50 protein-coding genes and 2 pseudogenes (2 of these 52 running past the window's edge) are annotated in these 57,671 nt (G+C 68.0%); 30 read left to right on the forward strand and 22 right to left on the reverse strand.

The window, feature by feature from the left end:
• Positions 1 to 1,108, forward strand: partial view of a phosphoenolpyruvate carboxylase gene (gene ppc, locus C5O27_RS14610; protein WP_127962997.1) — the final stretch only. It extends 1,733 nt beyond the left edge of the window; only the last 1,108 of its 2,841 coding nucleotides appear in the window; the start codon falls outside the window, past its left edge; its stop codon occupies positions 1,106 to 1,108.
• A gap of 16 nt (positions 1,109 to 1,124) precedes the next feature.
• Here the strand turns inward: ppc and ppnP are convergent, their stop codons facing one another.
• Genes ppnP through tkt form a run of 6 tightly spaced genes read right to left on the reverse strand, consistent with a single transcriptional unit; the run spans position 1,125 to position 8,011 of the window.
• Positions 1,125 to 1,451 (reverse strand): pyrimidine/purine nucleoside phosphorylase, encoded by a 327-nt coding sequence (gene ppnP, locus C5O27_RS14615; RefSeq protein ID WP_127962998.1) that lies wholly within the window; start codon positions 1,449 to 1,451, stop codon positions 1,125 to 1,127.
• Between the two features lie 22 nt (positions 1,452 to 1,473).
• Positions 1,474 to 2,211, reverse strand: a complete 738-nt coding sequence (pgl, locus tag C5O27_RS14620) for a 6-phosphogluconolactonase (RefSeq protein ID WP_127962999.1) — start codon at positions 2,209 to 2,211, stop codon at positions 1,474 to 1,476.
• A gap of 5 nt (positions 2,212 to 2,216) precedes the next feature.
• Positions 2,217 to 3,218, reverse strand: coding sequence for a glucose-6-phosphate dehydrogenase assembly protein OpcA (locus tag C5O27_RS14625; protein WP_006357235.1), 1,002 nt, complete (start codon positions 3,216 to 3,218; stop codon positions 2,217 to 2,219).
• Complete coding sequence (zwf, locus tag C5O27_RS14630) at positions 3,215 to 4,783, reverse strand: glucose-6-phosphate dehydrogenase (protein WP_127963000.1); 1,569 nt, start codon at positions 4,781 to 4,783, stop codon at positions 3,215 to 3,217. The genes C5O27_RS14625 and zwf overlap by 4 nt, the downstream gene beginning before the upstream one ends.
• 7 nt (positions 4,784 to 4,790) lie before the next feature.
• Complete coding sequence (gene tal, locus C5O27_RS14635) at positions 4,791 to 5,912, reverse strand: transaldolase (protein WP_006357237.1); 1,122 nt, start codon at positions 5,910 to 5,912, stop codon at positions 4,791 to 4,793.
• Positions 5,913 to 5,932: 20 nt separating this feature from the next.
• Positions 5,933 to 8,011: a transketolase gene (gene tkt / locus C5O27_RS14640; RefSeq protein WP_006357238.1), complete on the reverse strand. Its 2,079-nt coding sequence runs from the start codon at positions 8,009 to 8,011 to the stop codon at positions 5,933 to 5,935.
• A gap of 240 nt (positions 8,012 to 8,251) precedes the next feature.
• Here tkt and C5O27_RS14645 point away from each other — a divergent pair, with 240 nt between their 5' ends.
• A complete protein-coding gene (locus C5O27_RS14645; RefSeq protein ID WP_006357239.1) occupies positions 8,252 to 9,244 on the forward strand; it encodes a heme o synthase in 993 nt (330 codons plus the stop codon).
• A gap of 18 nt (positions 9,245 to 9,262) precedes the next feature.
• Here C5O27_RS14645 and C5O27_RS14650 read toward each other — a convergent pair whose 3' ends face one another.
• Entirely contained in the window at positions 9,263 to 10,237 is a 975-nt protein-coding gene (locus tag C5O27_RS14650) for a quinone oxidoreductase family protein (protein ID WP_006357240.1), read from the reverse strand.
• A gap of 75 nt (positions 10,238 to 10,312) precedes the next feature.
• Between C5O27_RS14650 and C5O27_RS14655 the strand changes: the two genes are divergently transcribed.
• Positions 10,313 to 10,696, forward strand: coding sequence for a hypothetical protein (locus tag C5O27_RS14655; RefSeq protein ID WP_127963001.1), 384 nt, complete (start codon positions 10,313 to 10,315; stop codon positions 10,694 to 10,696).
• 75 nt (positions 10,697 to 10,771) lie between these two features.
• Here the strand turns inward: C5O27_RS14655 and C5O27_RS14660 are convergent, their stop codons facing one another.
• From C5O27_RS14660 to mptB, 4 genes are all read right to left on the reverse strand, one after another.
• Complete coding sequence (locus C5O27_RS14660) at positions 10,772 to 11,800, reverse strand: COX15/CtaA family protein (protein WP_127963002.1); 1,029 nt, start codon at positions 11,798 to 11,800, stop codon at positions 10,772 to 10,774.
• A complete protein-coding gene (locus tag C5O27_RS14665; protein WP_035751700.1) occupies positions 11,797 to 12,600 on the reverse strand; it encodes an ABC transporter permease in 804 nt (267 codons plus the stop codon). The genes C5O27_RS14660 and C5O27_RS14665 overlap by 4 nt, the downstream gene beginning before the upstream one ends.
• A gap of 11 nt (positions 12,601 to 12,611) precedes the next feature.
• Positions 12,612 to 13,562, reverse strand: a complete 951-nt coding sequence (locus C5O27_RS14670) for an ABC transporter ATP-binding protein (protein WP_127963003.1) — start codon at positions 13,560 to 13,562, stop codon at positions 12,612 to 12,614.
• Between the two features lie 109 nt (positions 13,563 to 13,671).
• The gene (gene mptB, locus C5O27_RS14675; protein WP_040003948.1) at positions 13,672 to 15,504 is read right to left on the reverse strand and encodes a polyprenol phosphomannose-dependent alpha 1,6 mannosyltransferase MptB; all 1,833 of its coding nucleotides are present in this window, start codon (positions 15,502 to 15,504) and stop codon (positions 13,672 to 13,674) included.
• A 175-nt stretch (positions 15,505 to 15,679) separates the two neighbouring features.
• On the opposite strand from mptB, the gene C5O27_RS14680 reads away from it, so the two are divergent.
• From C5O27_RS14680 to C5O27_RS14725, 9 genes are all read left to right on the forward strand, one after another.
• The gene (locus tag C5O27_RS14680; protein WP_040003949.1) at positions 15,680 to 16,486 is read left to right on the forward strand and encodes a helix-turn-helix transcriptional regulator; all 807 of its coding nucleotides are present in this window, start codon (positions 15,680 to 15,682) and stop codon (positions 16,484 to 16,486) included.
• Positions 16,483 to 17,937, forward strand: coding sequence for a Fe-S cluster assembly protein SufB (gene sufB / locus C5O27_RS14685; protein WP_035751525.1), 1,455 nt, complete (start codon positions 16,483 to 16,485; stop codon positions 17,935 to 17,937). The genes C5O27_RS14680 and sufB overlap by 4 nt, the downstream gene beginning before the upstream one ends.
• Complete coding sequence (gene sufD, locus C5O27_RS14690; RefSeq protein WP_035751527.1) at positions 17,937 to 19,124, forward strand: Fe-S cluster assembly protein SufD; 1,188 nt, start codon at positions 17,937 to 17,939, stop codon at positions 19,122 to 19,124. Before sufB ends, sufD begins: the two co-directional genes overlap by 1 nt.
• 55 nt (positions 19,125 to 19,179) lie before the next feature.
• Positions 19,180 to 19,953: a Fe-S cluster assembly ATPase SufC gene (sufC, locus tag C5O27_RS14695; protein WP_127963004.1), complete on the forward strand. Its 774-nt coding sequence runs from the start codon at positions 19,180 to 19,182 to the stop codon at positions 19,951 to 19,953.
• Between the two features lie 26 nt (positions 19,954 to 19,979).
• A complete protein-coding gene (locus tag C5O27_RS14700) occupies positions 19,980 to 21,266 on the forward strand; it encodes a cysteine desulfurase (RefSeq protein ID WP_127963005.1) in 1,287 nt (428 codons plus the stop codon).
• Between the two features lie 2 nt (positions 21,267 to 21,268).
• The gene (sufU, locus tag C5O27_RS14705; RefSeq protein ID WP_127963006.1) at positions 21,269 to 21,751 is read left to right on the forward strand and encodes a Fe-S cluster assembly sulfur transfer protein SufU; all 483 of its coding nucleotides are present in this window, start codon (positions 21,269 to 21,271) and stop codon (positions 21,749 to 21,751) included.
• On the forward strand, positions 21,748 to 22,143 hold the full coding sequence (locus C5O27_RS14710; RefSeq protein ID WP_006357252.1) for a metal-sulfur cluster assembly factor: 396 nt from the start codon (positions 21,748 to 21,750) through the stop codon (positions 22,141 to 22,143). Before sufU ends, C5O27_RS14710 begins: the two co-directional genes overlap by 4 nt.
• Before the next feature lie 236 nt (positions 22,144 to 22,379).
• Complete coding sequence (locus C5O27_RS14720; protein WP_269208857.1) at positions 22,380 to 22,562, forward strand: helix-turn-helix domain-containing protein; 183 nt, start codon at positions 22,380 to 22,382, stop codon at positions 22,560 to 22,562.
• A 36-nt stretch (positions 22,563 to 22,598) separates the two neighbouring features.
• A complete protein-coding gene (locus C5O27_RS14725) occupies positions 22,599 to 22,991 on the forward strand; it encodes a DnaJ family domain-containing protein (protein WP_127963007.1) in 393 nt (130 codons plus the stop codon).
• Between the two features lie 3 nt (positions 22,992 to 22,994).
• Here the strand turns inward: C5O27_RS14725 and C5O27_RS14730 are convergent, their stop codons facing one another.
• Together C5O27_RS14730 and C5O27_RS14735 are read right to left on the reverse strand one after the other, a co-directional pair.
• A complete protein-coding gene (locus C5O27_RS14730; RefSeq protein ID WP_127963008.1) occupies positions 22,995 to 24,131 on the reverse strand; it encodes a lycopene cyclase family protein in 1,137 nt (378 codons plus the stop codon).
• Between the two features lie 41 nt (positions 24,132 to 24,172).
• The gene (locus tag C5O27_RS14735) at positions 24,173 to 24,988 is read right to left on the reverse strand and encodes an SDR family oxidoreductase (protein WP_040003951.1); all 816 of its coding nucleotides are present in this window, start codon (positions 24,986 to 24,988) and stop codon (positions 24,173 to 24,175) included.
• 99 nt (positions 24,989 to 25,087) lie between these two features.
• Here C5O27_RS14735 and C5O27_RS14740 point away from each other — a divergent pair, with 99 nt between their 5' ends.
• Positions 25,088 to 26,716: an ABC-F family ATP-binding cassette domain-containing protein gene (locus tag C5O27_RS14740; protein WP_006357257.1), complete on the forward strand. Its 1,629-nt coding sequence runs from the start codon at positions 25,088 to 25,090 to the stop codon at positions 26,714 to 26,716.
• Positions 26,717 to 26,888: 172 nt separating this feature from the next.
• On the opposite strand, the gene C5O27_RS14745 is transcribed toward C5O27_RS14740, so the two are convergent.
• On the reverse strand, positions 26,889 to 28,433 hold the full coding sequence (locus tag C5O27_RS14745) for an AMP-binding protein (RefSeq protein WP_006360454.1): 1,545 nt from the start codon (positions 28,431 to 28,433) through the stop codon (positions 26,889 to 26,891).
• 135 nt (positions 28,434 to 28,568) lie between these two features.
• A pseudogene (locus tag C5O27_RS14750) lies at positions 28,569 to 30,029 on the reverse strand (GMC oxidoreductase); the annotation flags it as partial.
• Positions 30,030 to 30,187: 158 nt separating this feature from the next.
• On the opposite strand from C5O27_RS14750, the gene C5O27_RS14755 reads away from it, so the two are divergent.
• On the forward strand, positions 30,188 to 31,051 hold the full coding sequence (locus tag C5O27_RS14755) for a hypothetical protein (protein WP_035751534.1): 864 nt from the start codon (positions 30,188 to 30,190) through the stop codon (positions 31,049 to 31,051).
• A 6-nt stretch (positions 31,052 to 31,057) separates the two neighbouring features.
• Here the strand turns inward: C5O27_RS14755 and C5O27_RS14760 are convergent, their stop codons facing one another.
• A complete protein-coding gene (locus C5O27_RS14760) occupies positions 31,058 to 31,624 on the reverse strand; it encodes a TetR/AcrR family transcriptional regulator (RefSeq protein WP_127963009.1) in 567 nt (188 codons plus the stop codon).
• Positions 31,625 to 31,639: 15 nt separating this feature from the next.
• Positions 31,640 to 34,441, reverse strand: coding sequence for an aconitate hydratase (locus tag C5O27_RS14765; protein ID WP_040004350.1), 2,802 nt, complete (start codon positions 34,439 to 34,441; stop codon positions 31,640 to 31,642).
• A gap of 298 nt (positions 34,442 to 34,739) precedes the next feature.
• Here C5O27_RS14765 and C5O27_RS14770 point away from each other — a divergent pair, with 298 nt between their 5' ends.
• From C5O27_RS14770 to C5O27_RS14810, 9 genes and pseudogenes are all read left to right on the forward strand, one after another.
• Positions 34,740 to 35,369, forward strand: coding sequence for an Rv1476 family membrane protein (locus C5O27_RS14770; RefSeq protein ID WP_006360450.1), 630 nt, complete (start codon positions 34,740 to 34,742; stop codon positions 35,367 to 35,369).
• Between the two features lie 369 nt (positions 35,370 to 35,738).
• Positions 35,739 to 37,271 (forward strand): NlpC/P60 family protein, encoded by a 1,533-nt coding sequence (locus C5O27_RS14775; protein ID WP_127963010.1) that lies wholly within the window; start codon positions 35,739 to 35,741, stop codon positions 37,269 to 37,271.
• Positions 37,272 to 37,413: 142 nt separating this feature from the next.
• The gene (locus tag C5O27_RS14780) at positions 37,414 to 38,619 is read left to right on the forward strand and encodes an AAA family ATPase (RefSeq protein ID WP_127963011.1); all 1,206 of its coding nucleotides are present in this window, start codon (positions 37,414 to 37,416) and stop codon (positions 38,617 to 38,619) included.
• Positions 38,609 to 39,547 (forward strand): DUF58 domain-containing protein, encoded by a 939-nt coding sequence (locus C5O27_RS14785; protein WP_127963012.1) that lies wholly within the window; start codon positions 38,609 to 38,611, stop codon positions 39,545 to 39,547. The genes C5O27_RS14780 and C5O27_RS14785 overlap by 11 nt, the downstream gene beginning before the upstream one ends.
• 3 nt (positions 39,548 to 39,550) lie before the next feature.
• Complete coding sequence (locus C5O27_RS14790; protein ID WP_006360446.1) at positions 39,551 to 40,519, forward strand: VWA domain-containing protein; 969 nt, start codon at positions 39,551 to 39,553, stop codon at positions 40,517 to 40,519.
• A gap of 85 nt (positions 40,520 to 40,604) precedes the next feature.
• Complete coding sequence (gene fabG1 / locus C5O27_RS14795) at positions 40,605 to 41,339, forward strand: 3-oxoacyl-ACP reductase FabG1 (RefSeq protein WP_127963013.1); 735 nt, start codon at positions 40,605 to 40,607, stop codon at positions 41,337 to 41,339.
• 70 nt (positions 41,340 to 41,409) lie between these two features.
• Positions 41,410 to 42,249 (forward strand): NADH-dependent enoyl-ACP reductase InhA, encoded by an 840-nt coding sequence (gene inhA / locus C5O27_RS14800; protein ID WP_006868236.1) that lies wholly within the window; start codon positions 41,410 to 41,412, stop codon positions 42,247 to 42,249.
• Between the two features lie 17 nt (positions 42,250 to 42,266).
• The gene (locus tag C5O27_RS14805; protein WP_127963851.1) at positions 42,267 to 43,358 is read left to right on the forward strand and encodes a ferrochelatase; all 1,092 of its coding nucleotides are present in this window, start codon (positions 42,267 to 42,269) and stop codon (positions 43,356 to 43,358) included.
• A 381-nt stretch (positions 43,359 to 43,739) separates the two neighbouring features.
• Positions 43,740 to 44,393, forward strand: a pseudogene (locus C5O27_RS14810) (hypothetical protein).
• Positions 44,394 to 44,410: 17 nt separating this feature from the next.
• On the opposite strand, the gene C5O27_RS14815 reads toward C5O27_RS14810, so the two are convergent.
• Positions 44,411 to 45,241, reverse strand: a complete 831-nt coding sequence (locus C5O27_RS14815; RefSeq protein WP_127963852.1) for a serine/threonine protein kinase — start codon at positions 45,239 to 45,241, stop codon at positions 44,411 to 44,413.
• Between the two features lie 119 nt (positions 45,242 to 45,360).
• Here C5O27_RS14815 and C5O27_RS14820 point away from each other — a divergent pair, with 119 nt between their 5' ends.
• From C5O27_RS14820 to C5O27_RS14830, 3 genes are all read left to right on the forward strand, one after another.
• Positions 45,361 to 46,188 carry a DUF3097 domain-containing protein gene (locus C5O27_RS14820; RefSeq protein ID WP_127963014.1) on the forward strand — a complete coding sequence of 276 codons (828 nt, stop codon included), beginning with the start codon at positions 45,361 to 45,363 and terminating at the stop codon, positions 46,186 to 46,188.
• 68 nt (positions 46,189 to 46,256) lie between these two features.
• On the forward strand, positions 46,257 to 46,685 hold the full coding sequence (locus C5O27_RS14825) for an NfeD family protein (protein ID WP_035751548.1): 429 nt from the start codon (positions 46,257 to 46,259) through the stop codon (positions 46,683 to 46,685).
• 44 nt (positions 46,686 to 46,729) lie between these two features.
• Positions 46,730 to 47,914, forward strand: coding sequence for an SPFH domain-containing protein (locus tag C5O27_RS14830; protein ID WP_006360439.1), 1,185 nt, complete (start codon positions 46,730 to 46,732; stop codon positions 47,912 to 47,914).
• 8 nt (positions 47,915 to 47,922) lie between these two features.
• On the opposite strand, the gene C5O27_RS14835 is transcribed toward C5O27_RS14830, so the two are convergent.
• Genes C5O27_RS14835 through C5O27_RS14845 form a run of 3 tightly spaced genes read right to left on the reverse strand, consistent with a single transcriptional unit; the run spans position 47,923 to position 49,984 of the window.
• On the reverse strand, positions 47,923 to 48,552 hold the full coding sequence (locus C5O27_RS14835; protein WP_006360438.1) for a hypothetical protein: 630 nt from the start codon (positions 48,550 to 48,552) through the stop codon (positions 47,923 to 47,925).
• Positions 48,549 to 49,172: a hypothetical protein gene (locus tag C5O27_RS14840; protein ID WP_006360437.1), complete on the reverse strand. Its 624-nt coding sequence runs from the start codon at positions 49,170 to 49,172 to the stop codon at positions 48,549 to 48,551. Before C5O27_RS14840 ends, C5O27_RS14835 begins: the two co-directional genes overlap by 4 nt.
• A 53-nt stretch (positions 49,173 to 49,225) precedes the next feature.
• A complete protein-coding gene (locus C5O27_RS14845) occupies positions 49,226 to 49,984 on the reverse strand; it encodes a TVP38/TMEM64 family protein (protein WP_127963015.1) in 759 nt (252 codons plus the stop codon).
• A gap of 164 nt (positions 49,985 to 50,148) precedes the next feature.
• Between C5O27_RS14845 and C5O27_RS14850 the strand changes: the two genes are divergently transcribed.
• Genes C5O27_RS14850 through meaB form a run of 3 tightly spaced genes read left to right on the forward strand, consistent with a single transcriptional unit; the run spans position 50,149 to position 55,363 of the window.
• Positions 50,149 to 52,083, forward strand: coding sequence for a methylmalonyl-CoA mutase family protein (locus C5O27_RS14850; RefSeq protein ID WP_127963016.1), 1,935 nt, complete (start codon positions 50,149 to 50,151; stop codon positions 52,081 to 52,083).
• The gene (gene scpA / locus C5O27_RS14855; RefSeq protein ID WP_127963017.1) at positions 52,080 to 54,365 is read left to right on the forward strand and encodes a methylmalonyl-CoA mutase; all 2,286 of its coding nucleotides are present in this window, start codon (positions 52,080 to 52,082) and stop codon (positions 54,363 to 54,365) included. Before C5O27_RS14850 ends, scpA begins: the two co-directional genes overlap by 4 nt.
• The gene (gene meaB, locus C5O27_RS14860; RefSeq protein ID WP_006360433.1) at positions 54,365 to 55,363 is read left to right on the forward strand and encodes a methylmalonyl Co-A mutase-associated GTPase MeaB; all 999 of its coding nucleotides are present in this window, start codon (positions 54,365 to 54,367) and stop codon (positions 55,361 to 55,363) included. The genes scpA and meaB overlap by 1 nt, the downstream gene beginning before the upstream one ends.
• Before the next feature lie 42 nt (positions 55,364 to 55,405).
• On the opposite strand, the gene C5O27_RS14865 is transcribed toward meaB, so the two are convergent.
• Entirely contained in the window at positions 55,406 to 56,443 is a 1,038-nt protein-coding gene (locus C5O27_RS14865) for a nucleoside hydrolase (RefSeq protein WP_075863271.1), read from the reverse strand.
• A 114-nt stretch (positions 56,444 to 56,557) separates the two neighbouring features.
• Here C5O27_RS14865 and C5O27_RS14870 point away from each other — a divergent pair, with 114 nt between their 5' ends.
• Positions 56,558 to 57,671, forward strand: partial view of a M23 family metallopeptidase gene (locus tag C5O27_RS14870; protein WP_127963018.1) — the 5' portion only. 131 nt of this gene lie beyond the right edge of the window; the window shows 1,114 of its 1,245 coding nt (coding positions 1–1,114); the start codon lies at positions 56,558 to 56,560; the stop codon falls past the right edge of the window.

A 57,671-nucleotide genomic window follows, 5' to 3' on the forward strand; every position in this document is an offset into this window, starting at 1 on the left:
CGCCGTTCTCGACGTGCCGTTCTACCGGGCGCTCGTGGAGTCCCAGCACGGCATGCAGGAGATCATGCTCGGCTACTCCGACTCCAACAAGGACGGCGGTTACATGGCCGCCAACTGGGCGCTGTACCGCGCCGAACTCGACCTCGTCGAGGCGGCGTCTCGGTCGGGAATCCGGTTGCGGCTCTTCCACGGTCGCGGTGGCACCGTCGGTCGCGGTGGAGGTCCCAGCTACGATGCGATCCTCGCCCAGCCGCCGGGTGCGGTCCAGGGATCGTTGCGGATCACCGAGCAGGGCGAGATCATCGCAGCCAAGTACGCCGAACCGGTGACCGCCCGCCGCAACCTGGAGACGCTGCTGGCCGCGACCATCGAGTCGTCGTTGCTCGACGTCGAAGGTCTCGGCGACGAATCGGAGTCGGCCTACGAGATCATGGACGACATCGCGGCCAGGGCACGTGCGGCGTACAGCCGTCTGGTGCACGAGACACCGGGATTCGTCGAGTACTTCACCACGTCGACGCCGCTGTCGGAGATCGGCGCCCTCAACATCGGCAGCCGCCCGGCGTCACGCAAGCAGACCGAGAAGATCTCGGATCTCCGAGCGATCCCGTGGGTGCTGTCGTGGACGCAATCACGCGTGATGCTGCCGGGCTGGTACGGCACCGGGTCCGCGTTCGAGGAGTGGGTCGGCGACGATCCCACCCGCCTCGAGGCCCTGCAGCAATACTACGAGAAGTGGCCGTTCTTCCGCACCGTCATGTCCAACATGGCGCAGGTGCTGGCCAAGTCCGACATGGGTCTTGCCGAGCGCTACGCACAGCTGGTTCCCGACGAGCAACTGCGCGACAAGGTGTTCGGCATGATCGTCGACGAGCACGAGCGCACGATCGCCATGTGCGCCGAGATCACCGGCACCGACGACCTGTTGCACGACAACGCAGCCCTGAAACGTTCGGTCTACAACCGTTTTCCGTATCTCGAGCCCCTCAACCTGCTGCAGGTGGAGCTGCTTCGCCGGTTCCGTGCGGGGGAGGACACCCCGCTGGTGCGCCGCGGTATCCAGCTCACCATGAACGGTCTGGCGACGGCGCTGCGGAACTCGGGTTAGCCCGGAGTGGCTGTGCTCAGCCGTAGTGGCAGACGTAGCTGACGGGGTCGGTGACCTCGATGTCGAACGAGGAGTTGCCGGGCACCGGGAACGAGTCGCCTGCGCCGTAGGAGGTCCAGTCCTCGCTGCCGGCGAGCCGCACCCGGCAGGCGCCGCTGTGGAGTTCCATGATCTCGGGTGCGCCGGTGCCGAAGTTCAGTGTCGCGGGCAGGATCACACCGGCCGATTTACGGGTGCCGTCGGCGAGGTGGAACGTGTGGCTCACGCACTTGCCGTCGAAGTAGACGTTGGCGCGAGGGTCGAGGGTCACGTTCGCGTAGGTCGAGGTATCGGTCACGAGCATCGAGCCTAGCGTGAGCCCGGAATCACTTGAGCCGGGAGGCCGCGTCCTCGTCGAGGAACCAGATGGTCTCTTCGGTGCCGTGGGCGCCGGCGCAGGGCCAGTCCGCCGGGTCGGCACCGTTGTGGGCAGCGGCGACGGCCTCGGCCTTGTCGGCGCCGGCGACGAGGAACCAGACGTTGCGCGACCGGTTGACCACGGGCAGCGTCAAGGTGATCCGACACGGCGGCGGCTTGGGCGAATCCTCCACGGCGACAACCGACTTCTCGGTTTCCGCGGTGGCCGCGGTGTGCGGGAAGAGTGAGTTGATGTGGCCTTCGCCGCCCATTCCCAGAAGGTGAAGATCGAACTCCGGGGCAATGCCGTCAGAGGAGCGGCCGGCCAGGGTTGCCGCGTAATCGGCTGCGGCGGCGTCGATGTCGTCGCCGAACGGGCCGTCGGACGGGGCCATCGGGAAGACCCGCGACGGGTCGACCGGCACCTTGTCGAGCAGGGCTTCGCGGGCCTGTCCGGAGTTGCGTTCCGGGTCGCCGGCCGGTACGAATCGGTCGTCGCCCCAGTACAGGTCGACTCGCGACCAGTCGATCGTGCCGCTGTCGGCGGCCAGGGCCGACAGAATGCCGATCCCGTTGCTGCCGCCGGTCAGGACGATGCTCGCGACGTCGCGTTCGGCCTGTGCGCGGGTCACCAGGTCGATGAAGCGAGCGGCCGCGGTCACGACCAGTTCCTGCTTGGACTCGAAGACCAGCGTCTCGTTGGCCACGTCTTTCACTCTTTTCCGTCGGATGCGGCTGAATCGCTCTGCTGTGCGGCGTGTTCGACAGCGGCTCGCATGTCGGCGCGGAGGAGTGCCTCCTGCTCCGGTGAGATCCGCTCCACGTCGGCGACACCGGCCAACGCCGAGGCGTACACCTCGTCGACGTCGAGACGGCGCAACTCCTCGGCGATGCACACCGGCAGCGAGCGCGGCGTCATCGCGATCTTCCCGTCCGGCTTGCCGGGTGCGGTCAGGACGGCGTTGTTGCTCTCGTCGACGGCCAGCACGGTGTCGCCGTCGGTCCGGACGAGTCGAACCTCGAAGCTGCCGGTGAACCTGCGCGTGGGGACGCCCAGCGCGGACCGCAGCCAGCCGGCGAGCAGGTCGATGGCCGGACTGCGATCGGGTCCGGTCACATCGATCTCGAGGACCGGGGTGAACGGAGGACGATCGAGTGCCGAAGCGAGGATCGCCCGCCACGGGGTGAGCTGGGTCCAGGCGATGTCGGTGTCACCGGGCGAGTACCCGGCGAGACGACGTTTGAGGACGGTGTTCAGGCCGGGGTCGCGATTGGCGTCCATGATCCGGCGGCGGCCCAGCGTGCCGAGCGGATCGGATGCCGGCCGCGCGGGACCGATACTCGGCCACCAGGTGACCACCGGGGTGTCCGGCAGCAGGAAGGGGATCACCACTGCGTGTGCGTGGTCGGCCATGTCGCCGGCCAGAGACAGCACGATGACCTCCGACGCGCCGGCATCGCCGCCGACGCGGATCTCGGCGTCCATCCGCGAACGCGCATGGCGCACACCGCGGGAGACGACGATGACGCGGCTGGGATGCTCGCGGCTCGCGGCGATCGCGGCCTCGATGGCGCCTTCGGTGGGTTCGTCGTGTTCGGCACAGACGACCAGCGTGAGCACGCGACCGCTGTTGACCGAACCCTCGGTCTCGTGGAGCGTGACCAGTCGCTTGGCGACTTCCCGGCTCGACGTGTCGGGCAGGTTGACGATCATGGACGCCTCCACTGTCGGCCATGGCGTGCGAGCATCTCGTCTGCGGACGCCGGACCCCAGGTTCCTGCCTCGTACGCTTCCGGCCGGCCGTTCTGGGCCCAGTGGTCGAGCACCGGATCGAGGATCTTCCAGGACAATTCGACTTCCTCGTTGACGGGGAAGAGTGACGGTTCCCCGAGCAGCACGTCGAGGATCAACCGTTCGTAGGCCTCCGGGGACGCCTCGGTGAACGCGGTGCCGTAACTGAAGTCCATGTTCACGTCGCGGACTTCCATGCTCGATGCGGGCACCTTGGAGCCGAACCGGAGCGTCATCCCCTCGTCGGGCTGAACGCGGATCACCAGCACGTTCTGGCTGAGTTCCTCGGTCATCGTCTGATCGAAGGGCAGATGCGGCGCCCGTTTGAAGACCAGCGCGATCTCGGTGACGCGCCGGCCGAGGCGCTTGCCGGTACGCAGGTAGAAGGGGACACCCGCCCAGCGGCGGGAGTCGACCTCCAGGGCGATCGCGGCGAAGGTCTCGGTCGTGGAGTCCTTGGCGAAGCCGGACTCCTCTTTGAGGCCGCGAACCTTCTCGCTGCCCTGCCAGCCGGCGGTGTACTGACCCCGAGCCGTGTTCTCCGACAGCGGCTCGATGTTGCGGGTGGCGGCGAGAACCTTGGCCTTCTCGGCCTGTAACTGCTTGGGCTCGAAAGAGATCGGCTCTTCCATCGCCACCAGCGCCATCAGCTGCAGCAGATGGTTCTGGATGACGTCGCGCGCCGCCCCGATGCCGTCGTAGTAGCCGGCCCGGCCACCGAGACCGATGTCCTCGGCCATGGTGATCTGGACATGGTCGACGTAGTGCGAACTCCACAGCGGATCGAACAGCTGATTGGCGAAGCGCAGCGCCAGGATGTTCTGCACCGTCTCCTTGCCGAGGTAGTGGTCGATGCGGAACACCGACGACTCCGGGAAGACGTTGTTGACGATGGCGTTGAGTTCACGGGCCGAGCCGAGGTCGTGACCGAAGGGCTTCTCGATGACCACCCGGCGCCAGCTGTCGCCGGTCTGTGCTGCGAGCCCGCTGCGCTCGAGCTGTTCACACACCGTCGGGAACGCCCCGGGCGGGATCGACAGGTAGAAGGCGTGATTGCCGTCCGTACCGCGTTCGTTGTCGAGCGACTTGAGGGTGTCGCGCAACTTGTCGAAGGCGGCGTCGTCGTCGAAATTGCCCTGCACGAAGCGGAAGCCCTCGGCGAGGCGCTCCCACACCTCCTCACGGAAGCCCGTGCGGGCGTGTTCCCGCACGGCGTCGTGCACGACCGCCCCGAAATCCTCGTCGGTCCAGTCCCGCCGGGCGAACCCGACGAGAGCGAACGACGGGGGGAGGAGTCCGCGGTTGGCGAGGTCGTAGACCGCAGGCATCAACTTCTTGCGTGCCAGGTCTCCGGTGACGCCGAAGATGACCAGACTGCACGGTCCCGCGATACGCGGGAGCCGCTTGTCCCGTGGGTCACGGAGCGGATTGGTCCAGGAGTCGGGTCCTACAGCATCGGGTCCCACTGAATCCCCGCCGACGGCCACTGTGGGATCAGCCCTTGATCGCCGCGGACAACTGCTCGGCGGTCGCGTTGAGCAGATCGTTCCACGCGTCCTCGAACTTGCTCACGCCCTCGTCCTCGAGGACCTTGAAGACATCGACCGTGTCGACGCCGAGCGCCGCGATCTTGTCGAAGACCTCCTGCGACTCCTGCGCGAGACCGATGATCGAGCCGGTGTTCACCCAACCGTGGTCGGCGAAGGCGTCCATCGTCTTGCCCGGCATGGTGTTGACCGTGTTGGGTGCGACGAGCTCGCTGACGTACAGGGTGTCGGGGTAGTCCGGGTTCTTCACGCCGGTCGACGCCCAGAGCGCGCGCTGCGGACGGGCGCCGTGGGCGAGCAGATCGGGGAAGCGCGACTCGACCTCGAACACCTGCTGGTAGGCCGAGTAGGCCAGGCGGGCGTTGGCCAGTGCCGCCTTGCCCTTGAGCTCCATCGCCTCCGGGGTGCCGATGGCGTCGAGACGCTTGTCGATCTCGGTGTCGACGCGCGAGACGAAGAACGACGCCACCGAGTGGATGTTCGACAGGTCGTGGCCGGCTTCCGCGGCGGCGTCGAGGCCGTCGAGGTAGGCGTCCATGACGTCCTTGTAGCGCTCCACCGAGAAGATCAGCGTCACGTTGACGCTGATGCCCTCGGCGATGACCTTGGTGATCGCCGGGAGCCCGGCCGTGGTGGCCGGGATCTTGATCAGCAGGTTCGGGCGGTCGACGATCTTCCACAGCTCGATCGCCTGGGCGACCGTGCCGTCGGTGTCGTGGGCCAGGCGCGGGTCGACCTCGATCGACACCCGGCCGTCGACGCCGTCGGACTCCTCGTACACCGGTGCGAGCACGTCGCAGGCGTTGCGGACGTCGTCGGTGGTCACCGTGCGGATGGTGCCGTCGACATCGGCGCCACGCGCGGCCAGTTCGGTGACCTGCGCGTTGTAGGCGGTGCCCTTCGACAGCGCCGCTTGGAAGATCGACGGGTTGGTGGTCACACCGACCACCGACTTGGTCGAGATCAATTCGGCGAGTTCGCCGGAGCCGATCAGGTCACGGGACAGGTCGTCCAGCCACACCGAGACTCCGGCGGCGGACAGTTCGGCGAGCTTCTCGTTCTGGGTCACGATCTCTCTCCTTGGGTTGGTCAGCCGGCGACGACGCGCTCGGCGGCCGACGTGACGGCCTCTGCGGTGATCCCGAACTTGGTGAAGAGCACCTTGTAGTCGGCCGAGGCACCGAAGTGCTCGATGCTGACGATCTCGCCACCGGCGCCGACGATGCGGTACCACGGCATCGCGATGCCGGCCTCGACGGCGACACGCGGAACCGACGGCGGGAGCACGTGGTCCTGGTACCCCTTGGGCTGCTCGTCGAACCACTCGACACAGGGCATGGACACGACGCGGGCCTTGATTCCCTTGTCGGCCAGCGCCTTCTGTGCTTCGACGGCCAGGTACACCTCGGAGCCCGTGCCGATCAGCACGACCTGCGGATCGCCCTCGGAATCGCTGAGGATGTAGCCGCCGTTGGCGACGCCCTGCGCCGAGGTGCCCTCGAGGATCGGGAGGTTCTGCCGGGTGAGCGCCAGGCCGACCGGGTGGTTGCGCCGGGTCAGCAGGTGCGCCCACGCGTAGGCGGTCTCGTTCGCGTCGGCGGGACGCACGACGTCGAGATTAGGGATCGCCCGCAGCGCCGCCAGGTGCTCGATCGGCTGGTGGGTCGGGCCGTCCTCGCCGAGACCGATCGAGTCATGGGTCCAGACGTAGATCGGGTCGATCTCCATCAGCGCCGCCAGACGGACGGCCGGACGCATGTAGTCGGCGAACTGCAGGAAGGTGCCGCCGTAGGCGCGGGTCGGTCCGTGCAGGGCGATGCCCGACAGGATCGAACCCATCGCGTGCTCGCGGACACCGAAGTGCAGGGTGCGGCCGTACGGGTTGGCCGACCACTTCTTGGTGCTGATCGACGTCGGGCCGAACGAGGGCTCGCCGTCCATCGTGGTGTTGTTCGAGCCGGCGAGGTCGGCAGAACCGCCCCACAGCTCGGGCAGCACGGGCGCGAGGGCGCCGAGCACCTTGCCCGAGGCGCTGCGCGTCGCCACGTCCTTGTCGCCGACGTTCCAGCTCGGCAGGTTCTCGGTCCAGCCCTCGGGGAGCTCGTGGGCGGTCAGGCGATCGAACAGCGCCTTCTGCTCGGGGTTCTTCTCAGCCCATGCGTCGAAGGACGCCGTCCAGGCCTTGCGCTGCTCGGCGCCGCGCTCGACGAGCTTGCGGGTGTGCGCGATGACCTCGTCGGTGACCTCGAAGTTCTTCTCCGGGTCGAAGCCGAGAATCTTCTTGGTCGCGGCGATCTCCTCGTCACCGAGCGCCGCGCCGTGGGCCGCGCCGGTGTTCATGAGGTTGGGTGCCGGGAAGCCGATGATGGTGCGGAGGCAGATGATCGACGGACGGTCGACGACCTCCTGGGCGGCCTTGATCGCGGCCTCGATGGCCACGACGTCCTCGCCGCCTTCGACGGTCTGCACGTGCCAGCCGTAGGCCTCGTAGCGCTTGGCGACGTCCTCGGACAGGGCGATGTCGGTGTCGTCCTCGATCGAGATCTGGTTCTGGTCGTAGAACACGATCAGGTTGCCGAGCTGCTGGGTGCCGGCGAGCGAGCTGGCCTCAGAGGTCACGCCCTCCTCGATGTCACCGTCGGAGGCGACCACGTAGATGTAGTGGTCGAACGGGCTCTCGCCGACGCCGGCATCCGGGTCGAACAGGCCGCGCTCGCGGCGGGCGGCCATCGCCATGCCGACCGATGAGGCGAGACCCTGGCCCAGCGGGCCGGTGGTGATCTCCACACCGCGGGTGTGGCGGAACTCCGGGTGACCGGGGGTCAGCGAATCCCAGGTCCGCAGCGCCTCGATGTCGGAGAGCTCGAGGCCGAAGCCACCCAGGTAGAGCTGGATGTAGAGGGTCAGGCTCGAATGCCCGCAGGACAGCACGAAGCGGTCGCGGCCGGCCCAGTCGGTGTCGGTGGGGTCGTGACGCATCACGCGCTGGAACAGCGTGTAGGCCAACGGTGCGAGGCTCATGGCGGTACCCGGATGACCACTGCCACACTTCTGCACCGCGTCGGCGGCCAGCAGGCGGGCCGTGTCGACGGCACGCGTGTCGAGGTCGGTCCAGTCGTCCGGATGGCGGGGGGTGGTCAGTGCGCGGATCTCGTCTGTGTCGGCCACGATGGTGATTGTCTCCTGTGCCTGCTCGGGTTTTCGGCGCGTTCGGGTCCAGAGTAATCGGCCAGGAGCACGGCCTGCGCGCCGACCGAAAGTTACCGGTCGGTTCGTCGATCGGTGCCGGTCACGGGACCGGCCACGAGGCGATTACGGTTCGCGAAGGCAAACGTCTACCATGCTCTGTAGTAGCCCGCGGCGATCTGTGCGGGCAGACGAGGAGTGTTCGTGAGGATAGGGGAGCGTGTGAGCGGAGACCGTCCCGCCGCATCCCACTCGACCGACACCGCATCACAGCAGGTTTCGACCGAGCCGGTCATGCCGGCGGATCTGACGTGGGCCGGACGTGTGCGCGCGACGGTGCTTGCGTATGTCGCGCTGACCAAGCCGCGGGTCATCGAGCTGCTGCTGGTCGCGACGATCCCGGTGATGCTGCAGGCCGATCGCGGTCACGTCGACATCGCTGTCATCGCCTTCACCCTGATCGGTGGATGGCTCGGTGCCGGCAGCGCGAACACCCTCAACATGGTGGTCGACGCCGACATCGACAAGAAGATGAAGCGCACCGAACGGCGGCCCCTGGCCCGTCGGGCGGTCGCCACGCGCAGTGCGCTGATCTTCGGCCTGGTGCTCTGGGCCGCGTCGTTCGCGGTGCTGTACTTCGCCGCGAACCTGCTGTCGTCTCTGCTCGTCTCGGCGACGATCATCTTCTACGTCGGCGTCTACACGATGATCCTCAAGCGCCGCACCTGGCAGAACGTGGTGTGGGGCGGCGCCGCCGGTTGCATGCCGACGCTGGTCGGCTGGGCGGCCGTCACCGGCTCGATCAGCTGGCAGCCGATCGTGCTGTTCCTGGTCATCTTCTTCTGGACTCCGCCGCACACCTGGGCGCTCGCGATGCGCTACAAGGAGGACTACAAGGCGGCCGGCGTGCCGATGCTCCCGGTCATCGCGACCGAGGAACGCGTCACGCGTCAGATGCTGATCTACACCTGGCTGACCGTCATCAGCTCCCTCGCACTGATCCCGGCCACCAGCTGGATCTACACGGTGATCGCCCTCCTCGCCGGCGCCTGGTTCCTCGAGCGGGTCACCAAGCTCTACCGCGACACCAAGCGCGGCGCCGAGGTGAAGCCCCTCAAGGTGTTCCTGCAGTCCAACGAGTACCTGGCGATCGTCTTCTGCGGCCTCGCGATCGACGCGGTCGTCGGCATGCAGACGATCTCCTCGTACTTCTGATCCGGTCGTTCAGATCCCTCAGGAATCCGCCGGCAGCAGCACGGTCGCACCCGTGGTCTTGCGTGCCTCCAGGTCCGCGTGGGCCTGCGCGGCGTCGGCCAGCCGGTATCGCTGACCCACCCGCACGTCCACGTCGCCGTCTCCGATCGCCTCGAAGTACTCGCTTGCCCGCCAGTTCAGTTCCTCCGGCGTCGCGGTGAAATGCGCGAGGGTGGGTCGGGTCACCGACAACGAACCGGCCGGGTTGAGGCGCTGCAGATCGAACGGCGGCACCGGTCCGCTGGAGGCACCGAACAGCACGATGATGCCGCGGACGGCCGTGGCGGCCAGCGACTGCTCGAAGGTGTCGGCGCCGACCCCGTCGTAGACCACCGCAACACCGCGACCGTCGGTCATCTCCCGGACGCGCGCGGCGAGGTCGTCCCCGTAGCGCAGGACGTGGTCGGCCCCGGCCTCCCGGGACAACTGCTCCTTCTCCTCCGAGGACACCGTCGTGATGACCCGCAGACCGTGGCGCTTGGCCATCTGGGTCAGGATCAGCCCGACCCCGCCGGCCCCGGCGTGGATCAGCACCGTGTCCTCCGGATGCGGGTGTGCGCTGCCGTCGAGCAGGTAGTGCGCGGTGAGCCCGCGGAGCAGCGACGATCCGGCGACCGCGTCGTCGATGCCGTCGGGGACGACGACCGCCTGCGCGGCGGGCACCGCCACGAGTTCGGCATACGACGCGGGCGCCGCACACCATGCGACCCGCTGACCCACTTCGAGGGCGGACACGTCGGAGCCCAGGGAGACGATCTCGCCGGCCCCCTCGGTGCCCGGGATGTACGGCGGGGTCGAAGGATAGAGACCGCGGCGGAGGTAGGTGTCGATGTAGTTGACGCCCACCGCCGAGGTTCGGACGATCACCTCGTCGGCGGCCGGGATCGGGTCGTCGACGGTTCCGAAGGTCAGGACGTCCGGACCGCCGTGGCGGGTCACCTGTATCGCACGCACGACACCCGTTGTACACGGGGAACGCGCCGGACGTGACGCCCATCCCGGTATCGGGATCGGCCGAGGCCCACCGGTATGCTGAGCGTCATGACTGACAGTGCCGCCACCGACACCACAGCCACGCCGACCGTCCAGGCACCGGGCGATGTCGTCGCCTCGGTGAAGAAGTTCGTCGCGCGCGAGGGCGGGAGCGCCAAGGTCGTCCTGCAGGCGATCGGTGCGGCCGGCGTCCGGATCACGCTCGTCGGTGACGCCGGAGGCGTCCTCGGTGACCGCGTCGTCGCCGACCTCGTGACCGCGCAGGCAGTCGTCGACGCCGTCGACGGACTCGAGATCGCCGAGTGGGATCGCGATCTCACCTCCGAGACCACCGTCAAGCCGTCGCATTACCGCAAGATGGCCGGCTGGGTGGCCCGCCAGAAGCGCTTCCCGAAGGCGCGCAACCGCGCGATCCTCTGACGCGACGGTCCGACCCCGAACCAGAGACGACCCCCGGCGCGATCGCCGGGGGTCGTCGTCGTTCGTGACGCGTGGTCAGGCCGCGTCGACGTGCGGCTGATCGGTCCCCCGGGCGACCAGCACCTGCCAGGTCGCGCCGATGAGGAGCAGCGCACTGCCGAACATGTGCGCGATGACCAGCGCGACGGGCAGATCGGTGAAGAACTGGACGAAGCCGATCACACCCTGCAGGACGAGCAGGCCCACGAAGACCAGTGCCGAGCGCTGCTGGGGACGCGCGAAGACGCGGGCGTAGATGAGTGCGGCCAGACCCAGGCCGACGAGTACGAACACCGCATCTGCGTGGAGCTGGGTGGCGTTGTCGGGGTCGAGTCCGTTGCGGGGGGCGTCGGCGTCGCCGGCGTGGGGGCCGGAACCCGTCACCACTGTGCCGAGGTAGATGGTCACCCAGGTGACCGCGTACAGCAGCCACGCCAGGTAGACGCCCAGTCGCCGGGTCGCCATCCCCGGGGTGTCGGTGTCGGCGGGTGCGGGTTCGGCCGGGGTCGGATACGGGCGCATCCGGAAGACCAGGACGGTCGCCGCCGACACCAGGATCATCGACAGGATGAAGTGCAGCGCCACGACCCACGGATTGAGGTCGGTGAGGACGGTGATGCCGCCGATCACGCCCTGGAACGGGATACCGAGAGCGATCAGGGTCACGAGCCACTTGTCGCGGCGGGCCGATCCGACGTAGCGGAGCACGGCGATCCAGGCGGCGATCGCGATGATGATGAGGACCCATGTCAGCATCCGGTTGCCGAACTCGATCGCGCCGTGGATGCCGAGTTCGCCGTGCGGGACGAAGGAATCGTCGGTGCAGCGCGGCCAGGTGGGACAACCGAGTCCCGAACCCGTCACGCGGACGGCGCCGCCGGTGGCGACGATCCCGACGTTGGAGACCAGCAGCGCCATCGCCCAGCGGTGTACGAAGCGGATCGTCGGTCGGCCGAATCCCGGGATGGACCGCCAGAAACCGCCCACCTGTCGATTGCCCCCCTCGGTAGTCGCCCTGTCGGGGTCCGCCCCGTCGGGTCGTGTCGAAGTCTGCGACGTCGTCATCGGAATCGGAACCACCTCACTGCCAAGGTGCCGGCCACTGCGGCCCACACCAGCAAGACGCCCACCCCGAAGGCGTCGAACGAACCACGTGCGGCCATTTCCAGGGCCTCACTGAGCGCACCCGAGGGGATACACCGTGCGAAGGTGTGCACGGCGCCGGGAACGTTGGAATCGACGACCACGAGGCTGCCGAGTCCGATGAACGCGAACCAGAGCAGGTTCGCCAGGGCCAGGACGACCTCCGCCTTGAGCGTGCCGCCGAGGAGCAGCCCGAGGGCCGCGAAGCAGGCGGTGCCGACGATGATCACCAGCGCGCCGATGAGCAGTCCGACCGCGTCGGGCCGCCACCCGAAGGCGAGTCCGATGGCGCCGAGGATGACCGACTGCAGGGCCACCACGATCAGCACTGCGACCGACTTGCCGACGATGATGCCCCACCGGGGAATCGGTGTGGCGCCCAGTCTTTTCAGGGCCCCGTACCGGCGGTCGAAACCGACGGCGATGGCCTGGCCGGTGAAGGCGGTCGACATCACGGCGACCGTCAGGATCGCGGGGACGAAGAGCGTGGCGCGCTCGGCCGGGCCGTCGCCGAAGGTCGTGTTGATCGGCAGCAGGCACAGCCCGATGAGCAGCGTGATCGGGATGAACATGGTGAGCAACAACTGTTCACCGTTGCGGAGCAGGAGCTTGAGCTCGAGGGTCGACTGCGCGGTGATCATCGCCGGCAGGGACGCCGGACGCGGCGCCGGACGGAACATGCCCTCGGGGAAGAGTCCCGTGCCGGGAGCGGGGGAGTTCACTGCGGGGGAGTTCACTGTCGTAGGGCCCGTCCGGTCAGGTCGAGGAAGACGTCTTCGAGACTGCGGGTCTCGACACGGAGATCGGTGGCGAGGACGTTGATCTTCGCGCACCAGGCGGTCACCGTCGCGAGAACCTGCGGCGTCATCGGGCCGATGACGAGGTACGAGCCGGGGTTCGCCTCGGTGCAGTGATAGCCCTCGGGAAGTGCGAGCGTGAGCATCGACAGGTCGAGCCCGCGGGGCGCGGTGAACCGCAACTCGTTCTCGGCGCCGGTGCTCGTGAGGTCGGCGGGGGTCCCGGCGGCGACCGCGCGGCCGTGATCGATGATCACGACCTGGTCGGCGAGTTCCTCCGCCTCGTCCATCAGATGCGTGGTGAGCAGGACGGCCACGCCGTCGGCGCGGAGGCGGTCGACGAGTTCCCACACGACGAGACGCGCGTGGGCGTCGAGGCCGGCGGTCGGCTCGTCGAGGAACACCAGTTCAGGACGGCCGACGATCGCGCAGGCGAGCGCGAGGCGCTGCTGTTGTCCGCCGGAGAGGCGTCGGTACGACGTGCGGCGGACGTCGGCGAGACCGAGTGCGTCGATGAGGAATTCGGGGTCGATCGGGTCGGCCGAGTAGGCGGCGACGAGCCGCAACATCTCCTCGGCGCGGGCGCCCGGGTAGGCGCCGCCGCCCTGCAGCATCACACCGACGCGGCGTCGGAGGGCGTCGTTGTCGACGATCGGATCGAGCCCGAGAACCCGGACGGTGCCGGCGTCGGGGGCGGTGAAGCCCTCGCAGATCTCGACGGTCGTGGTCTTGCCCGCACCGTTCGGTCCGAGGAGGGCGAGGATCTGTCCGCGCTCCACGGTCAGATCGAGCCGATCGACGGCGGTACGGTCACCGAAGGTCTTGACCAGCCCGCGTACCTCGACCGCTGGGGATGCGACGGGGTCGCTCGGCGGACGATCGTTCATTCGATCGTCATCGCTGATCTGCCGAGGGGTCGTGCTGCGCACACAGGTCAGACTAGGCGCTCGGACCCCGCGGACGAAAAACGCCGTTCGCGGGTGCGGTGGGGGATCGTCATGGCGTCGGGGCGTTCTCGGCCGGTTCCGGGGACTCCTCCGGTGCCCCGGTTCTGCGACGACGCCATCGGCGCGGCGAACGGTCCTCGAAGAAGAGTGCGGTGAGTGCTGCGACCATGATCACACCGGCCAGAAGCCCCTGTGCGAGAACGACTCCGCTGGTGTTGGAGCTCGTGGGCATCACGACGATGGCGATGATCGCGGATGCCGCGATGGTCGAGATCCGGAACCACGCTCCCGTCGCCCACGCCGCGAGCGGGATCACCGCCCAGAGGAGATACCAGGCCTGGACGAACGGGAAGAACAGGATGAATGTGGCCATTGACACACCGAGTGCGCCGAGGGGGTGCAGGCGTCCGCCAAGGGTCGCGAGCATCCACCGGATGATGAACAGACCCGCGACGAGCTGACCGATCGGGCGTGCGACGTCGAGGATCGCCTGGGTGTGCTCTCCAAGTCCGAGCGTCACACCGATCCGACCCGTCGTCACCCCGAGCAGCGTCGGCATCGACATCCACGACCGGACGATCTCGCCGGTGGAGAGCGTGCCCGTCCAGCCGAATCCGAGCCCGGTGGCCAGCGAGATACCAACCATCACGATGCCCAGGACGACCACGTAGAACGCCGCGGAGACTCCGAGGGCGTACACGGACCATTTCGATCGGGTCCACCATTCGCGGATCGGCGCGTGCCGCAGAGCCGGCAGCGTGGCGCCCCAACGCATCGCCAGGGCGATCCCGACGAAACCGAGCGCGAGCATGGAGGCGACCTTGATCATCGCCGACGCCGCGATCACCGCGCCGCCTGCGATCAATATCCAGCCGGCACTTGTGGGTATCAGCGTTCCCGGCTTCCGTAACCGGTCGACGCCGTAGATGGCGCGGAAGCTCAGCTCGAGGCCGACGAGCATCAGGCCGAGCATGAGTGCCTCGTTGTGGATGCCGCCCACCAGATGCAGGATCACCAGCGGGTTCATCGCACCGAGCCACAGGGCGGCGACCGAGGACACCCCGCAGCGCTTCGCGAGACGCGGCAACGCCCACACGATGAGCGCGACACCGATCAGTGCGACGATGCGGTGCAGGAAGATCGCCGCGGTGATGTTCGCCCCGGTGATATTGGTGATGCCCTCGCCGATCCACAGGAACAGCGGTCCGTAGGGCGCGGGGGTGTCGCGCCAGAGGTTGGGCACGGATCGGGTGAGGATGTGATCGACCCCGAGGCCGCGGACGGGACTGACCGAGTACGGGTCCATGCCGCGGAAGGCGATCGCGCTCTGGGCGAGATAGGAGTAGACGTCCTTGCTCAGCAGCGGGGGAGCCAGCACGATCGGCGTGATCCACAGCATGAGCGTCCGGTCGGCCTGGCGTCGGCTCATCCGCCGTTCCGGACTGCGTCCGTGACGGACCTCGACGCTGAAGCGGCCGACCGCGAAGCGGCCGATCAGAAGCCAGGCGACCACGAGAGTGATGGTGCCGCCGATGGAGAGGGCGAGCGCGGTCCCGAACATCCGCGATGGCAGCGACAGCACGCGCATGCCGGCGACCGGGTTCTGCAGTACGGGCACCGCGCCGGTGCCGAGCGCGCCGATCAGGATCAGAACCGAACCGGTGGCTCCGAACAGCTTGATGCGGCGGAGGCGACGGGTCTCCGCGGCGTTGAGGGGGCCGACCTCGCGCTCGTCGTCGTGTAGTCGGGCGATGGCCTTGCCGTAGTCGCCGCGCTGCTCGGTGGCGTCGCCGTCGGTTCCGGCGGGACGCTGTTTACGCAGTCCGAGGTAGTCGAGTACGGCGAGCAGGTGATTCCACACGAGTCCGAAGAAGTCCGGCACGCGGCGGCCAGCTGTGGTTTCGGGCACACGACGACTGTAATCGGCGGCGCCCGATACCTCGCGACCACCCTTTATCCGGACAATCACGACACCGCTGACGAACTCGGACGCAGCGCTAAGGGCACCCTTGCTGGCAGGGCGGAATCAATTACGTCACACTCGTGTTGTGAAAACCATGCGGAACGATGTTGTGCTGCCCTCGGGCGGCGGCGATGCCGTGCCCTCCGCTGGTACGGCAACCACTCGCGCGCCCCTCGGTGCCGATGCGCACCACGATGGTCAGACGCGTGATGCGGTGGTGAACCTGCTCGTCGAGGACGGCCCGCTGACCGCGAGCGAGATCGGTGAGCGCCTCGGTATCTCCGCCGCCGGAGTGCGTCGTCACCTCGACGCGCTCACCAGTGCCGGGGACATCGAGGTCGCCTCGACCGGGTTCGGTCAGCGTCGCGGTCGTGGACGCGGTCGACCGGCGAAGTGGTTCCAGCTCACGGCGGAGGGGCGCGGCAAGATGCGCCACGCCTACGACGACCTCGCCGGTGCCGCGATGCGCAAGCTCCGTGACCTCGGTGGCCACGACGCCGTCGCCGAGTTCGCGCGGGAACGTGTCGAACGGATCGTCGCCGACGTGTCGCCGAGCGCCGACCCGGTCACGGTCTCCGACACGGTCGAGGAGATCGCCGACGCGTTGACCAGCGCGGGATACGCGACCAACACCCGGCAGGTCGGCAACGGCATCCAGATCTGCCAGCACCACTGCCCGGTGGCGCACGTCGCCACCGAGTTCCCCGAACTCTGTGAGGCCGAGACCGCGGTCTTCACCGAGCTGCTCGGCACGCATGTGCAGCGCCTGGCCACCATCGCCAACGGTGACTGCGCCTGCACCACCCACGTGCCGATCCACCCGCCGCCGGAGGCTCCACCGTCTCCCCGGCACGGAACCTCACAGACACTGCCCACGACAACCCGAAAGGCCACGCGATGACCGTCACCGATCCGGCCGCCACCACGCCGACCGCCCCGGCTCCCCTCACGCAGGAAGAGACGATTGCCGCGCTCGGCAAGTACGGCTACGGCTGGGCCGACTCCGACGTGGCCGGCGCCAGCGCCAGGCGCGGACTGTCCCCGGCGGTCGTCGCCGACATCTCGGCCAAGAAGAGCGAACCCGAGTGGATGCTCGAGCAGCGACTCAAGGCACTGAAGATCTTCGACAAGAAGCCGATGCCGCACTGGGGCGCCGGACTCGAGGGCATCGACTTCGACAACATCAAGTACTTCGTGCGGTCCAGCGAGAAGCAGGCCGCCACGTGGGAAGACCTGCCCGAGGACATCAAAAACACCTACGACAAGCTCGGAATCCCCGAGGCGGAGAAGCAGCGCCTGGTCTCCGGTGTCGCCGCCCAGTACGAGTCAGAGGTCGTGTACCACTCGATCCGTGAGGATCTCGAGAAGCAGGGCGTGATCTTCCTCGACACCGACACCGCGCTCAAGGAGCACCCGGAGATCTTCCAGGAGTACTTCGGTTCGGTCATCCCGGCCGGCGACAACAAGTTCTCCGCGCTGAACACCGCGGTCTGGTCCGGTGGCTCGTTCATCTACGTCCCGCCCGGCGTCCACGTCGACATCCCGCTCCAGGCCTACTTCCGGATCAACACCGAGAACATGGGTCAGTTCGAGCGCACGCTGATCATCGTCGACGAGGGTGCTTACGTGCACTACGTCGAGGGTTGTACCGCGCCGATCTACAAGACCGACTCGCTGCACTCCGCGGTCGTCGAGATCATCGTGAAGAAGGGCGGCCGCTGCCGCTACACGACCATCCAGAACTGGTCGAACAACGTCTACAACCTGGTGACCAAGCGCGCCAAGGCCGAGGCCGGCGCCACCATGGAGTGGGTCGACGGCAACATCGGCTCGAAGGTCACCATGAAGTACCCGGCGGTCTGGCTGACCGGTGAACACGCGAAGGGCGAGGTCCTCTCGGTCGCCTTCGCCGGCCCCGGCCAGCACCAGGACACCGGCTCCAAGATGGTCCACCTCGCACCGAACACCTCGAGCAACATCATCTCGAAGTCGGTGGCCCGCGGTGGTGGCCGCGCTTCCTACCGCGGCCTGATCAAGGTCAACAACGGAGCGCACGGCAGCCGTTCGACGGTGAAATGCGATGCGCTGCTGGTCGACACCATCTCCCGCAGTGATACCTACCCCTACGTCGACATCCGCGAGGACGACGTGACGATGGGGCACGAGGCGACCGTCTCGAAGGTCAGCGACGATCAGCTCTTCTACCTGATGAGCCGTGGTCTGACCGAGGACGAGGCGATGGCCATGGTGGTCCGCGGCTTCGTCGAGCCGATCGCCAAGGAACTCCCGATGGAATACGCGCTCGAGCTCAACCGCCTGATCGAGCTTCAGATGGAAGGAGCCGTCGGCTGATGGCCGATCCGACACTCCCGGTTTCGACACCGGGATCGCATTCGCCTGTCGTCAACAAGGGTGAACTGTTCACCTCGTTCGACGTCAACGCCTTCGAGGTGCCCAGCCCTCGCGAAGAGGCCTGGCGCTTCACCCCGTTCCGCCGACTGCGCGGTCTGCACGACGGTTCCGCGCAGCGGACCGGCGAGGCCACCGTGGATGTTTCCGGAGTCGCCGACGGCGTCACGGTGGAGACCGTGGGTCGCGAGGACGAGCGCCTCGGCCAGGGCGGCGTGCCCTTCGACCGGGTTGCCGCACAGGCGTACTCGTCGTTCACCCAGGCCACGGTCGTCACCGTCGGCCGCGAGGTCGAGCTGTCCGAGCCGGTCACCATCACGATCACCGGACCCGGTGAGGGCGAGACCGCCTTCGGTCACACCCAGGTCAGGCTAGAGCCCTTCGCCCGCGCCGTCGTGGTGCTGGACCAGAAGGGCGGCGGAACCTTCGCCGAGAACGTCGAGTTCGTCGTCGGCGACAGTGCCGCGCTCACCGTCGTCAACGTCCACGACTGGGATGACGATGCCGTGCACGTCGTCACCCATCACGTGCGCACCGGCCGCGACGCCGTGGTCCGCCACTTCGCGGTCAGCTTCGGCGGCAACCTCGTTCGGCTCTCGCCGATCGTCCACTACGACGCGCCGGGCGGCGACGTCGAGATGTGGGGTCTGTACTTCGCCGACGCCGGACAGCATCTCGAGCAGCGTCTGCTCGTCGACCACAGCCAGCCCAATTGCCGCTCGAACGTGGTGTACAAGGGTGCGCTGCAGGGCGATACGACCGGCGACCGGTCGCGTGAGGCGCACACCGTCTGGATCGGCGACGTGCTGATCCGCGCCGAGGCCGAGGGAACCGACACCTTCGAGCTCAACCGCAACCTGGTGCTCACCGACAACGCCCGCGCCGACTCGGTGCCGAACCTCGAGATCGAGACCGGTGAGATCGTCGGTGCCGGCCACGCCAGTGCCACCGGACGTTTCGACGACGAGCAGCTGTTCTACCTGCAGGCTCGCGGCATCCCCGAGGACCAGGCGCGCCGTCTGGTCATCCGCGGATTCTTCGGCGAGGTGATCGCCAAGATCGGTGTGCCCGAGCTCCGCGAGCGTCTGTCCGCCGCCGTCGAGCGCGAGCTCGAACTCTCCGGCGCCTGACCAGCGTCCGCGCCTGACTCAAACCTCCCACAGCCTGTTAGAGAGAACTCAGAACATGACCACACTGGAAATCCGTGACCTGCACGTCGACGTCGCCCAGACCGACGCCGACGCCGAGCCCATCCACATCCTCAAGGGTGTCGACCTGACCGTGAAGTCCGATGAGACGCACGCGATCATGGGCCCCAACGGTTCGGGCAAGTCGACGCTCTCCTACGCGATCGCCGGCCACCCCAAGTACGAGGTCACCTCCGGTTCGATCACCCTCGACGGCGAGAACGTCCTGGAGATGAGCGTCGACGAGCGTGCTCGTGCAGGCCTGTTCCTGGCCATGCAGTATCCGGTCGAGGTGCCCGGCGTCTCGATGTCGAACTTCCTGCGCACCGCCGCCACCGCCGTCCGCGGCGAGGCACCGAAGCTGCGTCACTGGGTCAAGGAGACCAAGGAGGCGATGACCGCTCTCGAGATCGACCCGTCGTTCTCCGAGCGGAGCGTCAACGAGGGCTTCTCCGGTGGTGAGAAGAAGCGCCACGAGATCCTCCAGCTCGACCTGCTCAAGCCGAAGATCGCCATCCTCGACGAGACCGACTCGGGCCTCGACGTCGACGCGCTCCGAGTCGTCAGCGAGGGTGTCAACCGGTACAAGGAACGCGACAACGGCGGCGTCCTGCTGATCACGCACTACACACGCATCCTCCGCTACATCAAGCCCGACTACGTCCACGTCTTCGTCAACGGACGCGTCGTCGAGTCCGGCGGCCCGGAGCTGGCCGATGTGCTCGAGGAGAACGGTTACGAGCGCTTCACCTCGGCGGCCAAGGCCGGCTGAACCAACACCCCTGGAGGTGCACGCACGTGACACTCTCACCTGAGACAACAACTGCGGCAGCCGCTCTCGACGTCGAGGCGCTGCGCGCGGACTTCCCGATCCTGTCGCGCACCGTTCGTGACGAGAAGCCGTTGGTGTACCTCGACTCCGGGGCCACCTCGCAACGTCCCGTCCAGGTGCTCGACGCCGAGCGGTACTTCCTGACCCACCACAATGCCGCGGTGCACCGGGGAGCCCACCAGCTCGCCGAAGAGGCCACCGACGCCTATGAGGACGCGCGCGAGGTCATCGCCGGGTTCGTCGGGGCGTCGTCGGACCAGCTCGTCTTCACCAAGAACGCCACCGAGGCGCTCAACCTGGTGACCTACACGCTCGGTGACCCGCGCTCGACGTCGGTTCTCGGCGGTTCGGCACTCGGTCCCGGCGACACGGTGGTGATCACCGAACTCGAGCATCACGCGAATCTGGTTCCGTGGCAGGAACTCTGCCGTCGGACCGGCGCGACACTGCGCTGGTACGGCGTGACCGACGACGGTCGGATCGACGTGGACTCGCTGACCCTCGACGAGTCGGTGAAGGTCATCGCGTTCACCCATCAGTCGAACGTCACCGGTGCGGTCGCCGATGTCGGAGAACTCGTCTCCCGTGCGCGGGCCGTCGGCGCGCTCGTCGTCCTCGACGCGTGCCAGTCGGTGCCGCACATGCCGGTCGACTTCACCGCGCTGGACGTCGATTTCGCCGCCTTCTCCGGGCACAAGATGTTCGGCCCGAGTGGTGTCGGCGCGCTGTACGGCAAGAGTGAACTCCTGGAGGCGTTGCCGCCGTTCATCACCGGTGGATCGATGATCGAGACCGTCACGATGGAGGCGTCGACCTACGCGCCGCCGCCTCAGCGTTTCGAGGCGGGCGTGCCGATGACGTCGCAGGTCGTGGGCCTCGGTGCCGCGGTGCGCTACCTGCAGACCATCGGTATGGAAGCCGTTGCCGCCCATGAGCATGCACTCGTCGAGTACGCGCTCACGCGGCTCGGCGAGATCGACGGTCTGCGCATCATCGGGCCGGCCACCGCGGAGAACCGCGGGGGAGCGGTGTCCTTCCTCGTCGACGGCATCCACGCCCACGACCTCGGGCAGATCCTCGACGACGAGGGTGTCGCCATCCGCGTCGGCCATCACTGCGCATGGCCGCTGCACCGCCGGTTCGGTGTGGCCGCGACCGCACGCGCATCGTTCGCCGTCTACAACACGCCTGCCGAGGTCGACGCGCTGGCCGCAGCAATCATCAAGGCGCAGAAGTTCTTCGGGGTGAACTGAGCATGCGTATGGAGCAGATGTACCAGGAAGTGATCCTGGACCACTACAAACATCCGCACGGTCGGGGACTGCGCGAGCCGTTCGGGACCGAGGTCCACCACGTCAATCCGACGTGCGGCGACGAGGTGACCCTGCGCGTCGCCGTCTCCGCGGACGGCAGCACGATCGACGACGTGTCCTACGACGGGCAGGGATGCTCGATCTCCCAGGCCTCGACGTCGGTGCTGCACGATCTGATCGTCGGGCAGTCGGTCGGCGAGGCTCTCGCCACCGTCGAGTCGTTCAACGCGATGATGACCTCCCGCGGTAAGGATCCGGGGGATGAGGACGTCATCGGCGACGGCATCGCCTTCACCGGCGTCAGCAAGTACCCGGCGCGCGTGAAGTGCGCCCTCCTCGGCTGGATGGCGTTCAAGGACGCTCTCTCCCAGACGGTGGACAGCCACGACACCGACAGCCACGAGAAAGAAGCGGAGTCAGCATGAGTGACGAGACAGCCACCGAGAACCCGACCGCGACGGACACCACCGCCGCCGGCACTCCGGCCGCCCCGGCGACCTCGCTGCCGGCCCTCGAAGACGTCGAAGAGGCGATGCGCGACGTCGTCGACCCCGAGCTGGGGATCAACGTCGTCGACCTCGGACTCGTCTACGGCATCGAGGTGACCGACGAGGCCGTCGCGAAGATCGACATGACCCTCACGTCGGCGGCGTGTCCGCTGACCGACGTCATCGAGGATCAGTCGCGCGGCGCCCTGGTCGGCAGCGGTCTGTGTACCGACCTCGAGATCAACTGGGTCTGGCTGCCGCCGTGGGGCCCGGACAAGATCACCGACGACGGCCGGGAGCAGCTGCGCGCGCTCGGATTCACCGTCTAGAACGCTTCGCTACATCGATCCGACCGCCGTCGAGGCGGCCGGATCGATCGCTTTGGCGACGATCACCTCGTGAACGGTGGGCATGCTGTGCGCGTCGCTGACTCGGCGTGAACAGGCGGTGGACCAGATCTTCTCGAGGATTCCGACGTAGGCCCTGGCGTGGACGATGTCGGCGAAATCGAGTTCGATCGTGACCTCGGTCGCGGCCTCTCCGTTCGTGGCCCGCGAGAGGGGCGTTGACGGGCCTGACCAGTCGAGGGCGGGAGGTGCTCGGCCGTGTCTGCGCAGGTATGGACAACAGGTCGATCGCCGCCGCGGTGTCCGTCTCCGAGCACACGGTGCACGACCACGTGAAGTCGATCCTCCGCAAGACCGCGTGCGGCAATCGGACGATTCTGATCGCCCGCATCGCGGGCTGAGCGTCTCCGGTGCGGGGGGGGAGTAGAACCGAAGATGTGAACCGGTTCGAATCACGCGTCGAGCGGATGATCCGCGAGGCGGCCGAACGCGGCGAGTTCGACGACCTGCCGGGTGCCGGCAAACCGCTCGACCTGTCGGACAGCGACGACCCCGATTGGTGGGTCAAGCGCAAGATCCGTGACGAGAACCTGGATTCCTCGGCCCTCCTCCCGGCGCCGCTCCAATTGCGCCGGGAGGCACAGGATTTCCCGGAGTCGCTGCGCGACATCGCCGACGAGACCGCAGTCCGCGACATCCTCACCGACTTCAATCGGCGTGTACGAGAAGCACACCTGGCGTCACGTCGGATCGCGATGCCGCACAGCGTCGTCGCCCACACCATCGACATCGACGACATGGTCCGGCAGTGGCGCGCCCGACGGCGCTGACCGTCACCCTCTGCGAGGGTCGTTCCCCGCCCAGTCCGGCGTGGACATGGCCCCGCGGGCCACGACGGCCCGCGTGCGCATGTCGACGGCCCGGATGACCCGGGTCATCGCGCCCATCGTCCCGGTCAGGTCGTCGCGCCGGCTGAGGTAGCTGCGCTGCGCTTCGATCGGCATCGCGAAGAACGCCTCGAAGAACGCGATCGTCTGGGTGGGGCTGAGTCGCAACAGGACGCTGAGTCCGCGCAGACGGAGATTGTGGACGGCGCGTGCCGAGGAAGGCCACAGCTCGGGCATCGGGTCCCGCCCCGCGGCCAGCGCGGCGACGACGTCGTCGACGCACATCAGTGAGTAGGCGACGCTGTAGCCGGTTGTCGGATTCTTGAAACCGCCTGCGGCACCGAACCGGAACGTCGGATCCCGCCACGGCTGCGGCGACGACCCCGTCATCGGGAACGCCACCCGTTCGGCCCGGCGGACACCCGACGGAAGCCCGCCGAGCCGGACGTCGAGCCGACGCTTCAACTCGTCGAGACCAAGTGCCGGCAGGCCGACCAGACAGGTCTCCTCCAGGAGGTACTCGTCGTCGCCGAGCGGCACCACATAGAGGAACGACGGCAGCGCCCGGCGGTCGACGATTCCGCCGCGCCAGTCCATCAGCAGCGCCTCGTGGTCTTCGAGAAAAGGTGCGGCGGTGGCCTTGTCGACGACGATGCCGTAGGCGGTCTGCCGGGGCGCCTCGTCGGTGAGCGCCCCCCGGCAGTCGACCACCACGTCGCCGGTCAGGACCCGACCGGACTTGAGATGTACTCGCGCCCCGTCGACCTCGGTCACCCGGTCGGTGACGATGTCCGCTCCGTCGAGTGTCAGGGAGCGTTGCAGACCGGGGGTGTCGAACACCGTGTAACCGCGGTCCACTTCATCGAGAGCGGTGCCGGCTACGCCGACGCGATCGAGGCGGGCGGCGAACGCCGCCGGGTCGAGCCAGTCGGGGAGCTCGTCGGACCAGCAGGCGAAGGTGGACTGCCAGACGCGGTCGGGGTGGGTGTCGACGACGGTCACCGGTACCGCGGCGGCGAGCAGCCGATGGGCCAGGGCACGCCCGGCCGGTCCCGCACCCAGAACGATCACTCCGCCGGCCATGCCCTCGATCCTGCCACGAACCGGCGAGAGCCTCCTTCTCGCTAGGCGCCGCCCGTGGCCAGCGTGCCGCCGTCCACGGCGAGGGTCTCGCCGGTGATCCAGGCCGCCTCATCGCTGGCCAGGAAGGCGACCGCGCGGGCGACGTCCTCGGGTTCGCCGATGCGCTTCATCGGATATGCCGCGGCGGCGCGGGCCTCGTTCTCGCCCGCGATCAATCCGGAGGCGAACTTCGTGCGCACGATCGCGGGCGCGATCGCGTTCACCCGGATGTTCGGGCCCAGCTCCCACGCCAGTTCCGCGGTGAGCCGGATCAACGCCGCCTTCGACGTGCCGTAGGCCGCGATCACACCGGTCGACCGGAGACCGGCGACGGAGGAGATGTTGACCACCGCGCCGCCGGTGTCCTTCATGCCCGCCCGGTAGGCCTCCTGGACGAAGCCGAGGGCGGCGACGACGTTGGTGTCGAAGGTCTTGCGGTAGGCGTCCAGATCGGCGTCCATCAGTGGTCCGGCGAGCGGGGCGATCCCGGTGTTGTTGACCAGGATGTGGATTCCCCCGCCCTGCTCGACAGCCGCCGCGACCGCACCCGCCCGGTCGTCGGCGTCCCCGGTGTTGGCGGCGAACGCGGTCACCGCCGCCGACGGCACGGCCTCCCGGATACGCTCGGCGGCCTCGGAGAGCGGCTCCGCCTTACGGCTCGTGATGACGACGGAGGCGCCGCGTCGGGCGAGCTCGGTGGCGATGGCCTCACCGATGCCCCGGCTGGCGCCGGTGACCAGAGCGGAACGCCCCGTCAGGTCGGACGTCTGGGGGAACGAGGACTGGGGAATCGTTGTGGATTGCGTCACGTCTGCCACCGTATCGGTCCACCGTGTCGCCGTGGGGCGACTCCGCGGCGTGGTCTGCGACCCTTTCGTGGACAAACCAGTGGACGCGCGCCGGTAGACTGGTCCGTCGTGATCACCGCGACCGACCTGGAGGTACGAGCGGGCGCTCGGACCCTGTTATCGGCGCCCGGCGACGCCCTCCGTATCCAGCCCGGCGACCGGATCGGCCTCGTGGGCCGCAACGGCGCCGGCAAGACCACGACTCTGCGCATCCTGGCGGGGGAGACCGAGCCCTATGCCGGCACCGTCCGGCGCTCGGGTGAACTCGGCTACCTGCCCCAGGATCCCAAAGAGGGCGATCTGGAGGTCCTCGCCAAGGACCGTGTTCTGTCGGCACGCGGACTCGACGAGATCCTGCGCGACATGGAGAAGCAGCAGGCGCGGATGGCCGAGGCCGCCGATGACAAGCTGCGCGACAAGGCCGTCGCCCGTTATGGACGTCTCGAGGAGCGCTTCGCCGCGCTCGGCGGTTACATCGCCGAATCCGAGGCTGCCCGCATCTGCAACAGCCTGGGTCTTCCGGACCGCGTGCTGAACCAGCCGCTGCGTACCCTCTCGGGTGGCCAGCGTCGTCGCATCGAGCTCGCTCGCATCCTGTTCGCCGCCTCGGACGGCTCCGGGAAGTCCGACACGACGCTCCTGCTCGACGAACCGACCAACCACCTCGACGCCGATTCGATCGCGTGGCTGCGCAGCTTCCTGATGAACCACGAGGGCGGGTTGGTCGTGATCAGTCACGACGTCGAGCTGCTCGCCGACGTCGTGAACCGCGTGTGGTTCCTCGACGCCGTACGCGGCGAGGCCGACATCTACAACATGAGCTGGAAGCGCTACCTCGACGCGCGCGCCACCGACGAACAGCGTCGCCGCCGCGAACGCGCCAACGCCGAGAAGAAGGCCTCCGCACTGCGTGCCCAGGCCGCGAAGCTCGGCGCCAAGGCCACCAAGGCGACCGCCGCCCAGAACATGCTCAAGCGCGCCGAACGCATGATCGACTCGCTCGACGAGGAGCGGGTGGCCGATCGCACCGCGCGGATCCGATTCCCGGAACCGGCCACCTGCGGCAAGACACCACTCATGGCCTCGGGACTGTCGAAGAGCTATGGCTCCCTGGAGATCTTCACCGGCGTCGACCTCGCCATCGACAAGGGCAGTCGCGTCGTCGTCCTCGGACTCAACGGTGCGGGTAAGACCACGCTCCTGAAAATGCTCGCGGGCGTGGAGAAGCCGGACACCGGACAACTCGAACCCGGTTACGGCCTGAAGGTCGGCTACTTCGCGCAGGAACACGACACCCTCGACGACCAGGCCACGGTGTGGGAGAACATCCGCCACGCCGCGCCGGATGCGGGTGAGCAGGACCTGCGGGGACTGTTGGGCGCGTTCATGTTCAGCGGTGCGCAACTCGACCAGCCCGCCGGCACCCTGTCCGGTGGTGAGAAGACCCGTCTCACCCTGGCCGGTCTGGTGTCGTCGGCCGCCAACGTGCTGCTCCTCGACGAACCGACGAACAACCTCGATCCGGTGTCACGCGAACAGGTGCTCGACGCCCTGCGCAGCTACACCGGGGCCGTGGTCCTCGTGACCCACGACCCCGGCGCCGCCGCGGCACTCGATCCGCAGCGGGTGATCCTCCTGCCCGACGGCACCGAGGACCACTGGAGCGACGAGTACCAGGAGATCATCGAGCTCGCCTGACCCCCTTGCTGGCTGATTGAAAGAAGCGACACAATCCTCGCTGCCTGAGGTGCGAGGAGCGCAAGCGACGAGCCACGAAGGCCTGGTGAGACGACGTCGCCAGACCCTTCGTGGCTCGCTCCGCTCGCACCTCAGGGAGCGGTGGCGCGGCAGCTCCCTGAGGGATCGTGAACTAGCCTGCGGGCCAGTACTTCTTGCGCAGTTCGCCCTTGACCAGCTTGCCGGTCGGTGTGCGCGGCAGCTCGTCGACGAAGTCCACCGACCGCGGTGCCTTGTAGGCGGCGATGCTGTCCTTGGTGAACGCGATGAGCTCATCGGCCAGTTCGTCGGAGGGCTCACGACCATCGGCGAGCTGGACACACGCCTTGACGACCTCACCGAGATCCGGGTCGGGAACACCGATCACCGCGACGTCGAAGACCGCCGGATGGTTGATGAGGACGTTCTCGGCCTCCTGCGGGTAGATGTTCACGCCGCCGGAGATGATCATGAAGGCCTTGCGATCGGTGAGGTACAGGTAGCCCTCGTCGTCGACGTAGCCCACATCGCCTGTGGTGGACCAGTTCTCGTGTTCCGGGTGCTGGGCCTTGCGGGTCTTCTCCGGATCGTTGTGGTACCGGAAGGCGACGTCCTCGCGTTCGAAGAAGACCTGTCCGACCTCGCCGACCGGGAGTTCCTTGCCGTCCTCGTCGCAGATGTGGACCACGCCGAGCAGCGGCTTGCCGACCGAACCCGGGTGGTCGAGGGCCTCCTGCGGCCCGATGAAGGTGGCGCCGGCGGCCTCGGTGGACGCGTAGTACTCGTGGATGACTGGACCCCACCACTCGATCATCGCCTTCTTCACCTCGACCGGGCAGGGCGCCGCGGCGTGGACGGCGATCTTGAGGCTGCTGACGTCGTAGGAGTTGCGGACCTCCTCGGGGAGCTTCAGCATGCGGATGAACATGGTGGGTACCCACTGGCTGTGGGTCACCTTGTGGTTCTGGATCGCCGCGAGTGCGGCCTCCGGCTCGAAGCGGTCGAGCATGACCACCGTGCCGCCGACCGAGTTGGTCATGCCGCAATAGCGCAGCGGCGCAGCGTGATACAGGGGAGCGGGGGACAGATACACCGACGAGTCGTCGAACCCGTACATCGGCGCGAAGATGGCTGTGTACATGTCGGGGACCTGATCCACCTGGCCGTCGGGCATCGGGGTCTTGATGCCCTTGGGGCGGCCGGTGGTGCCCGAGGAGTAGAGCATGTCGGTACCGCGCGGCTGATCGGCGCGAGGTTCCGCGGACGCGTTGGCCAGGACCTTGTCGTAGCTGTCGAAGCCCTCGAGGTCACCGCCCCACACGAGACGACGGCCGGTGCCGGTGAGGGCCTCGACCTCGCCCGACCGCGAGACGGCGTCGGCGACCGAGGCGCCGGCGAACAGCACCTGGGCGTTGCAGTCGTCGAGGATGTAGTTGGTCTCGGCCGCGGTGAGGTGGCTGTTGACCGCGGTCACGTACAGGCCGCTGCGCAGTGCCGCCCAGTACACCTCGAAGACATGGAGATCGTTGGCGGACACCACCGCAATGGTGTCGCCGCGCTCGAGACCCAGCGACTCCAGGTAGTTGGCGAGCCGCGTCGAGTTCTCGTCGAGCTGACGGTAGGTCAGCTGTTCGCCGGTGGCGGCACGGATGACGGCGGGCTTGTCCGGAGTGGACTTGGCGAAGACTCCAGGGAACAAGGGTGCACTCCTCAGACGAAGGGAACGTTCACCCCGAACGTCCGTTATCTAACGATCGTTCGGGGTGTTGTGTGTCACAGTACCCTAGGCCTCCCGGCCGATCTCACTGCCTTGTGAGGACGACCCGAGTTGTGCTCAGTGGTTCGCCAGGAACCGATCCATCGTGCGTTCGGCGAGTGCCGTGATCGTCAGCGCCGGGTTCACCAGGCCCACGGCACCCGGTACGAACGAGCCGTCGACGACGTAGAGGTTGCCGTAACCGCGGACCGCCCCGTCCATCGATGCCGCGTCTCCCATCACGACGCCACCGAGCCCGTGGTACGTACCCGCCGAACCGAATCCGACGGCGCGGGTGTAGATCGGGACGCCGTTCGCGGGACGGCCGTGGCGTGCCTCGGTGCGCTGGTGGAACTTCCCGACGAAGGCGGCCGCCTGGCGGTCGACCTTGTTGCGTCCCTCCGGAAACGGATAGTTCAGCTTCGCCGTCCGGCTCGCGTGGTCGAAGTCGACCGTGCCGCGTTCGTCGGTGTGGGTCTGTACGAGGTGGGTGGTCCCGGCCTTGCCCAGGGGCGCCGGAAGCGGAGTGGCCTGATAGACCATCGACATCGGCGTCTCGGTGAGACGGTCCTCGTAGATTCGCGCGTACCCCGGTCCGCCCTGGACCAGTCCGAAATCGTCGGACGGGTTGGTGCGGATCATCAGGAAGTCGCCATTGGTCCCGAACCCGTCGCCGATACGGGGGGAGAGCCGGGGCAGAGTGCCTCTCGCCCGGGCCTCGACGAGCATGCGGGTGGTGTGGAACGAACCCGCCGCCACGAAGAGGTGATCGGCTTCGGCGGTTACCGTCCGGATGGTGCGACCCTGCTCGTCGCGGACCCGGACGGTGACGACGAATCCCGCCCGGCGTGCGCGCGGTCGGATGTCGAAGACCTCGTGCATCGGCTTGATGGTGACGTTGCCCGTCCGCTCGGCGGCGGCGAGGTAGGTCCGGTCGGTCGACTTCTTGGCGCCGCTGTTCACGCCGTAGCTCAACTCGCCGACGATGACCGACGGGCGTTTACGGCCCGCCATCTCGGCGCGCACGATGTCCCAGTCGATCGCGAAATCGAAGAAGTGCGGGGTGGCGCCGTAACGCGCGATCACCTTCAGCCAGGACCTGGGCCCGACATAGTTGGGGTGCCTGAGGATGTCGGCCGGCATCGGTGAGACGCCGAGGGTCCTCTTGGCGCGCGGATAGTAGGTCGAGAGGAGCTCGGAGTAGTTCGCCGCGGCCGGGAAGATGTGCTCGAAGTCCTGACGCCGGGGGACCGGGGTGAAGGATCCGAAAACCAGCGAACCGCCGCCGACGCCGGCCCCTTAGACCGCCTCGATGCCGTTGCCGACCACGTGGTCCAGCACGCCCGGGTAGGGCTCGACGGGGATGGCCGTGGCGCTGTTCGCGCCGGCTCTGTTGCCGAACCAGGCGGCGCGTTTGTCGGGGCTGGAGAAGGCGGCGAAGGTATCGCCGTCGGGGCGGATCGGCCAGCGGCGGCCACGTTCGAACACTGTGGTCGTGAAACCGGCCTCTCCCAGCCGCAGCGCTGCGACCGACCCGCCGCTGGAACCCTAGCTGACCAACTAAGGTAAGGAAGGCCTTACCGATCACCGATGGTGTGGGATGAATCACCACGTACCGGTCAAACACTACAAGCGACCGCCCTGCGCCTGGGGATCGCCTGGGTGGCGGATCGTGTTCGGCGAATACACTCGCGCCAATGGGGGCTTCGCTGGAGATCGATGTGGACCGCAGCAGTGTGGCGATGGGCGATGACGTCGAGTCCCACGCGCGTCGGATGACACTCACTGCCGGTACGGCACTGAGTGTCGTCCTCGAAGCGGCCGCACCCGAGGTCGGTTCCCGTGGTTGGTCCTGGTTGGCGGTCGTCGACGAGCTGGTCGTCGCCGTCTGGTCTGTCGACCACGGCGTACAGATGCTCGTCGACGATCTTCCGGTGACCGCGGACAACGTGCCGCGCCAGATCTTCTACCGGTACTTCCGGCAGATCGATCCGGCGTGGTTGCACCGTCGTCTCGCCGACGGCGCCGAAGCGCACTTCACCGATCTCGAACGCGAGTACCGCCCGATCGGCGACCGACGGCGCGAAGAGGAGGAGCGCCGTCGGGAGCGGGAGATCCGAGCGCGGTGTCTCACGGTCGTATGCGCGGCGGCGTTGCACGAACTCGGCGCCGTATTCGACCTGCACAACGATCGGATGGCACGGTTCGATCTGTTCGGATCATCGTGGCGGGTCCGGCGGTCCGACACCATGACCGTCACCGACTGCGGACAGAACAGATTCCTGTCATCGATCCGACCCGCCGCGGTTGCCGAATGCTGGCTGGTCGCTGCGGTGGGACAGCGGGCGCGACAGGTCCGGGGCCTGCCCCCGGTCCCGGATGACCCCGTAGTGCCGGCGCCGGATCTGAAGCCCATGGGCGCGGGCGTGTTCGGGGAGCCGAGGTGGACGACAAGCGGCGAACCGGTCGTCCAGCTCACGGGGGACGACGCGGTTCGTGCCTATCGGTTGTCGGCGGGCCGGTCGATGACAGAGATCGTTCGGCTGCTGACTGCGGGTTGAGCCAGGTCAGTCCTTGGCCCGCACCGATTCCTCGACGAGGTCGAGGACCTCGTGCAGGTCGTCGGTGGGCTGACCCGACGCCAGTCGGGTGATCAGTCCGTCGAGAACGAGGTCGAGGTACTTCAACAGGACGTCGGTGGGGACGTCGTCGCGGAGGCGCCCGGCCTGGCGGCCTCGTTCGAGACGCCTGAGGGTGGCTTGTTCGAGTTCGGCCGACCGGGCCATCCACTCAGCCCGGAAGCTGTTGTCGGTACGCAACTTTCGCGCGATCTCGAGGCGAGTGCCGAGCCAGTCGAAATCCTCCGGCCGCGTGAGCATGTCACGCATGACCTGCACCAGACCCTCTTCGGCGGCGACATCCGCCATCCGCTCGGCGTCCTCATGCGCGAGCGCGAGGAAGAGCGCCTCCTTGTCCCGGTAGTGGTGGAAGATCGCGCCACGGGACAGGCCCGTGGACTCCTCGATCCTCTTGACGGTCGCACCGTCGTATCCGTACTCCGCGAAGCAATGCCGCGCGCCGTCGAGAATCTCCCGACGACGCGCGGCAAGGCGGTCATCACTGACCTTGGGCACGTCGCGTGCTCCTTGTCAGCCGTTGATCATGTTCCGCAGCACGTACTGCAGGATGCCTCCGTTGCGGTAGTAATCGGCTTCGCCGGGGGTGTCGATGCGGACCTTCGCATCGAACTCCACCTTCGAGCCGTCCTCCTTGGTGGCGGTGACGTGCACGGTCTTCGGGGTCTTGCCCTCGTTGAGTTCCTCGATACCGGCGATGTCGAAGGTCTCCGTGCCGTCGAGGCCCAGCGACTTGTGCGACTCACCCTCGGGGAACTGCAGCGGGATGACGCCCATGCCGATCAGGTTCGAGCGGTGGATGCGCTCGAAGCTCTCGGTGATGACCGCCTTGACGCCCAGCAGGCTGGTGCCCTTGGCCGCCCAGTCGCGCGACGAACCGGTGCCGTACTCCTTGCCGCCGAGGACGACGAGCGGGATGTTCTGCTCGGCGTAGTTCTGCGCGGCGTCGTAGATGAACGACTGCGGTGCACCCTCCTGGGTGAAGTCGCGGGTGTAACCACCGGACACACCGTCGAGCAGCTGGTTCTGCAGGCGGATGTTGCCGAAGGTCGAGCGGATCATCACCTCGTGGTTGCCACGACGGGCGCCCAGCGAGTTGTAGTCCTTGCGAGCCACACCGTTGGCGTCGAGGTACTGCGCGGCGGGGGTGCCGGGCTTGATCGTCGACGCGGGGGAGATGTGGTCGGTGGTCACCGAGTCGCCGAGCTTTGCGAGGACGCGAGCGCCCTTGATGTCGGAGACGGGCGACGGCTCGAGCTGCATGCCCTCGAAGTACGGAGGCTTCCGCACGTAGGTGGACTTCTCGTCCCACTCGAAGGTCTTGCCCGACGGGGTGGGCAGGTTCTGCCAGCGCTCGTCGCCCTTGAAGACGTCGGCGTAGTCGGCGGCGTACTGCTCCGGCGAGATCGACGAGGCGATGGTCGCCTCGATCTCCTCGTTGGTCGGCCAGATGTCCTTGAGGAAGACGTCGTTGCCGTCGGTGTCCTTGCCCAGCGGGTCGTTCTCGAAGTCGAAGTCCATCGTGCCGGCGAGGGCGTAGGCGATGACCAGCGGCGGCGACGCCAGGTAGTTCATCTTCACGTCGGGGTTGATGCGACCCTCGAAGTTACGGTTGCCCGAGAGCACCGCGGTGGCGGTCAGGTCGTTGTCGTTGATCGCCTTCGAGATCTCCTCGGGCAGCGGACCCGAGTTGCCGATGCAGGTGGTGCAGCCGTAGCCGACCAGGTAGAAGCCGAGCTTCTCCAGGTAGGGCCACAGACCGGCCTTCTCGTAGTAGCCGGTGACGACCTGCGAACCGGGAGCCATCGAGGTCTTGACCCACGGCTTGGAGGTCAGGCCCTTCTCGACCGCCTTCTTGGCGAGCAGCGCGGCGCCGAGCATGACCGACGGGTTGGAGGTGTTGGTGCAGCTGGTGATCGACGCGATGGTCACGATGCCGTGGTCGAGGATCATCGAGCCGCGCTCTTCGGAGTCCACGCGCACCGGGTTGGTCGGGCGGCCCTCGGCGCCGTTGGCGGCCGAGTGCAGGGGCTCCGCGTCATCGTCGGCGAAGGTCAGCGTGGCGGGGTCGGAGGCCGGGAAGGTCTCCTCGACGGCCTCGTCGAGCTTGGTGTGAGCCGGGCTGTTGCCGTTCTCGACGTAGTTGTGGATGTCCTTGCGGAAGGCGTTCTTGGCGTCCCACAGTTCGATGCGGTCCTGCGGGCGCTTGGGACCGGCGATCGACGGGACGACTTCGGCGAGATCGAGCTCGAGGTACTCCGAGTACACGGCCTCCTCGGCGTCCTTCTCCAGCCACATGCCCTGTTCTTTGGCGTAGGCCTCCACGAGGGCGAGCGTCTCCTCGCTGCGGCCGGTGAGCCGCAGGTACTTCACGGTCTCTTCGTCGATGGGGAACATCGCACAGGTCGAACCGAACTCGGGGCTCATGTTGCCGATGGTGGCGCGGTTGGCCAGCGGCACCTCGGCGACGCCGTTGCCGTAGAACTCGACGAACTTGCCGACCACACCGTGCTTGCGGAGCATCTCGGTGATGGTGAGGACCACGTCGGTCGCGGTCACGCCGGGCTTGGTGGAACCGGTCAGCTTGAAGCCGACCACGCGGGGGATGAGCATCGAGACCGGCTGGCCGAGCATCGCGGCCTCGGCCTCGATACCGCCGACGCCCCAGCCCAGGACGCCGAGACCGTTCTCCATCGTGGTGTGCGAGTCGGTGCCGATGCAGGTGTCGGGGTAGGCGACGCCGTCACGGACCATGATCGAACGCGCGAGGTGCTCGATGTTGACCTGGTGGACGATGCCGGTGCCCGGCGGAACGACGCGGAAGTCGTCGAAGGCGCCCTGGCCCCAGCGGAGGAACTTGTAGCGCTCCTCGTTGCGCTGGTACTCGATCTCGACGTTGCGCTCGAAGGCCTGGGCGTTGCCGAAGGCCTCGATGATCACGGAGTGGTCGATGACCATCTCGGCGGGCGCGAGCGGGTTGACCTTGTCCGGGTCACCGCCGAGCTCCTTGACGGCGTCGCGCATCGTGGTGAGGTCCACGATGCAGGGCACGCCGGTGAAGTCCTGCATGATCACGCGGGCCGGCGTGAACTGGATCTCGATGCTCGGTTCGGCACTCGGATCCCAGTTCGCCAGGGCCTCGATGTGTTCCTTGGTGATGTTGGCGCCGTCCTCGGTACGGAGGAGGTTCTCGGTCAGCACCTTGAGGGCGTAGGGGAGTTTCTCGGCGCCCTTGACGGCGTTCAGGCGGTAGATCTCGTAGCTGTTGTCGCCGACGTCCAGCGTGCCGCGGGCGCCGAAGGAATTGATACTCACGTCTAAATCCACTCTCCTCGTGTACCGACGGGCTGCGTCGGCAATGCTCGATGAATTTCTGAACCCGGCGGGCTGCACCGGTGCCATCGGATGTCCGCGAGGCGACCCGCGACAACATCGTCCAGTCTAACAGTACGTGCGTACTGTCCAAGCGGGGTGTCGACGACACGCCGTCGACGACTCACGCTGTGGGCGAATACCCGGACGAGACCATTGTGTCGTACCGTGCAGGTCGAAGTCCGGCGAGCGTCCGCTTTGCTCGCCGCGGGGTGTTACCGACAGACAGGGGTGAGGACAGATGGGTCCCGAGCCGACGATGATGGTGCTGGCCGCACCCGCGGAGAACACCGAACTCACCGGGCTCGTCGGCGTCGACATGGCGCAACTGTCGCGCGACATCGCCGACGACGGGGTCGCCGGCGCCACGCCTGAGCAGGTCCCGGCGATGCTCGAGGTCATCGAGTACGCCAAGAGTAAGGGCCAGGACTTCAGCTTCGTGGTCGTCGACCAGGTCCAGCCTCGGTTCAGCCTCTACCGCGACATCGCCAATCAACTCCAGGAGCAGGTCGGCGGCACCGTCATCGTCCTCGGACCGAACTCGGTGGGCAGCTCCTCGCCGGAGTTCAGCCGCGTCATCCAGGAGCAGGCGACGCAGAACCTGACCCTGACCGACCCGCCCGGGGCGGCCCGGCAGATGGTCGACTCGATGACCGATTCGCACATCGATTGGACCGTCGTCGGTCTGCTCCTCATCCTCGTCGTCGTCCTCGGTGCGGTCGGTGCGCGATTCCGCACGCGGCGCGCCCGCGCGGCGGCCGTGACCGGTGCGCTCGGTCCCGTGACCCCCACCGGGGCGGGTACCGCGTCGTCCGACGACGCGGACGCCCCTCGCGACGCGACCCCGGCCGACTCGTCGGCCTCCACCTGACCTCTCATCTGGTCGTACCCGGGCGTCGCTGACGACCGCTTCCCGCGGTACGGCGGCGCCGGCGTCGTCGTGTGGCGCCCGATCCGGTTCGTCTACCGGTTTGTTGCGAATTCGAGACCTGGGCCATGGTGGTGAACTATCTGCAGTTCACAGCATTTTCCCAGGTAATCACCTCTTTGTAATTCATAATTTCCGGTTTTCTCGTGTGGTTGATGTGACGTACGGTTCTGATGTCGCATGTGTGACCTGTGTTTCCTGCAGGGGCGGATGCGACGAATGTTCAGGGTGTGGTCGGGGCGGCCCACAGCGGCCGTTCGATCGACATCCGGGGATCGGACAGGTCCTCGGAAGGAACCGCGAGGAGTTCAGGTGAGGCGACTTAGAACAGGTGCGTCCTGGCCGGCGCGCGTCACGGCGGCCATGGCTGCCGTTCTCATCTGTGCGGTCGGCGCCGGTCATGCCGTCGCGACCCCGAAGAAGGCGCCCGAGTCGCCGGTGAGCGGGCTGATCAACGAGATCGCCTCGGTGAACCAGGACATCGCCGACCTCGACGAGGCACTCGCGGTCCGGCAGGAGAACGTCAACCGCGCGATTGTCGACTTTCAGAACTCGCTCGCCCAGCGGCGGCTGGCGACCGTCGCCGCCCGCGGCGCGCGCACCGAGCTCGACCGCGCCGGCCAGGCCGTCACCGAGGCGCAGAAGGCCTTCGACAACTTCGTCCGACTCGCGTATCAGCAGGGCCCGGAGCAGGGTTCGATGTCGAACTACGTCGCGTCCCCGGACCCCCAGGCGGTCCTCGACCGGATGAAGCTTCTCGACCAGGTCGGCAAGAAGCAGCAGGAGACCATCCGTCGTCTCCAGGTCGCCCGCAACCAGAAGGCCAACCGCCTCGCCGCGGTCGAGGCGACCCGGCGGCAGGCGGCGTTCGCCGCCAAGAGCGCCGATCAGCGCAAGCGTGACGCACTGAGCGCGGTCACCGAGGCCAAGACCGCCATCGCCGACCAGCAGGAGCGCAAGTCCTCGCTGGTCGCCAAGCGTGATCGCGTGCAGAAGAAGATCGACTCGATCCGCGGATACGTGCCCAAGAAGCAGGCCGCCGGACCGTCGACCCGTGACCTGCTGAAGAACATCTTCCCGGCGGCCCCGACCCTCCCGGACCTGCCGACGACCAACGTCTCCGACAACGAACTGCTCGCGATCGCGGCGCGTGCCGCCGCCCGGATCGCCGTCGACGTGGGTTCCGCGGCTCTCGGCATGGGCCTCGACATGGGTTCGCAGATGCTCTCGACGATCATCGGCGAGCAGCGGCTTCCGCAGTCCGAACTCCTCAACGAGCTCGGCCTCGGAGGCATGGACCTCACCGGCAGCAGCGGCAACGACAGCCTGAGCTCCCGGCTGGGTTCGGGAAGCCTCGGCTCCCTGTTCGGCGGCTCCGGCGGCGGTGGCGGCTCCGGCGGCATGGTGCGGCCGGGTCTGCGCGGCCCACAGGCGGTCGAGATCGTCGTCAACCGTGCACTGTCGCAGCTGGGCGTCACCTATGCCTGGGGTGGAGGCGACGTCAACGGTCCGACGCAGGGCATCCGCGACGGCGGCGTCGCCGACAGCTACGGCGACTACCGCAAGGTCGGCTTCGACTGCTCGGGTCTGATGATCTACGCCTTCGCCGGTGTCGGCATCGAACTGCCGCACTACACGGGCTACCAGTACACCTCGGGACCGCACTTCCCGCTCTCGCAGATGCGTCGCGGCGACATGATCTTCTACGGCCCGAACGCGAGCCAGCACGTAGCGCTCTACCTCGGTGACAACAAGATGGTCGAGGCCCCGCAGTCCGGCTCCGTCGTCAAGGTGTCGCCCCTGCGCACCAACGGTGCGATGCCCAACGTGGTCCGGCTGCTCTGAGAACGTCCGAACGACGGGCCGCGCATCTTCTTGGCGCCTTTTCAGTTCGCACGGCTAGGCTGGCACAAGCACGCGGGGGTGTCTTCGGCCCCGATGTGGCCACACCAGTGAGCAGCAGAGTTCAGACGAACAGGAGCACGGGTTGACCGAATCGCACTCCCTCGACAAGGCGGCCACGGGGGACCCGGCCGCGGCAGGCGCCGACTCGTCGGTGCTGAGCGACGCCGACGTCGCCCTGCTCGAGCGGGCCATCTACGAGGTCAAGCGCGTCATCGTCGGTCAGGACCAGCTCGTCGAGCGGATTCTCGTGGGCCTGCTCGCCCGTGGCCACATCCTCCTCGAAGGTGTCCCGGGTGTCGCGAAGACGCTCGCGGTGGAGACCTTCGCCAAGGTCGTCGGCGGTTCTTTCTCCCGTGTGCAGTTCACCCCCGACCTGGTGCCCACCGACCTCATCGGTACGCGTATCTACCGCCAGGGCCGTGAGGAGTTCGACACCGAACTCGGTCCGGTCGTCGCGAACTTCCTCCTCGCCGACGAGATCAACCGCGCGCCCGCCAAGGTGCAGTCCGCGCTCCTGGAGGTCATGGCCGAGCGGCACGTGTCGATCGGCGGCAAGACCTACGCGATGCCCGACCCGTTCCTCGTGATGGCGACGCAGAACCCCATCGAGAACGAAGGTGTCTACCCGCTGCCCGAAGCGCAGCGCGACCGCTTCCTGTTCAAGGTGCTCGTCGACTACCCGTCGGTCGAGGAAGAGCGGGAGATCGTCTACCGGATGGGCAACGTCCCGCCGACGGCCTCGCAGGTCCTCGACCCCGCGGCGATGCTGCGTCTGCAGAAGACCGCCGCGAACGTCTTCGTCCACCACGCGCTCGTCGACTACGTCGTTCGCGTCATCAACGCGACGCGCCGTCCGGCCGAGCTCGGTCTCTCCGACGTCGCGTCGTGGCTGTCCTACGGTGCCTCGCCGCGTGCGACGCTCGGCATCGTGGCCGCGGCTCGTGCGCTCGCGCTGGTCCGTGGACGCGACTACGTCATCCCGCAGGACATCGTCGAGATCATGCCCGATGTCCTCCGCCACCGCCTGGTGTTGTCCTACGACGCCCTGGCCGACGAGATCGACGCCGATCAGGTGATCACCCGGGTGCTGCAGACCGTCGGACTCCCGCAGGTCGGTGCGCAACCGGTGCAGTCGTCGTACCCGGCGGCACCTCAGGGCCAGGGGCAGGCCGGCGCGCCCCGGGCCGGTGCGTCCCAACCGGCCACTCAGGGCGCCAACGGCTATGCCGGACAGCAGGTTCCGCAGGGTTCCGGTCCCGTGAACCCGAATGCGCGGTATGGCGGCTAATCGCGACCTGCCGAGCCTCGGTGCCGGGCTGCTCGAGGAGCCCCAGCTCACCGCGGCTCTGAAGATGTTGGAGCTCACCGTTCGTCGCAAGCTCGACGGCGTGCTGCAGGGCGAGCACCTCGGACTCATCCCCGGCCCGGGTTCGGAACCGGGGGAGGCGCGTACCTACCAGCCGGGCGACGACGTCCGTCGGATGGAGTGGTCGGTCACCGCCCGCACCACCCAGCCGCATGTGCGCCAGATGATCGCCGACCGCGAGCTCGAGACGTGGCTCGTCGTCGACGCGTCGGCGAGCCTCGACTTCGGCACCGTCGGGTGTACCAAGCGCGACCTCGCAGTGGCCGCGGCCGCGGCGATCGTGCACCTCACCACCGGCGGCGGCAACCGGCACGGGGCGCTCGTGGTGACCGGTGACGACGTCGTCCGGGTGCCCGCGCGAGCCGGACGCGCCCACGCCCAGAACCTCCTCAAGGCGATCGCGACGACGCACCGCAGTGCGCCCGGCGTCCGCGGCGATCTCAAGGCCGGTATCGAGGCGCTGCGCCGTCCGCAGCGGCGCCGCGGTCTCGCGGTCGTGATCAGCGACTTCCTCGGGCCGATCGACTGGGAACGCTCGCTGCGTGCCATCGGCGCCCACCACGAGCTGCTGGCGGTCGAGGTGCTGGACCCGCGCGACCTCGAGCTGCCGGCGATCGGCGAGGTCACCCTGGCCGACGCCGAGTCGGGGGAGATCCACGACGTGACCGTCACCGAGGACCTGCAACGCGACTTCGCCGCCGCCGCCCGCGCCCATCAGCAGCGCGTGCACCGGACGCTGCGCAGTTGCGGAGGAGCGACGCTGTCACTCCGCACCGACCGCGAGTGGATCACCGACACCGTCAAGTTCATCGCCCGGCGACGACGCGGCCTCGCCGCCGGGGTGGGGTAGCCCATGCTGTCCAGCCCCTTCTGGTTGTTGCTGCTGCTCGTCGTGGCCCTACTCGGTGCTGCGTACGTGTACATGTTGCGTCGCCGCAGGCAGCGGGCGCTGACCTTCGCGAACCTCGATCTCCTGAAGTCCGTCGCTCCCGCCGACCGCAACCGGCTGCGCCACGTGCCGATCGCGCTGCTGATCATCTCGCTGATCCTGTTGACGGTGGCTCTGTCCGGACCGCAGGCCGACCGCAAGGTCCCGCGCAACAAGGCGACGGTGATCCTCGTGATGGACGTGTCCCGGTCGATGAACGCGACCGACGTCTCGCCGTCACGCATCAAAGCCGCGCAAGAGGCGGCGAAGAAGTTCGCCGACGAGCTGACCGAGGGCATCAACCTCGGCCTGATCTCCTTCGCGGGCACCGCGGCGAGTCTGGTCTCGCCGACCCCGGACCACAACGCGACCAAGGTCGCCGTCGACAAGCTGAGACTCGACGACAAGACGGCGACCGGCGAGGGCATCTTCGCGGCCTTGCAGCAGATCAGCACGCTCAACGCCGTTCTCGGCGGCGGAGAGGCGGCCCCGCCGGCGCGGGTCGTGCTCCTGTCGGACGGCAAGGAGACCGTGCCCGACGATCCCGACGACCCGCGCGGCGCCTTCACCGCGGCACGGAAGGCCAAGGAGGAGAAGATCCCGGTCTCCACGATCTCCTTCGGCACCCGGACGGGCACCGTCGAACTCGAGGGTGATCGCGTGCCGGTCCCCGTCGACGACGATTCGCTGCGCAAGATCGCGAACCTCTCCGGCGGAGACTTCTTCACCGCGGCGAGTCTCGACGAGCTCAACAAGGTCTACGAGAAACTGCAGAACGAGATCGGCTACGAGACACGACGCGGGGACAACTCGAAGCCGTGGCTGATCGCGGGTACGTTGTTCGCGCTGGTCTCGGCGTTTGCAGCCCTCGCGATCAACCGCAGGCTGCCCTGACCCGACCCCGGGCCCGGGCCACCGGCAGCCACGTCCGACGACCACCGCGACGCCGACCCAAACAGAACGGATAGGTTAGACACCCATGACGGCATCCAGCAACGAAGCGCAGAACCCTTCCCGTTCGGTCCTGGTGACCGGCGGCAATCGCGGGATCGGCCTCGCCGTGGCCCAGCGCCTGGCCGCCGACGGCCACAAGGTCGCGGTCACGCACCGCGGCTCCGGCGCCCCCGAGGGACTGTTCGGCGTGAAGTGCGACGTCACCGACTCCGAGTCGGTCGACGCGGCCTTCGCCGAGGTCGAGGCCCACCAGGGTCCGGTGGAGATCCTCGTGGCCAACGCGGGCACCACCGACAACATGCTGCTCATGCGACTGTCCGAGGAGTCCTTCGAGAAGGTCCTCGACGCCAACCTCACCGGCGCTTTCCGCTGCGCGAAGCGCGCCACCAAGGGAATGCAGCGCGCCAAGTGGGGCCGCATGATCTTCCTCGGCTCGGTCGTCGCGATGTCGGGTATCCCCGGCCAGGTCAACTACGCGGCGTCCAAGGCCGGTCTCATCGGCATGGCGCGTTCGATCGCCCGTGAGATCGGATCGCGCAACATCACGTCCAACGTCGTCGCGCCGGGCTTCATCGAGACCGACATGACCGCGGCCATGGAGGATCGCTACATCGAGATGGCCAAGCAGGCCATCCCGCTGGGCCGTACCGGCAAGCCGGAGGACGTCGCCGCCGCGATCAGCTTCCTCGCCTCCGACGAGGGCGGCTACATCTCCGGCGCGGTCATCCCGGTCGACGGCGGCATGGGCATGGGCCACTGACCCTGCGGGTCACCACCGCCCGTCGGCCACACCACATCTCAATCAACGTCGATCTCAGGAGCACATCTTCGTGAGCGGAATCCTGGACGGGAAGACCGTCCTCATCACGGGCATCATCACCGATGCGTCGATCGCCTTCCACGCGGCCGCCATGGCGCAGGAGCAGGGCGCGACGGTGATCATCACCGGTATCCCGGAGCGGCTTCGGCTGATCGACCGGATCGCCAAGCGCCTGCCGAAGGAGGTGCCGCCGGCCATCGGTCTCGACGTCACCAGCGAGGAGGACCTCGAGTCGCTCGCCGGCAAGATCCGCGAGATCGCCCCGCAGGGCATCGACGGTGTTATGCACTCGATCGCGTTCGCACCGCGCACCCTGATGGGCCCGGAGGCCAAGCCGTTCCTCGAGGGCCCAGGCCCGGACGCCGCCAAGGCGTTCGAGATCTCGGCCTGGAGCTATGCGTCGCTGGCCCGCGCCGTGCTGCCGGTCATGAACGAGGGCGGCTCCATCGTGGGTATGGACTTCGACCCGCGCACCGCCATGCCGTACTACAACTGGATGGGCGTGGCCAAGGCCGCCCTCGAGTCGGTGAACCGGTACGTGGCGCGAGAAGTGGGCAACGCCAAGAACATCCGCTCCAACCTGGTCGCCGCCGGACCCATCAAGACCCTCGCGGCCAAGGCCATCGCCGGCACCGCGACCGATGACGCCAAGCAGCTCAACATGCTCAACGAGTACTGGGACGGCGCGTCGCCCATCGGCTGGGACGTCGACGACCCGACCGTGGTCGCCAAGTCGGTCTGTGCGCTGCTGAGCGACTGGCTGCCCGGCACCACCGGTTCCATCGTCTACGTCGACGGCGGCGCCAGCCACAACACCTGGTTCCCGGAGGGCATGACCTCCGGGTCGTGAGCCCGGGGAGAGACGCCGTGGAGACCGCCTTCGATTCCGTCCTGTTCCTGTCCTTCGGTGGTCCCGAGGGCCCCGACGAGGTCATGCCCTTCCTGGAGAACGTGACCCGGGGCCGGGGTATCCCGCGCGAACGCCTGGAATCGGTGGCGGAACACTATCTGCACTTCGGCGGGGTGTCGCCGATCAACAGGTTGAACCTGGACATGATCGACGGCCTCCGCGCCGATCTGGCACGCCGCGGTCTCGATCTGCCGGTGTACTTCGGCAATCGCAACTGGCACCCCCTGGCCGAGGACACCCTGGCCGAGATGTACCGGGCCGGGCATCGTCGCATCCTGGTCTTCCCGACATCCGCCTGGGGTGGCTACTCGGGGTGCCGTCAGTACCACGAGGACATCGACCGGTCCCTCAAGGCACTCGCCGATCGTGAGCCCGGGTCCACGACGCCCGAGGGTGCCGTGGTGCTCCGCAAACTGCCGCAGTACTGGTCGCATCCGGCATTCACCGCGGCCGGAGCCGACGCCGTCCGTCGCGCCATCGAGAAGCTCGGCGAGTCCGAGGACCCGGTGCGGCTGGTGTTCACCGCGCACTCCGTCCCGAGCTCGGCCGACGCCGCGTCCGGACCGGCTGCCGAGGGCGGTGGTCTCTACTCGCGCCAGGTGATGGCCGCGTCGCAGGCCGTTGCCGACGCACTCGGCGTCGACGACTTCGACCAGGTCTGGCAGTCGCGGTCGGGCCCCCCGCAGATCCCGTGGCTCGAACCGGACATCTGCGATCACCTGGAAGAACTTGCGGCGCAGGGTGTTCGCCGGGTTGTGGTCTATCCCGTCGGATTCATCTCCGATCACCTCGAGGTGATCTGGGACCTCGACAACGAGGCAGCCGAGACGGCGCAGCGACTCGGGATGGACTACGTGCGGGCCGACACCGTCGGCACTGATCTGCGCTTCGTCGAGATGATCGGCGAAATCGTGGAGAACTACGTCGGCGGCGTCGGCGATCTCGCTGCGATGGGCTGCGGCGACAACGGTCGGGTGTGTCGAGACCGTTGCTGTGTGCCCGCCGCACGGCCGTCGCGGCCGTCGGCCCACGCATCTGACGGCACGTAGAGACAGCTGATCTCAAGCCCATTGTTAACGATCGTTTCGATGAGTTCGTTGAATCATTCGCGATGATAACAATCGGATAACAGGAGTCGTCATATATGGCTCCGTTGTTCGACAGATGACATTCTGTGGATACGCTGCCTCCCCCCGGGCAGCGATTACCAGAGAGAGAGAAATCTGCAATGGCAGATGGACCAATCGAATTGGACGGCGAGATTCTCGGACCGATCCTGGACACCCTGATCACCGGCTCGCTCGAGGAAGAAACGCCGACCGTGTGAGAAGTCTTCTCGGGTGGGCCGCGTCGATGGCGCGGCCCACCCGTGGTTTTCTGCGTCGTTTCCGGCATGTCGCACCGGGGAATGCGAGCTGATGCGAGCTGCGATGACTGATGAACAGTACGAATCGATCGAAACGGTCACACTCACCGGCGACGATCTCGACCCGGTCATCGAGCTGCTCGCAGACGGTCTCGACGAGATTCCGTTGTACTCGTGGCTGCTCGGGGAACACATGGCCGACCGCTCTCTGCGGAAATGGTTGGCGGAAATCCTCGTGCGACCATTGCTGAACGTGAAATGCGTCGTCGGTGCCCGGCGCGGCGTACGTCTCGTCGGATTGCTGGTGTTCCAGCCGCACGACGCCGATCTGGCCGTCGACGGCAAGCCGCCGCTGACGCCGGCCGACTTCGCCGCGGTCGCGACCGTCCCCGGGGTGCGCGAACGCATCGCTTAGCTGTTGACCAGTTCGAAGCTCGCGCCTCCGGCGGACGACGCGGTCAACCTCCGGATCGGGGTCGTGGCGCAATCCGAACGCGGCGGCCGGGCCACGATCGGCATGATGCGCGAGATCGAACGGTTCTGTACGGCGGCATCGCGTCCGTACTACGCATGGACGGGTTCGGAGACTCTGCGTCGCTACTACACCGAGGTCTGGGGTGCCAACGAGTTCGCAGTCGAGGACTGGAACGGCATCACGATGTACGGCCTCGTCTCCGACCGGCCACCGCGGCGCCGGACCTGGTCCGAGCCGATCTGACACGTACCGCTCGCAGATCAGCGGCGGAGCAGCTCACCGATCGTGTGATTGACCGCGGCCGCCCGTGCGGTCCGGGTGAGCGTCTGCAACCCGCGCAGGGCGGAGTCGCCCGAATCCCATTGCCCCGCAGTGTCGCCGATCTCGATGCGGCGGGCGCCCGCCAGATCGACGATCGCCTCGACCTGGGCGGCGGTGTCGATCAGGCGCGTCGAGCGGGTGTCGAGCGCATGTGGGGGCAGGGCGACGCGATGCCGGGCGGTGAGGGCCGCGAGTTCCTTGCGGAGGTCGCCGGCGTCGACCGACCGGCGTCCGCCGAGCCCGCCGATGATCGACGCGGCATCGCGAACGGCTTGCCGGAGATCGTATTCCAGGTCACCGGCGGACGGCCCGGACGACACGAGGTGGGCGAGGTCCAGCCGATCCGCATACCGGAAGGTCGTCCACCGGCACGTCACGTACGGGGGATCGACGCCGAGAGTGGAAAACTCGGGGACGAGTGCGAGGGTACCGGCCGTGTCGGAGTCGTCGACGAGGAGTACCTCACCGGCGACCAGCGCTTTCGCTGTCGCGGGATGCGGTGGCAGGCCCTGCGGATCGCCGGTGGAGGGCAGGCGCACCATCAGCTGCCGGGCCGGTTTCAGGGAACCCAGCAGGTTCACCATGCCGTTCCCGGATCCCGTTGCGGACGTGGACTGTTCGGTCGACACCTCATGCCGGTCGGCTGATTCGGCGAGCGCCTCGATCACGTCGTCGGGGGAGCAGCGGCCGGTGAGCCACGCCGCTGCCCACGCGCCCAGGGCGCAGGTCGGCCACGCGACGGTGGAGGGGAGGATGTCGCTGCGATTCATCAAGGAACAACGATACCGCCGGCCCCGGAACGGGCGCCGGGCGTGGCTACCCGCCGCCGGGGGCCCGGGCGCTTACGGTGTTGGGCGCAGATGTCCAGGAACCGAAGAGGTGGAACGCGATGGATGACCGGTACGGGCGCGATGTGCTGTCTCAGCCACGCCGGACCAAGCCGCGTCCGGTGGAGGTCGCGGCCGAACGTGACCTGGTCGTGGAGGACGCCGCCACCGGTTTCTGCGGTGCCGTCGTCGGGCTCGAGAAGAGCTACGCCGGTGACCTGGTGCGCCTCGAGGACCGGCACGGCCGGACCCGCGTGTTCCTGATGAACCCCGGCGCCTTCCTGATCGACGGCCGCACCGTGACCCTCGTCAAGCCGCGCACGCGCGGCCCCCAGAAACCGGCGACGACGGCGTCCGGTTCGCGCGCCGCGCCGCGCACCCGCGCGCGCACCGCACGTGCCAGCCGGATCTTCGTCGAGGGCGTGCACGATGCGACGTTGCTCGAACGGGTGTGGGGCGACGACCTGCGGGCCGAGGGCGTGGTCGTGGTGAGCCTCGACGGTCTCGACAACCTCGACGAGGCGCTCGCCGAGTTCCAGCCCGCGCCGCATCGTCGCGCGGGCGTTCTCGTCGACCATCTCGTGGCCGGTTCGAAAGAGGCCCACCTCACCGCAGAGGTCGGCGAGCACGTGCTGGTGTGCGGGCATCCCTACATCGACGTCTGGGAGGCGGTGAAGCCCGCCTCGGTCAAGATCCGGGCCTGGCCGACGATCCCGCGCGGCACCGACTGGAAGACCGGGGTGTGTGCCGAGCTCGGCTGGGGCGACCCGCGGGACGGCTGGCGCCGGGTGCTGGGCGGGGTCAGCAGCTTCCGCGACCTCGAAGTGCCACTCCTGCGATCGGTGGAGGAACTGATCGACTTCGTCACCGCGGCCGAAGAGGCCGGTTAGCGTCGGATCCGCGCGCTCGCGCATCGAACGCGCCGAGGCTGCTCGGACATCTCTGGCAGACTGGACACATGAGCGCCCTGCTGTGGTTGGCGGCCGCGATCGTCCTGGTGGTCGCGGAGATGTTCGGTGGCGAACTGGTGCTGCTCATGTTGGCCGGTGGTGCCTTGGCCGCGGCCGGTGTGGATTTCGTGTGGGAGCCGCCCCTCTGGGTGGACGGCCTGGTGTTCGCCGCGGTGTCGATGCTGCTGCTCGTCGCGGTGCGCCCGGTTGCCAAGCGCCACATGCTCAATCGCCCCTCTGTACTGATGAACACCGAGGCCCTGGAGGGGCAGCCGGCGGTCGTCACCGAGACGGTCGACGGCGACGACGGCCGCGTGAAGATCGGCGGTGACATCTGGTCGGCGCGGTCGGTCGATCCCGCACAGGTGCTCGAACCCGGAACCCATGTGACCGTCGTCGAGATCGACGGTGCGACCGCGGTGGTGTGGCACGTCTGATAGCTCGACCCGACCTGCTCGACGGTTCGCGAGAAAGGTGAATTGTGGACGATTTCCAGATCTTCGGCCTGGTGGTGGTGGTACTGCTGGTCCTGCTCGTGGCGGTGGTACTGGTCAAATCGGTGGCCCTGATCCCGCAGGCGGAGGCCGCGGTGATCGAACGTCTCGGCCGCTACACGCGCACCGTGTCAGGGCAGTTGACGCTGCTGCTGCCGTTCATCGACCGGATTCGCGCGCGGGTCGACATCCGTGAACGAGTCGTGTCCTTCCCGCCGCAACCGGTGATCACCGAGGACAACCTCACCCTGTCCATCGACACTGTCGTCTACTTCCAGGTGACCAATCCGCGGTCGGCCGTCTACGAGATCGACAACTACATCGCCGGCGTCGAGCAGCTCACCATCACCACCCTGCGCAACGTGGTCGGCGGTATGACCCTCGAAGAGACCCTGACCTCTCGCGACTCCATCAACGGGCAGCTGCGCGGAGTGCTCGACGAGGCGACCGGCCGTTGGGGCCTGCGTGTCGCCCGCGTCGAACTCAAGTCGATCATGCCTCCGCCGTCGATCCAGGAGTCGATGGAGAAGCAGATGAAGGCCGATCGCGAGAAGCGCGCGACGATCCTGGCCGCAGAAGGTCAGCGTGAGTCGGCGATCAAGACCGCCGAGGGCAACAAGCAGTCGCAGATCCTCGCCGCCGAGGGTGCCAAGCAGGCCGCGATCCTCGCCGCCGAGGCGGAGCGGCAGTCGCGCATCCTGCGTGCCCAGGGTGATCGTGCGGCGGCCTACCTGAACGCGCAGGGCGAGGCGAAGGCCATCGAGAAGACCTTCGCGGCGATCAAGGCGGCCAAGCCGACCCCGGAACTCCTTGCCTACCAATACCTCCAGCAGTTGCCGGAGATGGCGAAGGGGGAGGGCAGCAAGGTCTGGGTGGTGCCCTCCGATTTCGGTTCGGCGCTCCAGGGTTTCGCGAAGTCCTTCGGCATCCAGGGCGACGACGGGGTGTTCCGGTACGAGCCGACCGACTCGCCGCCCTCACAGGTCGACGAGTCGGAGACCGAGGACTGGTTCTCGCTGGCATCCGATCCCAAGGTCGCGCAGGCCGTTGCCGAGGCCGAGGCGGTGGCCCGCAAACCCGTCGCCCCCGAGATCGGCACCGGTGTGGGCCGGTCGTCACGTCATGCGTCGCTCGGCGCCGCGATCGAGGAGACCGGAACCACCCCGGGTTAGACCGGCCGTCAGGTGGTGACCAGGTGTGCGATCCCGGCGAGGCCGATCGCCCAGAGCACCGAGGCGAAGGTGCCCATGATGAACTGCTCCGACGCCTGCGGCGCACGTAGTTCGGGATAGCGCGCGAGGCTCTTCACCGCCAGGATGATCGCCAGACCCTCCGGCCATCCGGCCATCAGCGTCGTGACGACGGCCAGCCGCTCGAGATGACCGATGACGCGGCCGCCCCGGAGTGGTCCTACCTCGTTCGGGTCGGACTGTTCGGTATCTGCGTCGTCCGGGGTCTCGGTGTCATCGGGGCTCTCCGGGTCAGGCGTCGGCGTCGGGTTCGCCCGGACACCACCCAGTTTGAGGACCGCCCGCACCACCGGGCCACCACCCGTGACCGCAGCCACGGCCGCGATCACCGTCGCCGCCGCGGCGGGGAACCCGGCTGCGGGTCCGGCGGTGGCGGCGACGACCGCCGTCGCCCCGGCGAGTCCCAGCAGAATCGTGAGTCCGACGGCGTGGACGATCGTCGCCGACGGCGGCACGGTGAGACCGTCGAGTGCGCGGTCACGCATGAGCCGCTCCACCCCGAGCCACCCCACAGGTGCGATGGCGGTCAGCACGAGCAGGACGAGGGCGATCCCGGTCATCGCGCGACCTCCCCGTCCGGCGCCTGCTCGACGGCGTGGAGGCGGTCGGCCTCGGCGAGTGCATCGGCGAGGAGGTCCAGCGAATCGGGTTCCAGATCCCAGCCGGCGGCGCGGAGTCGTTGGCTCATGGCCTGGGGTGAGATGTCGAGGACGCCCGCCGCGTCGGCCTGGGTGAGTCCTCGCCGCATGAGTGCCACCGCCTCGATGCCGGCAGCGCTTCGGGTGGCGACGATGTCGCTGATCAGCCGGCCGGCGGTTTGTGCGTGGCGGCACCATCGGGCATCGGGGCCGCGTACACACAGCGGTATGCGTTGCCGCTTGGCCGCCTCGACCGCGTCCCGGGCGTAGAGGAAAGCGGCTCCGCGGCCTGCGCGGGTCGAGGCGGGGAGCGGCTGTTCGACGTCGCCGGTTCCGATGCCGACGCTCCAGTGACCGTCGGCGGTCAGTTCGACGGCGAGCTGTGCGAGGGTCACCGGGTCGTCGAGGACGCCTTGGATCTCGTCGCCCGCGGTGCGCTCGAAGGGGCGAACCGAGTCGATGGTGCGCAGCCGGTCGAGCACGGCTTCGACGCGATCGATGTCGGTGCGGCTGCCGCGCTGGTCGACGGTCATGACGAACATCACACAAGCCTACTGGCTTGATCAGGACTGATCAAGCCTTTTGGCTGGACCGATCAATCATCAGAACTTGATTCGTCCTTCTCAAGTCCGGGAGGTTGAGGGATTCCGGTGGTCACCGGCAACCGAGCGTCGAGGACCAGTCCGGCGATCCCGACCGCGAAGAGTGCTCCGCTGATCAGAAGCTGCGCGGGGTTGGTGTCGCCGGTCAGCGAATCGCCGAGCATCACCACCGCCGCGGTTCCGGGGGCCATGCCGATGATGCTCGCCACGGTGAACGGCAGTGGCCGTACCGAAGACAAGGCCGAGCAGTAGTTGGCGACGGAGAACGGACAGGCCGCGATCAGGCGGAGCGAGCCGACGGCCAGCCAACCGCGCCGTTCCAGGCGGTACTCGACGGCCTTGACGACCGGCTTCTTGAGAAACGGTCGCACCCGGTCGCGGCCGAGCACACGCACGAGTCCGAAGGCCGCGACCGCCGCGATCGACGACGCGATCATCGCGCCCACGAAGCCGACGACGGGGCCGAAGAAGATCCCGGACATGACGGTGAAGGTCGAGCGGGGGATCGGGGCGATCGTGACAACGGCGTACGCCGTGAAGAACAGCCACGGAAAGGCCGGACCGAGGTCGTCGCCCCAGGCGCGGACGCTGCCGATCGAGGGGAGCGGGATGAAGTAGGAGCCGAGCAGGACCAGGGCCACGACCGCCGCTGCGACGAGTGCGCGCCGGACGACCCGCCGGTCGAAGGTGACGCGGCGTCGGCTGCCCGTCGCGTCGGGTGTCACCTCGGTGGCGGGAGCAGGCTCGGGCACCCGGACACTCTACTCCGGACTGCACGGGGCGCCTCGACGTCGCGACCTGCTCGCACCCGTTGCGTGGTCCATTTCACGCCGACCTCGGTGATGGGCCGAGCGAGCGATCGGCTAAGGTCGTGTACGCGCTCGCACAGAGCATTCACGGAGGTGTGCTTCCCCACATGCCACAGCAAACTGACCAGCCCAAACCCGAGTCAGATCTCGACGGCGCCTACCAGGCGTGGTCGAAGGCCGCCGCGGCCGTTCTGGCGAAATCGCGTCGGGTGGACGTCGACGAGCTCCCGGATACACCGGAGGCCCTGCTCTCGACCGACACCGCCGACGGGCTGACCATCCGGCCGCTGTACACACGTCGCGACGAGACGACCGAACCCGGCCTGCCGGGCCGGTTCCCGTTCGTCCGCGGCGCCGATCCCGCCCGTGACGTGACCACCGGGTGGCGCGTCACCGAGCGGTTCGGCGACGACGAGACCCCGGCCGAGGACGTCAACGAACTCGTTCTCGAGGCGATGACCAACGGCACCAGCGGACTCTGGCTGTCCGTCGGCAAGCCCGGTGGCGGTCTCGGTGTCACCGACCTCGCCACCGTCCTGCGCGGCGTCTACCTCGACCTCGTGCCGGTGACGCTCGACGCCGGCACCGCGGGCATCGCCGCCGCCCGGGAACTGCTGGCGCTCAAGGAGAAGGCGCAGGCCGCACCGGTCGCCGCCGATCCCACCGCGGCGACCACGCATTCCTTCGGGCTCTCGCCGCTGACCGCGGCGTTCTCCGGCCGGGCCACGGTCGACGCCGACGAGGCCACGGCGCTTGCCGCGTCGAACCTCCCCGTCGGGGTCCGGACCTTCCGCGTCGACGGCAGCGACTTCGCAACCGCAGGTGCCGACAACGGCCTCGAACTCGCCCTCGTGGTGGCCGCCGCGGTGGCGCACCTGCGTGACCTGACCGCCGCCGGCCTGTCCGCCGAGGCGGCCCTGAACCAGATCACCTTCGGTGTCTCGGCCGACGACGACCAGTTCGCGACGATCGCCAAGTTCCGTGCGCTGCGCAAGATCTGGGCCCGTGTGGCCGAGGTCGTCGGTGCACCCGACGCCGGTGGGGCGATCACCCACGGCGTCACGGACCTGTCGATGTACTCCCAGCGTGACCCGTGGGTCAACATGCTGCGCAGCACCATCGCCGCCTTCGGCGCGGGTGTCGGCGGCGCCGACCAGCTGACGGTCCTGGCCTACGACGCGACGATCCCGACCGACAAGCGCACCTCGAGTGCGTCCTTCTCACGCCGCATCGCCCGCAACACCCAGCTGCTGCTGCTCGAGGAGTCCAACATCGGACGAGTCCTCGATCCGGCCGGCGGTTCGTGGTTCGTCGAGTCGCTGACCGACGACCTCGCCGCCAACGCCTGGGCCGTCTTCACCGAGGTCGAGGCCGCCGGTGGCTACCGCGCCGCCCTGGACAACGGCTGGATCGCCGAGAAGGTCGAGGCCTCGCTGGCCCGCCGCGACGCCGAGGTCGCGCACCGTCGCATCTCGGTCACCGGTGTCAACGAGTTCCCGAACATCGACGAGCGGGCCCTCTCCGACGCCCAGGGCGTCCCGGCGTCGAACGTGACCGACGTGGTCACCGGAACCCCGAAGCTGGCCCGTGTCGGCCGTGCCTTCGAAGCACTGCGCGACCGGTCCGATGTGGTGCTCGCCGAGCAGGGTACGCGCCCGTCGGTCCTGCTCATCCCGCTGGGCAGCGTCGCCGAACACAACGGTCGCACCACGTTCGTGGCCAACCTGCTGGGTGCCGGCGGCATCACCGTCGTCAACCCGGGTCCGCTGACCGCCGACAGGATCGGCGACGCGGTTGCCGGTGCGAACACCCCGATCGCGGTCATCTGCGGCACCAAGGCCCGCTACGCCGACGAAGGTCCGGCGGCCCTCGCCGCCGCCCGCGCGGCCGGTCTCGCGAAGGTCCTGCTCGCCGGCCCGGACCGGGAATGGCCCGAGTCCGGCGATCGTCCGGACGGTTCGCTGCGTGTCGGCATCGACGCGGTGAGCACGCTCTCCGAACTCCTCGATCAGCTTCTCTCAACCTCGGGAGCGACGGCATGACCCAGACCGAACCCAAACTGTCACAATCCAACTCGGGCCGGTCGATCCCGAGCTTCGCCGGGGTCGAGCTCACCGACGGAACGACGGCGGCAGCAGCCGGACCGGGCGCGCCCGTCACCGAGGAACTGGCGTCGGCGCACGGCTACTCGGTCGACCAGGTCACCTGGAACACCCCCGAGCAGATCGACGTCGCGCCGGTGTACACCCGCACCGACCGGAACGCGATCCTCGACGACGCCGAGCACCCGTACCCGCTCGACTCGGTTCCGGGTGAGGCGCCGTTCATCCGTGGCCCGTACCCGACGATGTACGTGAACCAGCCGTGGACGATCCGCCAGTACGCGGGCTTCTCGACCGCCGCCGAGTCCAACGCCTTCTACCGCCGCAACCTCGCGGCCGGCCAGAAGGGTCTGTCGGTGGCCTTCGACCTCGCAACCCACCGCGGCTACGACTCCGACCACCCGCGCGTCGCCGGCGACGTCGGCATGGCCGGTGTGGCGATCGACTCGATTCTCGACATGCGTCAGCTCTTCGACGGCATCGACCTGGGCAACGTCTCGGTGTCTATGACGATGAACGGTGCGGTGCTGCCGATCCTGGCGCTCTACGTCGTGGCGGCCGAGGAGCAGGGAGTGCCGCCGGAGAAGCTGGCGGGGACCATCCAGAACGACATCCTCAAAGAGTTCATGGTCCGCAACACCTACATCTATCCGCCGAAGCCGTCGATGCGGATCATCTCGAACATCTTCGAATACACCAGCCAGAAGATGCCGAAGTTCAACTCGATCTCGATCTCCGGCTACCACATCCAGGAAGCCGGCGCGACCGCCGACCTGGAGCTGGCCTACACGCTGGCCGACGGCGTCGAGTACATCCGCGCCGGTCTCGAGGCCGGTCTCGACATCGACAAGTTCGCTCCGCGTCTGTCCTTCTTCTGGGGCATCGGCATGAACTTCTTCATGGAGGTGGCCAAGCTGCGCGCGGCGCGTCTCCTGTGGAGCGAGCTCGTCGCCGAGTTCGGTCCGAAGAACGCCAAATCGCTGTCGCTGCGCACGCATTCGCAGACCTCGGGCTGGTCGCTGACCGCGCAGGACGTGTTCAACAACGTGGCCCGCACCTGTGTCGAGGCGATGGCGGCGACCCAGGGTCACACCCAGTCGCTGCACACCAACGCGCTCGACGAGGCGATCGCCCTGCCGACCGACTTCTCGGCCCGTATCGCGCGCAACACCCAGCTGCTGCTGCAGCAGGAGTCGGGTACCACCCGCCCGATCGACCCGTGGGCCGGCTCGAACTACGTCGAGACGCTGACCCACCAGCTGGCGCAGAAGGCGCGCAAGCACATCCGCGAGGTCGAAGAGGCCGGCGGCATGACGCAGGCCATCAACGAGGGTCTGCCGAAGCTGCGCATCGAGGAGGCCGCGGCCCGCACCCAGGCCCGTATCGACTCGGGTCAGCAGCCGCTGATCGGCGTGAACAAGTACCAGGTGGCCGACGACGAGGAGATCGAGGTCCTCAAGGTCGAGAACTCCAAGGTGCGCGCCGAGCAGCTCGAGAAGCTCAACACCCTTCGCAAGCAGCGTGATTCCGCTGCGGTCGAGGCGGCCCTGGCCGACCTGACCCGCGCCGCGGCGTCGTCGGAGGGTGGCATGGAGAACAACCTGATGGCCCTGGCCATCGAGGCTGCGCGTCATCAGGCGACGGTCGGGGAGATCTCCGAGGCGCTCGAGAAGGTCTATGGTCGCCATCAGGCCGAGATCAAGACGATCAGCGGGGTGTACCGACATGAGGCAGGCGAGGTGAGCAACATCGACGCGGCCATCGAGGCAGTGCGCCAGTTCGCCGAGGCCGAGGGCCGCCAGCCGCGCGTGCTGGTCGCCAAGATGGGTCAGGACGGCCACGACCGCGGCCAGAAGGTCATCGCGACGGCGTTCGCCGACCTCGGCTTCGACGTCGACGTGGGCCCGCTGTTCGCCACGCCGGAGGAGGTGGCCGCCCAGGCCGCCGACAACGACGTGCACGTGGTGGGTGTGTCCTCGCTGGCAGCCGGTCACCTCACCTTGGTTCCCGCCCTGCGGGAGGCGCTCAAGGAAGTGGGGCGCGAGGACATCATGATCGTCGTCGGCGGTGTCATCCCGCCGGGCGATTTCGCCGAGCTCTACGAGGCCGGCGCCGCCGCGATCTTCCCGCCCGGATCGGTCATCGCCGACTCGGCCGTGGAGCTCATCGGCAAGCTCGCCGACACCCTCGGCCTGGAGCTGCCCGGGGTGGCCGCGAACTGATGGCGGACAGTCCTCGGCGTCGGGTCGACGTCGACGCGTTGGCCGATGCCGTCCTGGCCGATCGCCGCGCCGACCTGGCGCGCGCGATCACCCTGGTGGAATCCAAGCGCCCCGATCATCGGGCCGCCGCCCAGGAATTGCTGCTGAAGCTGACCCCGCACGCGGGCAACTCGTTCCGGGTCGGCATCACCGGCGTTCCGGGCGTTGGCAAGTCGACGACCATCGAAGCGCTCGGCATGCACCTGGTCGAGCTCGGGCACAAGGTGGCGGTTCTCGCCGTCGACCCCAGTTCGACACGCACCCGCGGGTCGATCCTCGGTGACAAGACCCGTATGGGCCGCCTGTCGACGGAGAAGAACGCCTACATCCGGCCGTCGCCGACGTCGGGCACGCTCGGCGGTGTGGCCAAGGCGACCCGTGAGTCGATCGTGCTCGTGGAGGCCGCCGGCTTCGACGTCGTGCTCGTGGAGACCGTCGGCGTCGGGCAGTCCGAGGTCACCGTCGCCAACATGGTCGACACCTTCACCTTCCTGACGCTGGCCCGCACCGGGGATTCGTTGCAGGGCATCAAGAAGGGCGTCCTGGAACTCGCCGACGTGGTCGTGGTGAACAAGGCCGACGGCAAGCACCTCAACGAGGCGAAGGGTGCGGCGCGCGAACTTCGCAACGCGCTCGGGCTGATCTATCCGCACGACGCCCTGTGGACGCCGCCGGTCCTGACGATGAGCGCGATCGAGAAGACCGGCGTCGACGAGTTCTGGAACACGGTCGTCAAGCACAACCAGACCCTCAGGGAGGCCGGCGAGTTCACCGCCCGCCGCAACCAGCAGCAGATCGACTGGACGTGGTCGATGGTCCACGACATCGTGCTCAGCAGGCTCGCGGAGTCGCCCAGCGTCCGCGACATCCGCGACGAGGTCGAGGACGAGCTGCGCGAAGGTGTGTTGACGCCGGCACTCGCCGCGCAGCGCATCGTCGACGCTTTCGACAACAGGTAGGTGAAGTCGGCGATCTGAGCCGAGTCGCCTCACGGTTCGACCCTATGCGGGTGCGTGCCTGAGGTTTCGGACGAAGGCGCCGATCGTCTCGATCAGGTCGTGGAAGACGGCGTCGAGGTCGGTGGCGGTGGCGATCCGGGCGTTCGGGCCGAGCGGCGACATCCAGCGTTCGTCGGCGACCGTCATGCCGCGGGTGAGGGTGCCGACGAGTTCGACGTCGACCCGCGCCGGGATGGTCGTGACGAGGTCGGGGTTCAAGGCCACCATCGCCGCGAACGGGTCGTGGAGGTGGGCGATGTAACCCTCGTCGTGGTCGTGGTGGAACTCGAAGTAGAAGCGCAGGGCGTCGGTGAGGTGCCGGATGATCTCGTTGTCCGCGACCGAGCGCAGACCCCGTTCGTCGCCCGGGTCAGGGCGTTCCAGGGGCGAACTCCCCGCTGCGGCGGACAGGCGCACCACGTGGCCGGGGGTCAGCACGACCTGTTCGGTGAGATCCAGCGCGCACACGATGGGCTCCGGCGCGCCGTCGGTACCGAATGCGGCGAAGACCTCGGCGGCGGCCTCCGGGTCGACGGCGACGTTCCACTCCGAGGTCGGCGTCGTGTTGCCGTGGGTGTGGAAGGCCCCGCCCATGATCACGAGGCGGTGGAGGCGGGCGGGCAGTGCGGGGTCCCGGCGGATCGCGGTCGCCAGCGAGGTGAGCGGACCGGTCACCAGCCCGACCAGTTCTCCGTCGTGCGTGCGCGACGCCTCGATCCACGCATCCGGGGCGTCGAGGTGGCTCGGCGTGCTGGTCGGGGTGGGCAGCGCCGCGTGACCGACCCCCAGCGGTCCGTGCGTGTCCTCGGTCGTCATGAGTTCGGCGACGAGCGGCGCGGCCGGCCCGACGTGCACGGGGACCTCCGGGCGGCCGCAGAGTTCGAGCCAGGCGAGGTTGTTGGTGGTGACCACGTCGACGGGGACGTTGCCGGCCGTCGAGGCGATGCCGACGAGGTCGACGTCGGCGCGCGCCAGCAGGTAGAGAAGTGCGACCGAGTCGTCGATGCCGGTGTCGCAGTCGAAGAACAGGCGCTGGGTCACGTCACAATTGTGCCCGGTGTGCGGAGGGGAGCGGCGCGTCGCCCCGGGTATCCCTAGTATCCGACGCAGGAAGCCGGGGCGGATCGCCGTCGGCGCGGCCGCGGAGGAACGCACATGTACACACCACGACGTCCATTCGCGGTCCTCGGGGTGTGCGCAGCGCTCGTCCTGTCCGCCTGTGGCGGCGGCGAGGAAAACGGAGATGGTACGGCGGTACCGGTTCCGCCCGACCCGGTCCTCACCCCGGTCGTTGGGTCGGTGATGTTCGCTCCGACGCCGTTCGCCGGGTCGGACGGCTCCGATCACCTCGTCTACGAGGTGTCGCTGACCAACTTCATGCGCACCCCGGTGACCATCACCGGCGTCAAGGCGCTCGACGCAGGGGCGGACGGTACCCCCGAGCTGCTCGGCCTCGACCAGGCCGATGTCGGGGAACGGCTCAAGCCCACCGGGGCGCCCTCCGTCCCGCCGAGACCCGGTGCGCCCGAGGGATACTCGGACGTGCTCGCACCGGGGCAGAACGGCGTCCTGTTCCTGCATCTGGAGTTCGAGGGAGCGGCGCCGACGAAGCTCGTCCACGAGATCTCGGTCCGTGCCGACGGGGCGCCGCCGGAGATGCGGGAGACCACCGAGCGGATCGCGGAGGTCGAGGTGAACGACGGTGTTGTCCCCGTCCTGGGTCCGCCCCTGATCGGCGAGCACTACATCGCCGCCGACGCCTGCTGCGACGCGGTCCGGCACACGCGCGCGATCCTGCCGTTGGACGGCGCTCCCGTCGTCGCCCAGCGATACGCGGTGGACTGGGAGCAGGCCGGACCCGACGGCAAGATCTTCGTCGGTGAGGCCAGGAACCCGGCGAGCTACCGGATCTTCGGCGACGACGTGCTCGCCGTCGCCGACGGCTCCGTCGTCGCCAGCCGCAACGACCTGCCCGAACAGGTACCGGGGGAGTTCCCCGCGAACCTGCCGATCGCCGAGGCCGACGGCAACAACCTCGTCCTCGACATCGGCGACGGGTTCTTCGTGAACTACGCCCATATGCAACCCGGTTCGGTGCGATTCGAGCCGGGGGACCGGGTACGACGCGGCGAGGTCATCGGCAAGGTCGGCAACACCGGCAACTCGGTCGCACCCCACCTGCACGTCCACGTCATGAACGGGCCGTCGTTCCTGATGTCCCAGGGTGTGCCGAGTGTCACCGACCTGTTCACGATCACCGGCCGAGTGG

Origin of the sequence: Gordonia alkanivorans (genome assembly GCF_004011905.1) — a bacterium.
Classification (GTDB): domain Bacteria; phylum Actinomycetota; class Actinomycetes; order Mycobacteriales; family Mycobacteriaceae; genus Gordonia; species Gordonia alkanivorans.

Coding starts and splice junctions, on each gene's coding strand:
- ppnP (WP_127962998.1), bottom strand. CDS start 1,451: ATGCTCGTGACCGATACCTCGACCTACGCGAACGTGACCCTCGACCCT.
- C5O27_RS14625 (WP_006357235.1), bottom strand. CDS start 3,218: ATGATCGTCAACCTGCCCGACACGTCGAGCCGGGAAGTCGCCAAGCGA.
- C5O27_RS14655 (WP_127963001.1), top strand. CDS start 10,313: ATGCTGAGCGTCATGACTGACAGTGCCGCCACCGACACCACAGCCACG.
- C5O27_RS14660 (WP_127963002.1), bottom strand. CDS start 11,800: ATGACGACGTCGCAGACTTCGACACGACCCGACGGGGCGGACCCCGAC.
- C5O27_RS14670 (WP_127963003.1), bottom strand. CDS start 13,562: ATGAACGATCGTCCGCCGAGCGACCCCGTCGCATCCCCAGCGGTCGAG.
- C5O27_RS14680 (WP_040003949.1), top strand. CDS start 15,680: ATGCGGAACGATGTTGTGCTGCCCTCGGGCGGCGGCGATGCCGTGCCC.
- sufB (WP_035751525.1), top strand. CDS start 16,483: ATGACCGTCACCGATCCGGCCGCCACCACGCCGACCGCCCCGGCTCCC.
- sufD (WP_035751527.1), top strand. CDS start 17,937: ATGGCCGATCCGACACTCCCGGTTTCGACACCGGGATCGCATTCGCCT.
- sufC (WP_127963004.1), top strand. CDS start 19,180: ATGACCACACTGGAAATCCGTGACCTGCACGTCGACGTCGCCCAGACC.
- sufU (WP_127963006.1), top strand. CDS start 21,269: ATGCGTATGGAGCAGATGTACCAGGAAGTGATCCTGGACCACTACAAA.
- C5O27_RS14710 (WP_006357252.1), top strand. CDS start 21,748: ATGAGTGACGAGACAGCCACCGAGAACCCGACCGCGACGGACACCACC.
- C5O27_RS14730 (WP_127963008.1), bottom strand. CDS start 24,131: ATGGCCGGCGGAGTGATCGTTCTGGGTGCGGGACCGGCCGGGCGTGCC.
- C5O27_RS14755 (WP_035751534.1), top strand. CDS start 30,188: ATGGGGGCTTCGCTGGAGATCGATGTGGACCGCAGCAGTGTGGCGATG.
- C5O27_RS14770 (WP_006360450.1), top strand. CDS start 34,740: ATGGGTCCCGAGCCGACGATGATGGTGCTGGCCGCACCCGCGGAGAAC.
- C5O27_RS14785 (WP_127963012.1), top strand. CDS start 38,609: ATGGCGGCTAATCGCGACCTGCCGAGCCTCGGTGCCGGGCTGCTCGAG.
- C5O27_RS14790 (WP_006360446.1), top strand. CDS start 39,551: ATGCTGTCCAGCCCCTTCTGGTTGTTGCTGCTGCTCGTCGTGGCCCTA.
- fabG1 (WP_127963013.1), top strand. CDS start 40,605: ATGACGGCATCCAGCAACGAAGCGCAGAACCCTTCCCGTTCGGTCCTG.
- C5O27_RS14815 (WP_127963852.1), bottom strand. CDS start 45,241: ATGAATCGCAGCGACATCCTCCCCTCCACCGTCGCGTGGCCGACCTGC.
- C5O27_RS14820 (WP_127963014.1), top strand. CDS start 45,361: ATGGATGACCGGTACGGGCGCGATGTGCTGTCTCAGCCACGCCGGACC.
- C5O27_RS14825 (WP_035751548.1), top strand. CDS start 46,257: ATGAGCGCCCTGCTGTGGTTGGCGGCCGCGATCGTCCTGGTGGTCGCG.
- C5O27_RS14835 (WP_006360438.1), bottom strand. CDS start 48,552: ATGACCGGGATCGCCCTCGTCCTGCTCGTGCTGACCGCCATCGCACCT.
- C5O27_RS14840 (WP_006360437.1), bottom strand. CDS start 49,172: ATGTTCGTCATGACCGTCGACCAGCGCGGCAGCCGCACCGACATCGAT.
- C5O27_RS14850 (WP_127963016.1), top strand. CDS start 50,149: ATGCCACAGCAAACTGACCAGCCCAAACCCGAGTCAGATCTCGACGGC.
- scpA (WP_127963017.1), top strand. CDS start 52,080: ATGACCCAGACCGAACCCAAACTGTCACAATCCAACTCGGGCCGGTCG.
- meaB (WP_006360433.1), top strand. CDS start 54,365: ATGGCGGACAGTCCTCGGCGTCGGGTCGACGTCGACGCGTTGGCCGAT.